Source organism: Streptomyces sp. NPDC059740 (genome assembly GCF_042733155.1).
In the GTDB taxonomy this organism is placed as follows: domain Bacteria; phylum Actinomycetota; class Actinomycetes; order Streptomycetales; family Streptomycetaceae; genus Streptomyces.
In genome coordinates, this window is record NZ_JBHWGP010000003.1 from 209,956 (window position 1) to 256,302 (window position 46,347).

Annotated in this window: 40 protein-coding genes and 1 pseudogene; 11 read left to right on the plus strand and 30 right to left on the minus strand. The window is 72.9% G+C overall.

The annotated features are described in order from the left end of the window. Window positions 1-122: 122 nt before the first annotated feature. From ilvC to ACFV3R_RS05650, 5 genes are all read right to left on the minus strand, one after another. Window positions 123-1,121 carry a ketol-acid reductoisomerase gene (gene ilvC / locus ACFV3R_RS05630; RefSeq protein ID WP_385575989.1) on the minus strand — a complete coding sequence of 333 codons (999 nt, stop codon included), beginning with the start codon at window positions 1,119-1,121 and terminating at the stop codon, window positions 123-125. Window positions 1,122-1,314: 193 nt separating this feature from the next. Further along, window positions 1,315-1,839 (minus strand): acetolactate synthase small subunit, encoded by a 525-nt coding sequence (ilvN, locus tag ACFV3R_RS05635; protein ID WP_385575992.1) that lies wholly within the window; start codon window positions 1,837-1,839, stop codon window positions 1,315-1,317. Window positions 1,840-1,920: 81 nt separating this feature from the next. Continuing rightward, entirely contained in the window at window positions 1,921-3,801 is a 1,881-nt protein-coding gene (locus ACFV3R_RS05640) for an acetolactate synthase large subunit (RefSeq protein ID WP_385575995.1), read from the minus strand. A 554-nt stretch (window positions 3,802-4,355) separates the two neighbouring features. Then, complete coding sequence (locus ACFV3R_RS05645; RefSeq protein WP_385575998.1) at window positions 4,356-7,580, minus strand: putative bifunctional diguanylate cyclase/phosphodiesterase; 3,225 nt, start codon at window positions 7,578-7,580, stop codon at window positions 4,356-4,358. 383 nt (window positions 7,581-7,963) lie between these two features. Beyond that, complete coding sequence (locus ACFV3R_RS05650; protein WP_385576001.1) at window positions 7,964-8,956, minus strand: 2-hydroxyacid dehydrogenase; 993 nt, start codon at window positions 8,954-8,956, stop codon at window positions 7,964-7,966. Window positions 8,957-9,171: 215 nt separating this feature from the next. On the opposite strand from ACFV3R_RS05650, the gene ACFV3R_RS05655 reads away from it, so the two are divergent. From ACFV3R_RS05655 to ACFV3R_RS05670, 4 genes are all read left to right on the plus strand, one after another. Continuing rightward, on the plus strand, window positions 9,172-10,164 hold the full coding sequence (locus tag ACFV3R_RS05655) for an aldo/keto reductase (RefSeq protein ID WP_385576004.1): 993 nt from the start codon (window positions 9,172-9,174) through the stop codon (window positions 10,162-10,164). A 172-nt stretch (window positions 10,165-10,336) separates the two neighbouring features. Further along, window positions 10,337-11,497: a PQQ-dependent sugar dehydrogenase gene (locus ACFV3R_RS05660; RefSeq protein ID WP_385576442.1), complete on the plus strand. Its 1,161-nt coding sequence runs from the start codon at window positions 10,337-10,339 to the stop codon at window positions 11,495-11,497. Window positions 11,498-11,585: 88 nt separating this feature from the next. Beyond that, the gene (locus tag ACFV3R_RS05665) at window positions 11,586-12,626 is read left to right on the plus strand and encodes a PHP domain-containing protein (RefSeq protein ID WP_385576445.1); all 1,041 of its coding nucleotides are present in this window, start codon (window positions 11,586-11,588) and stop codon (window positions 12,624-12,626) included. A 149-nt stretch (window positions 12,627-12,775) separates the two neighbouring features. Continuing rightward, the gene (locus ACFV3R_RS05670) at window positions 12,776-12,943 is read left to right on the plus strand and encodes a DUF6191 domain-containing protein (RefSeq protein WP_385576007.1); all 168 of its coding nucleotides are present in this window, start codon (window positions 12,776-12,778) and stop codon (window positions 12,941-12,943) included. Between the two features lie 251 nt (window positions 12,944-13,194). On the opposite strand, the gene ACFV3R_RS05675 is transcribed toward ACFV3R_RS05670, so the two are convergent. Next, entirely contained in the window at window positions 13,195-13,986 is a 792-nt protein-coding gene (locus ACFV3R_RS05675) for a maleylpyruvate isomerase family mycothiol-dependent enzyme (RefSeq protein WP_385576010.1), read from the minus strand. 177 nt (window positions 13,987-14,163) lie between these two features. Here ACFV3R_RS05675 and ACFV3R_RS05680 point away from each other — a divergent pair, with 177 nt between their 5' ends. Next, entirely contained in the window at window positions 14,164-14,565 is a 402-nt protein-coding gene (locus tag ACFV3R_RS05680) for an OsmC family protein (RefSeq protein WP_385576013.1), read from the plus strand. 27 nt (window positions 14,566-14,592) lie between these two features. Here ACFV3R_RS05680 and ACFV3R_RS05685 read toward each other — a convergent pair whose 3' ends face one another. From ACFV3R_RS05685 to ACFV3R_RS05720, 8 genes and pseudogenes are all read right to left on the minus strand, one after another. Continuing rightward, window positions 14,593-17,715, minus strand: coding sequence for an AAA family ATPase (locus ACFV3R_RS05685; protein WP_385576448.1), 3,123 nt, complete (start codon window positions 17,713-17,715; stop codon window positions 14,593-14,595). Between the two features lie 146 nt (window positions 17,716-17,861). Beyond that, window positions 17,862-18,053, minus strand: coding sequence for a hypothetical protein (locus ACFV3R_RS05690; protein ID WP_385576016.1), 192 nt, complete (start codon window positions 18,051-18,053; stop codon window positions 17,862-17,864). A gap of 482 nt (window positions 18,054-18,535) precedes the next feature. Next, the gene (locus ACFV3R_RS05695) at window positions 18,536-18,697 is read right to left on the minus strand and encodes a hypothetical protein (RefSeq protein WP_385576019.1); all 162 of its coding nucleotides are present in this window, start codon (window positions 18,695-18,697) and stop codon (window positions 18,536-18,538) included. After that, window positions 18,666-20,066, minus strand: a complete 1,401-nt coding sequence (locus ACFV3R_RS05700) for an OFA family MFS transporter (RefSeq protein ID WP_385576022.1) — start codon at window positions 20,064-20,066, stop codon at window positions 18,666-18,668. The genes ACFV3R_RS05695 and ACFV3R_RS05700 overlap by 32 nt, the downstream gene beginning before the upstream one ends. Window positions 20,067-20,282: 216 nt before the next feature. Next, window positions 20,283-21,755, minus strand: coding sequence for a branched-chain amino acid ABC transporter substrate-binding protein (locus ACFV3R_RS05705; protein ID WP_385576025.1), 1,473 nt, complete (start codon window positions 21,753-21,755; stop codon window positions 20,283-20,285). A gap of 5 nt (window positions 21,756-21,760) precedes the next feature. Continuing rightward, window positions 21,761-23,785, minus strand: coding sequence for a hypothetical protein (locus tag ACFV3R_RS05710; protein ID WP_385576028.1), 2,025 nt, complete (start codon window positions 23,783-23,785; stop codon window positions 21,761-21,763). A gap of 345 nt (window positions 23,786-24,130) precedes the next feature. After that, window positions 24,131-24,907 (minus strand): hypothetical protein, encoded by a 777-nt coding sequence (locus ACFV3R_RS05715; RefSeq protein ID WP_385576031.1) that lies wholly within the window; start codon window positions 24,905-24,907, stop codon window positions 24,131-24,133. A gap of 199 nt (window positions 24,908-25,106) precedes the next feature. Then, window positions 25,107-25,475, minus strand: a pseudogene (locus tag ACFV3R_RS05720) (MarR family transcriptional regulator); the annotation flags it as partial. 12 nt (window positions 25,476-25,487) lie between these two features. On the opposite strand from ACFV3R_RS05720, the gene ACFV3R_RS05725 reads away from it, so the two are divergent. Beyond that, window positions 25,488-25,685: a hypothetical protein gene (locus ACFV3R_RS05725; RefSeq protein ID WP_385576033.1), complete on the plus strand. Its 198-nt coding sequence runs from the start codon at window positions 25,488-25,490 to the stop codon at window positions 25,683-25,685. A 173-nt stretch (window positions 25,686-25,858) separates the two neighbouring features. Next, window positions 25,859-26,116 (plus strand): hypothetical protein, encoded by a 258-nt coding sequence (locus ACFV3R_RS05730; RefSeq protein WP_385576036.1) that lies wholly within the window; start codon window positions 25,859-25,861, stop codon window positions 26,114-26,116. 7 nt (window positions 26,117-26,123) lie between these two features. Here ACFV3R_RS05730 and ACFV3R_RS05735 read toward each other — a convergent pair whose 3' ends face one another. Genes ACFV3R_RS05735 through ACFV3R_RS05745 form a run of 3 tightly spaced genes read right to left on the minus strand, consistent with a single transcriptional unit; the run spans window position 26,124 to window position 28,198 of the window. Beyond that, on the minus strand, window positions 26,124-27,032 hold the full coding sequence (locus ACFV3R_RS05735; RefSeq protein ID WP_385576039.1) for an alpha/beta hydrolase family protein: 909 nt from the start codon (window positions 27,030-27,032) through the stop codon (window positions 26,124-26,126). A 1-nt stretch (window position 27,033) separates the two neighbouring features. Continuing rightward, window positions 27,034-27,792 (minus strand): SDR family NAD(P)-dependent oxidoreductase, encoded by a 759-nt coding sequence (locus ACFV3R_RS05740; RefSeq protein ID WP_385576042.1) that lies wholly within the window; start codon window positions 27,790-27,792, stop codon window positions 27,034-27,036. Further along, entirely contained in the window at window positions 27,782-28,198 is a 417-nt protein-coding gene (locus ACFV3R_RS05745) for an ester cyclase (protein ID WP_385576045.1), read from the minus strand. The genes ACFV3R_RS05740 and ACFV3R_RS05745 overlap by 11 nt, the downstream gene beginning before the upstream one ends. 71 nt (window positions 28,199-28,269) lie before the next feature. On the opposite strand from ACFV3R_RS05745, the gene ACFV3R_RS05750 reads away from it, so the two are divergent. Together ACFV3R_RS05750 and ACFV3R_RS05755 are read left to right on the plus strand one after the other, a co-directional pair. Beyond that, entirely contained in the window at window positions 28,270-29,148 is an 879-nt protein-coding gene (locus ACFV3R_RS05750; protein ID WP_385576048.1) for a LysR family transcriptional regulator, read from the plus strand. 374 nt (window positions 29,149-29,522) lie between these two features. Then, window positions 29,523-30,038: a DUF4232 domain-containing protein gene (locus ACFV3R_RS05755; protein WP_385576051.1), complete on the plus strand. Its 516-nt coding sequence runs from the start codon at window positions 29,523-29,525 to the stop codon at window positions 30,036-30,038. A 106-nt stretch (window positions 30,039-30,144) separates the two neighbouring features. On the opposite strand, the gene ACFV3R_RS05760 is transcribed toward ACFV3R_RS05755, so the two are convergent. The 3 genes from ACFV3R_RS05760 to ACFV3R_RS05770 all read right to left on the minus strand — a co-directional run bounded on the left by ACFV3R_RS05760 (window position 30,145) and on the right by ACFV3R_RS05770 (window position 32,512). Continuing rightward, window positions 30,145-31,608 (minus strand): MFS transporter, encoded by a 1,464-nt coding sequence (locus ACFV3R_RS05760; RefSeq protein WP_385576054.1) that lies wholly within the window; start codon window positions 31,606-31,608, stop codon window positions 30,145-30,147. Between the two features lie 95 nt (window positions 31,609-31,703). Next, complete coding sequence (locus ACFV3R_RS05765; protein ID WP_385576057.1) at window positions 31,704-32,105, minus strand: hypothetical protein; 402 nt, start codon at window positions 32,103-32,105, stop codon at window positions 31,704-31,706. Continuing rightward, entirely contained in the window at window positions 32,102-32,512 is a 411-nt protein-coding gene (locus ACFV3R_RS05770; protein WP_385576060.1) for an ATP-binding protein, read from the minus strand. Before ACFV3R_RS05770 ends, ACFV3R_RS05765 begins: the two co-directional genes overlap by 4 nt. 267 nt (window positions 32,513-32,779) lie before the next feature. Between ACFV3R_RS05770 and ACFV3R_RS05775 the strand changes: the two genes are divergently transcribed. Both ACFV3R_RS05775 and ACFV3R_RS05780 read left to right on the plus strand, forming a co-directional pair. After that, a complete protein-coding gene (locus ACFV3R_RS05775; protein WP_385576063.1) occupies window positions 32,780-33,640 on the plus strand; it encodes a helix-turn-helix domain-containing protein in 861 nt (286 codons plus the stop codon). Next, the gene (locus ACFV3R_RS05780) at window positions 33,637-33,840 is read left to right on the plus strand and encodes a DUF397 domain-containing protein (protein ID WP_385576066.1); all 204 of its coding nucleotides are present in this window, start codon (window positions 33,637-33,639) and stop codon (window positions 33,838-33,840) included. The genes ACFV3R_RS05775 and ACFV3R_RS05780 overlap by 4 nt, the downstream gene beginning before the upstream one ends. A gap of 102 nt (window positions 33,841-33,942) precedes the next feature. Here the strand turns inward: ACFV3R_RS05780 and ACFV3R_RS05785 are convergent, their stop codons facing one another. The 10 genes from ACFV3R_RS05785 to ACFV3R_RS05830 all read right to left on the minus strand — a co-directional run bounded on the left by ACFV3R_RS05785 (window position 33,943) and on the right by ACFV3R_RS05830 (window position 46,170). Beyond that, window positions 33,943-34,440 (minus strand): hypothetical protein, encoded by a 498-nt coding sequence (locus tag ACFV3R_RS05785; protein ID WP_385576069.1) that lies wholly within the window; start codon window positions 34,438-34,440, stop codon window positions 33,943-33,945. 308 nt (window positions 34,441-34,748) lie between these two features. After that, window positions 34,749-36,257 (minus strand): Asp-tRNA(Asn)/Glu-tRNA(Gln) amidotransferase subunit GatB, encoded by a 1,509-nt coding sequence (gene gatB, locus ACFV3R_RS05790; RefSeq protein WP_385576072.1) that lies wholly within the window; start codon window positions 36,255-36,257, stop codon window positions 34,749-34,751. Between the two features lie 28 nt (window positions 36,258-36,285). Further along, on the minus strand, window positions 36,286-36,528 hold the full coding sequence (locus ACFV3R_RS05795) for a hypothetical protein (RefSeq protein ID WP_385576074.1): 243 nt from the start codon (window positions 36,526-36,528) through the stop codon (window positions 36,286-36,288). Then, window positions 36,525-38,027 (minus strand): Asp-tRNA(Asn)/Glu-tRNA(Gln) amidotransferase subunit GatA, encoded by a 1,503-nt coding sequence (gatA, locus tag ACFV3R_RS05800; RefSeq protein WP_385576451.1) that lies wholly within the window; start codon window positions 38,025-38,027, stop codon window positions 36,525-36,527. Before gatA ends, ACFV3R_RS05795 begins: the two co-directional genes overlap by 4 nt. A gap of 5 nt (window positions 38,028-38,032) precedes the next feature. Next, window positions 38,033-38,332, minus strand: coding sequence for an Asp-tRNA(Asn)/Glu-tRNA(Gln) amidotransferase subunit GatC (gatC, locus tag ACFV3R_RS05805; protein WP_385576077.1), 300 nt, complete (start codon window positions 38,330-38,332; stop codon window positions 38,033-38,035). A 449-nt stretch (window positions 38,333-38,781) separates the two neighbouring features. After that, window positions 38,782-41,052, minus strand: coding sequence for a putative bifunctional diguanylate cyclase/phosphodiesterase (locus ACFV3R_RS05810; RefSeq protein WP_385576080.1), 2,271 nt, complete (start codon window positions 41,050-41,052; stop codon window positions 38,782-38,784). 325 nt (window positions 41,053-41,377) lie between these two features. Then, a complete protein-coding gene (gene ligA, locus ACFV3R_RS05815; protein WP_385576454.1) occupies window positions 41,378-43,603 on the minus strand; it encodes an NAD-dependent DNA ligase LigA in 2,226 nt (741 codons plus the stop codon). A 29-nt stretch (window positions 43,604-43,632) separates the two neighbouring features. Then, the gene (locus tag ACFV3R_RS05820) at window positions 43,633-44,646 is read right to left on the minus strand and encodes a methionine synthase (RefSeq protein ID WP_385576083.1); all 1,014 of its coding nucleotides are present in this window, start codon (window positions 44,644-44,646) and stop codon (window positions 43,633-43,635) included. A 112-nt stretch (window positions 44,647-44,758) separates the two neighbouring features. Next, window positions 44,759-45,448 (minus strand): SDR family oxidoreductase, encoded by a 690-nt coding sequence (locus ACFV3R_RS05825; protein WP_385576085.1) that lies wholly within the window; start codon window positions 45,446-45,448, stop codon window positions 44,759-44,761. Window positions 45,449-45,627: 179 nt separating this feature from the next. After that, window positions 45,628-46,170 (minus strand): TIGR00730 family Rossman fold protein, encoded by a 543-nt coding sequence (locus ACFV3R_RS05830; RefSeq protein WP_385576088.1) that lies wholly within the window; start codon window positions 46,168-46,170, stop codon window positions 45,628-45,630. Between the last annotated feature and the right edge of the window lie 177 nt (window positions 46,171-46,347).

Consider the following 46,347-nt stretch of genomic DNA (forward strand, 5'->3'; position numbering starts at 1 on the left):
GGGGCGGGTCAGCGCGCCCGGCCCCGGCCCGCGGCGCGGCGCCCCCCCCCCCGCCCCCGGGGGCGGTGGGGCGGGGGGGGGGGCGGGCGCCGCCCGCCCCCCCCGGCCGGTGGGAGAAGGGCTCAGGCCTCCTCGTCCACCCAGCTCATCAGCTTGCGCAGCTTGGCGCCGGTGGTCTCCAGCAGGTGCTCGGAGTCGGCCTTCTTGTACTCGTTGTACTTGGGCAGGCCGGCGTTGTACTCGGCCATCCAGTTGTTGGCGAAGGTGCCGTCCTGGATCTCGCCGAGGATCTTCTTCATCTCGGCCTTGGTGCCCTCGTTGACGACGCGCGGGCCGGAGACGTAGTCGCCCCACTCGGCGGTCTCCGAGACGGACCAGCGCATCTTCTCCAGGCCGCCCTCGTACATGAGGTCGACGATGAGCTTCAGCTCGTGCAGGCACTCGAAGTAGGCGATCTCGGGCTGGTAGCCCGCCTCGACCAGCGTCTCGAAGCCGGCCTTCACCAGCGCGGCGGTACCGCCGCACAGCACGGCCTGCTCGCCGAAGAGGTCGGTCTCGGTCTCCTCGGTGAAGGTGGTCTTGATGACGCCGGCGCGGGTGCCGCCGATGCCCTTGGCGTAGGAGAGCGCCAGCTCCAGGGCCTTGCCCGAGGGGTCCTGCTCGACGGCCACGATGCACGGCACGCCGCGGCCCTCCTCGTACTGGCGGCGGACCAGGTGGCCCGGGCCCTTCGGGGCGACCATGCAGACGTCCACGTTGGCGGACGGCTTGATGAAGCCGTACCGGATGTTCAGGCCGTGGCCGAAGAACAGCGCGTCGCCGTCCTTCAGGTGCGGGGCGATGGACTCCTCGTAGACCTTGGCCTGGATGGGGTCCGGCACCAGGATCATGATGACGTCGGCCTCGGCGGCGGCCTCGGCGGGCGTCACCACGCGCAGGCCCTGCTCCTCGGCCTTCGCCTTGGACTTGGAGCCCTCGTGCAGACCGACGCGCACGTCGACGCCGGAGTCACGCAGGGACAGCGCGTGCGCGTGACCCTGGCTCCCGTATCCGATGACCGCGACCTTGCGGTTCTGGATGATGGACAGGTCGGCGTCGTCGTCGTAGAACAGCTCGGCCACTTGGGGTCTCTCCTTGGTTCTCACGGGGTGCCCCTCACAGTACGTGGGACCTGCGGGGACGGGTTCGGGGGTCTCGCGATGCGGTCGCGGACCTGTGGTGACGGGTGGGCGGGGGCGCCGCCCGGCACCTTCCGGGTCAGGCGGAAGGTGCCGCGCCGGCCGGGGTCCCGGCCGGCGCGCGGAAGGGCCTTGCTCAGGCCGAGCGCTCCAGCGCCCGCAGCGAGCGGTCGGTGATGGAGCGGGCACCGCGCCCTATGGCGATCGTGCCGGACTGGACCAGTTCCTTGATGCCGAACGGCTCCAGCATCTTGAGCATGGCCTCCAGCTTGTCGCTGCCGCCGGTCGCCTCGATGGTCACCGCCTCCGGGGAGACGTCGACGGTCTTGGCGCGGAAGAGCTGGACGATCTCCACGACCTGGGAGCGGGTCTCGTTGTCGGCCTTGACCTTCACCAGGACCAGTTCGCGCTGGATGGCGGAGCCGGGTTCCAGCTCCACGATCTTCAGGACGTTGACGAGCTTGTTGAGCTGCTTGGTGACCTGTTCCAGCGGGAGCGTGTCGACGTTGACCACGATGGTGACGCGGCTGATGTCGGGGTGCTCGGTGACACCGACGGCGAGGGAGTCGATGTTGAAGCCCCGGCGGAAGAACAGTGCGGCGATCCGGGCGAGGATGCCGGGGGTGTTCTCCACCAGGACGGAGAGCGTGTGCTTGGTCATGAGCTGGTCGTCCTTCTTCCGTTCCCGTGCCCGGTGTCGGTGTGGTCGCGTCGGGGCGTCGCGGGCGCGCCCGGGGCCTGCTCAGTCATCGCCGTCGCCGAAGTCGGGGCGCACCCCGCGGGCGGCCATGACCTCGTCGTTGGAGGTGCCGGCGGCGACCATCGGCCACACCATGGCGTCCTCGTGGACGATGAAGTCCACCACCACCGGCCGGTCGTTGATCGCGTTGGCCTTGGCGATGACGGCGTCCAGCTCGGCGGGGTTCTCGCAGCGCATCGCCACGCAGCCCATGGCCTCGGCCAGCTTCACGAAGTCCGGGCAGCGGGTGCCGGCGCTGGGGCCGGGCACGCCTTCGCCCGCGGTCACGGGCGGGCCCGCCTCGTCCGGGCCGGAGTGCAGCACGGTGTTGGAGTAGCGCTGGTTGTAGAAGAGCGTCTGCCACTGCCGGACCATGCCCAGGGCGCCGTTGTTGATGATGGCGACCTTGATCGGGATGTGGTTCAGGGCGCAGGTGACCAGTTCCTGGTTGGTCATCTGGAAGCAGCCGTCACCGTCGATGGCCCACACCGTCCGGTCCGGCACGCCCGCCTTGGCGCCCATCGCGGCCGGCACGGCGTAGCCCATGGTGCCCGCGCCGCCGGAGTTGAGCCAGGTCGCCGGCTTCTCGTACTGGATGAAGTGCGCGGCCCACATCTGGTGCTGGCCGACACCCGCGGCGTAGACGGTGCCCTCGGGCGCCAGTTGGCCGATGCGCTGGATGACCTGCTGCGGCGAGAGGCTGCCGTCCTGGGGCATCTCGTAGCCCAGGGGGTAGGTGTCCCGCCAGCGGTTGAGGTCCTTCCACCAGGCGGTGTAGTCGCCGGGGTTGCCCGCCTCGTGCTCGGCCTGGACGGCGACGACCAGGTCGGCCAGCACCTCCCGCGCGTCGCCGACGATCGGCACGTCCGCCAGCCGGTTCTTGCCGATCTCGGCCGGGTCGATGTCGGCGTGGACGATCTTGGCGTGCGGGGCGAAGGAGTCGAGCCTGCCGGTGACGCGGTCGTCGAAGCGGGCGCCGAGCGCGACGATGAGGTCGGCCTTCTGGAGCGCGGTGACGGCGGCGACGCTGCCGTGCATGCCCGGCATGCCCAGGTGCTGCGGGTGGCTGTCGGGGAACGCGCCCAGCGCCATCAGCGTCGTGGTGACGGGCGCGCCGGTCAGCTCGGCGAGGACCTTGAGCTCCGCGGTGGCGTGCGCCTTGAGGACACCGCCGCCGACGTAGAGGACGGGGCGCTTGGCCTCGGCCACCAGGCGGGCGGCCTCGCGGATCTGCTTGGCGTGCGGCTTGGTCACCGGGCGGTAGCCGGGCAGGTCCTCCTGCGGCGGCCAGCTGAAGGTGGTCCGCGCCTGGAGGGCGTCCTTGGCGATGTCGACGAGGACGGGGCCGGGGCGGCCGGTGGAGGCGATGTGGAAGGCCTCGGCGATGGTCCGCGGGATGTCGGCCGGGTCGGTGATGAGGAAGTTGTGCTTGGTGATCGGCATCGTGATGCCGCAGATGTCCGCCTCCTGGAAGGCGTCCGTGCCGATGGTGTGGGAGGCGACCTGGCCCGTGATGGCGACCATCGGCACCGAGTCCATGTGCGCGTCGGCGATCGGCGTCACCAGGTTGGTGGCACCCGGCCCCGAGGTGGCCATGCACACCCCCACCCGGCCGGTGGCCTGCGCGTACCCGGTCGCCGCGTGCCCCGCGCCCTGCTCGTGGCGGACGAGCACGTGGCGCACCTTCGAGGAGTCCATCATCGGGTCGTACGCCGGGAGGATCGCGCCGCCGGGGATGCCGAAGACGGTGTCGACCCCGACCTCCTCCAGCGAGCGGATGAGGGACTGCGCTCCCGTGACGTTCTCGACGACGGACTGCTGGGACCCGCCGGAGTGGCGGTTCCGTGACTGCGGATGGTGGGCCGCGGAGGCCTGCTCGGTCATCTGCGTCTCTTCTCGAAGCTGAGGGTGGTGGCGGAGGGTGCCGGTCCGTCGTACCGGTGTCGTCGGCGGGGGCCGGAGGCGGTGGTTCGACGGGTGCTTTCGTTGGGTTTGTACGTGCCTGTGCAACAAAAAACCCCTCGTGCCGTGAGGCAAGCGAGGGGAGCGCGCCGGGTGTGGTCGCTGGGTTTCCGTGTGGCCCAGCTCAGCCGACGCGCTGTCCAAGTACGAGAATTCGGGTGCGCATGGCTCTGACCCTCTCCCGACCCGTCACGGGTGTCAAGTGTGTGGGACGCAGGTCTCACCATGTGAGCGTAGAGGCGTACGCGTGAACGGACCGGCGCCCCGGCCGCTCCCCCGCCTCCCGCGCGCCCGGCCGGGGCGGGCCTCACCGACCGCCGCGGGCCGGACGCCCGGAGCCGGGCGCCCGGAACCCGGCGACCGCGGAAAGTGCTGCCGGAGAGTCCGCCGCAGCGGGGCCCGCTCCGGCGGGGACTGCGCTGGCGGGGACTGCGCCGGCGACCGGGCCGCCCCCGGTGTTCCCCCGCGGGTCGCCGTCACTCGGTGCCCTGCCCCTGACGGCGCGGGGACCGGGCGAGGTCGCGGGGCGTGGGCACCTCGGCGAGGTGGCGCAGCGAGGGTTCGTCCCGCTCGTCCGGCCAGGCGGTGCGGCGGCCCAGGGTGCTCAGGACGCTCTCGCGGGCCCCGGGACCGCTCTTCCGGGGGAGGGAGTAGCCCCCTGCGGTGAGGGCCCGCCGCAGCCTGTGCTCGTCCAGCGGGCCGGCGAACGCCCGGCCCTGGCCGTGGGTGCACCCCATGGCCCGGAGCGCTCTGATCTGCTCCGGCAGGTCCACCCCCTCGGCGATCGAGCGCATACCGAGGTCGGCGGCGATGCCCAGCAGCCCGGCTGTGATCTTGTGCAGGCGGGCGGAGTCCACCACTCCGTCCACGAGGCCCCTCTCCAGGCGGACGATGTCGACGGGCAGCCGCCGCAGCGGCCCGACCGCGACCTGTCCGCGGCTGAAGGCGTCCAGCGCGACCCTGACCCCGAGCCGGCGCAGGGAGACCAGGGGGCGTTCCCAGCGTTCCCAGTCCTCGGGGTCGTCGGGGGGTGTGACGTCGGTGAGTTCCATGACGAGGGCCGCCGGCGGAAGCCCACCCCGGGCGAGGAGTTCGCACACCACGTCCGGCGGCAGCCCGCGTTCGTCGACCAGGTGGCGTGCGGCCACCCGCACCACGACCGGGACCCGGTAGCCGGCCCGGTGGCGTGCGGCGGCCTGGTCTATGGCGGCCTCCAGCTGACGCCGTTCGATCGCGGCGTGCCACTCGCGTTCCGCCGGCCCGGTCCCCTCCTGGGCGGAGGTGCCCGGCAGGTCCGCGGCGGCGAAGAGGATGCCGTGGGCCGAGCGCCAGCGGGGTTGCGCGGTGACGGCGGTGATGCGGCCGGTCGCCAGCTCCACCACGGGCTGGTGGACGAGCGTGAACTCCCCGTCGTCCAGGCCGGGGCGGCGCGGCGCGGCGGTTGCCGCCCGCACCACCGGCGTGACCGGGGCCGCCGTGCGGGCGGTTGCACCGCCGTTCTCGCGCCCGGGTCCGCGCTTGGCGCCGGCCCGCGCCCCGGAGGCCTCGCGGGGGGAGGGCTCCGTCTGCGGGGTGTACAGCTCGACGCGCCCCTTGCCCGCCTGCTTGGCGCAGTACATGGCCGCGTCGGCGTGACGGATCAACACCGCCGGAGTGATGCCCGGTTCGGCGAAGGCGATGCCGATGCTGGCGGCCACCCTCGCCTCCCGTCCGTCGACGCGGTAGGGCTCGGAGAGGCGGATGCGGAGCCGGTCGGCGATCTCCCGGATGCGGTACTCGCGGGCGCCGCGGTCGCGGGTGCCGTCGCCCATGATGAGTGCTGCGAACTCGTCACCGCCGAGCCGGGCGGCGGTGTCGCCCGCCCGTACCGACTCCGCCAGCCGCCGGGCCGCCTGCACCAGCAGCTCGTCACCTGCCTGGTGGCCGATGGTGTCGTTGACCTGCTTGAAGCCGTCGAGGTCGATGTAGAGCACCGCGGTGTCGTGGTCGCAGGACCGTCGTCCGCCGAGCGCCTTGCCGACGCGTTCGGTGAACAGCGCCCGGTTCGGCAGGTCGGTGAGGGTGTCGTGGGAGGCGTTGTGCTGGAGCTGCGCCTGGAGCCGGACCCGTTCGGTGACGTCCCGGGAGTTGAGGATCAGCCCGCCCTCGTGGCGGCTGACGGTGGACTCGACGTTGAGCCACACCGGGCCGCCGCTGTGGTCGTGGCCGGACCGGAAGCGGCACTCGATGCGGGTGGTGGGCTCCGCGTGGGGGTCGGCGGCGAGGAAGCGGCGGATCTCGTGGGTGACGGCGCCGAGGTCGTCCGGGTGGATGAGGGCGGCCAGCGGCGAGCCCACCATGGCCTGCGGCTCACGACCGTAGACGCCGGCCGCGGCCGGGCTCACGTACCGCAGCTCGCCCTCCGCGTCGGCGATCATGATGACGTCGCTCGACCCCTGCACCAGGGACCTGAAGTGGTTCTCCTTGTGCGCGAGTTCCTGGGCCAGGGCGATGTTGTCCATCAGCATGATGCCCTGGCGCACGACGAGTGCGAGGACCACCGTGCAGCCGGTGAAGAGCACCATGCGGTCGATGCGCCGCCCGTCGAGGACGTTGTAGAGGATGCCCAGGGTGCAGACCGCGGCGGCCAGGTAGGGGGTGAGGGCGGCGAGGGAGCCGGCGATGGGTCTGCCGGAGACCTCGCCGCGCCCGGCCGACCGGGGCCGGGGCGGCACCCCGTCCAGGGCCGGTACGGCTGAGCCGACCTCGGCGCGGGAGGCGGTGCGCGGCCGGGACGCGGCGGGGGCGACGGGCCGGGCCGGCCGCCGCGGGGCGCCCGCGCCACCGCTCCCCCGCCGCTCCGCCGTGCCGGCCGCCCCGTGGCCCGCCCCGGCCGGCGACCGGCCGGCGGGCGGGGTGGCGCCCATGCGCCGGGCGACCCAGGGTGCGTAGGCCAGGAGCAGCGAGCCGGCGAACCAGCCGGCGTCCAGGAGTTGGCCGGAGCGGTAGTGCTCGCGCAGCAGCGGCGAGCTGAAGAGGGCGTCGCACAGGACGGTCAGGGCCAGCGCGCCGATGGCGGTGTTGACCGCGGAGCGGTTGGCGGCGGAGCGCTTGAAGTGCAGCGCCAGCACCATGCTGACCAGGACGATGTCCAGCAGCGGGTAGGCCAGCGTGAGGGCGCCGCGGGCCACGCTCACGCCCTGGAGGTGGGCGGTGTGGGCGAGCGCCAGGCTCCAGGAGAGGGTGAGCAGTGAACCGCCGATGAGCCAGGCGTCGAGCCCGAGGCAGACCCAACCGGCCCGGTTGACGGGGCGTTTGGCCAGGACGAGCAGGCCGATGATGGCCGGCGGCGCGAAGAGCAGGAAGCAGAAGTCGGCGGCGGACGGGCTGGGCACCGGCTCCCGCAGCACCACCTCGTACCAGCCCCAGACGCCGTTGCCGAGCGAGGCCATCAGGGAGGAGACGGCGAACAGGAGCCAGGCGGGGCGGGTGCGGCCACCGTGCGCGCGGGCGTAGCGGAAGCAGGAGACGGCCGCCACGAGCGCGGCGCTGCTCAGCCCGAAGTCCCCCATCACCAGGGAGACCTCGTGGGAGCCCCAGCCCAGTCCGGCACCCAGTGCGTAGGCGGCGCACAGCACGGCGAGCGCGGCCTGCGCGACGCTTCCCTGGGCGCCGGAACGCTCGCGGCCGGGGCGGTCCAGAACGACTCCGGTGGTGCTCATCGCGCCACCTCGCAAGCTGCCCGGGACGGGCGGCGGCACCCGGTGCCCCCGGCCTGCTGCGGCCCGGGGCGGTTCGTGGTCGGCGTGGTCGGCGCTGCGGCGCGCAGCCGCCCGGTGTGCGGCCGGGTCCGGCCCGGCGTTCGACGGAGGACCGGACGCCCCCCGGGAGTTCGCGGAACGTGCGTGTCGTGGTGTGTCCATTGGCCGTACATCGCCCGTCGCCCCCCTGCAGTTTCCGGAATGTCAACGGCCGCCGTGCGACGCCGGCGCCGACCCCGACGGGGACGATACACCAGCTCCGTCACACTGCGACATAGCTGATCTACGGAGGGTAACGGACACCGGCGTCCGAGTACAGAGCGCGTTCATACCGTCTCGTAGCGCTACCCGTCCGCGCCCTCGCCCGCCGTCGTGATCACGTTGCGCAGCGGCTCCCCGGCCGCGAAGCGGGTGAGCTGGTCCCGCAGCAGGGCCCGGGCGCGCGGGGTGAACGCCGAACTCGGGCCACCGACGTGCGGGGTGACCAGGGCGCCGGGGGCCTTCCAGAGCGGGTGGCCGGCGGGCAGCGGCTCGGGGTCGGTGACGTCCAGGGCCGCACGCAACCGGCCCGACTCCAGCTCGGTCAGGAGGGCCGCGGTGTCCACCACCGCGCCGCGCGCGACGTTCACCAGCAGGGCGCCGTCCTTCATCCGGGCCAGGAAGCCGGCGTCCACCAGCCCCCTGGTCTGCTCGGTGAGCGGGGTCACCAGGATCACCACGTCGGCCTGCGGGAGCAGTTCGGGGAGAGCGGCGAGCGTCTGCACGGGCCCGCGTGCGGTGTCCCGCGCACTGCGCGCGATGCGCGCCACCCGCGCGCACTCGAAGGGTTCGAGCCGGTCCTCGATGGCACTGCCGATCGACCCGTAGCCCACGATGAGGACGGTCCGGTCGGCGAGCGCGGGGCGGAACTGCGGGCTCCACTCCCCCGCGTCCTGCGCCCGGACGAACTCCGGGACGCCGCGCAGCGAGGCGAGCACCAGGGTGAGGGCGAGTTCGGCGGTGCTCGTGTCGTGCAGCCCGCGGGCGTTGCACAGGCGGGCCCCGGCGGGCATGTCGGGGACGCCGGGGAGCATGTGCTCGATGCCCGCGGTGAGCGTCTGCACCACCGCCACGCGCTGCATCGCGGCGAGCGGGCGCCGGCAGAGCGCCGGCTCCTTCATGTAGGGCACCCCGTAGAACACGCAACGGGCCGGGTCGGCGGGGTAGTCCCCGTCACCGTCCCAGTAGTGGTACTCCAGATCCGCGGGAAGGCCGTCGATCTCGCCGGGCGGCAGCGGCAGCCAGACGTCGACGGGGGCGTTGCCGGTGCCGGTGGTGCGGGCCGTGGTGAATGTCATGCTTCGAGGCTAGACAGTGGCCGCCGAGCGCTTCGGAGCAGGCCGCGGGCTCCGGGCCGGGGGTGTCCGGGGGCGGGAGGACGCCTGCGACGGCCGTGCGGGGCTGCCCGGGACGGCGGGTGCCCCCGGGCACCGCCTGCGGGAACACCTCTTCGGTTCAGACGTTAGTTTGGTGCGGACCCCTTGATCGGGGCGAGGGGACGAAAGGCACGAGGTTGGAGCGTAGGACACTCGGCGCGGCCGCCCTCGACGTGGGCGCCGTCGGGCTGGGCTGCATGCCGATGCACTGGGGGTACACGGCCAGCGAGCGCAGCGGGGAGGGCGCGCTGCGCACGGTGCACGCGGCGCTGGACCACGGGTGCTCCCTGCTCGACACCGCGGACATGTACGGGCCCTTCACCAACGAGTTGCTGGTGGGGCGGGCGTTGCGGGAGCGGCGCGGGGACGCCTTCGTGTCGACCAAGTGCGGTCTGCTGGTCGGCGAGCAGCACATCGTCGCCAACGGCCGTCCCTCGTACGTGCGCAGGGCCTGCGACGCCTCGCTGCGGCGGTTGCAGACCGACCGCATCGACCTCTACCAGTTGCACCGCCCCGACCCCGAGGTGCCGGTCGAGGAGACCTGGGGGGCGATGGCCGAGCTGGTGGCGGCGGGCAAGGTGCGGTCCCTGGGGTGGTGCGCGATCGACGCCCGGGCCCGGCGGCGGCGCGGTGAGGCGCTGTACGGGGAGACGCTGCGCCAGTTGGAGCGCGTCCAGCAGGTGTTCCCGGTCAGCAGTGTGCAGGCCGAGCTCTCGGTGTGGGCCCCGGAGGCGCTGGCCGCGCTGCTGCCGTGGTGCGAGACGCGCGGGGTCGGGTTCCTGGCGGCGATGCCGCTCGGCAACGGCTACCTGACGGGGACGCTGACCACCGGCGGCGGTTTCGAGCCGGACGACATACGGGCCCGCCATCCGCGCTTCACGGCCGAGATGATGGCCGCGAACCAGCCGATCGTGGTGGGGCTGCGCCGGGTGGCCGCCCGGTACGGGGCGAGCACCGCGCAGGTGGCGCTGGCCTGGGTGCTGGCGCAGGGGCGGCATGTGGTGCCGGTGCCGGGGACGAAGAAGCCGGCGTGGGCGGTGGAGAACGCGGGCGCCGCCGGGTTGCGGCTCAGCGCGCGCGACCTCGCCGACATCGCCTCGCTGCCCCGGGCCCAGGGGTCGTGGGAGTGAGCGGCTGCGGCCGGCGGGAAGCGGCCGCCGGCTGCGCGGTGGGCGGCCCGGCCGGTCGCTGACCGGCGGTTCAGCTCTCCGACGCGCACTGCGCGACGGCGGCGCGCGGGTGTGGTGTGCTGGAAGTCGCCTGGTTCCGCCTCGCCACGAGAGGACCGCTCCCGTGCACCACGTGTCGCGCCGTCGCGTCAGTGCCGTCTGTGCCCTCGCCCTCGCCCTGCTGGTCGGCGGGTGTTCCCAGGGCGGGTCCCGGGACCCGGCCGCGCGCCCACCCGCCGGCACCGGCGCCCCCTCCGCCTCGCGCTCCTCCTCCGCAGCGCCCGCCACACCGCCGGCCCGCGGGTCGGTGAAGGTCCTCGGGACGCTCACCAGCGGCCTGGACTCGCCGTGGGGGCTGGCGGCGCTGCCCGGCGGTGACCTGCTGGTCTCCTCCCGCGACACCGGCGTGGTCGAGCGGGTCTCGGTCCGCGACGGCCGGCGGACGCGGCTGGGCCGAGTCCCCGGGGTCGACCCGGGCGGTGAGGGCGGGCTGCTGGGGCTCGCGGTGCCGCCCACCTACGGCAGCGACCACCAGGTGTACGCCTACTTCACCACCGCCTCCGACAACCGCATCGCCCGCATGGGCTACGACCCCGGGAAGCCGGCCGGGCACCAGCTCGGCGCGGTCCACGTGGTGCTGCGCGGCATTCCGAAGGGGCAGATCCACAACGGCGGCCGGATCGCTTTCGGCCCGGACCGGATGCTGTACGCGGGCACCGGTGAGTCCGGGCAGGGCGGCCGGGCGCAGGACGAGAAGTCGCCGGCCGGCAAGATCCTGCGGATGACCCCGGACGGGAGGCCCGCGCCCGGCAACCCGGACCCCTCCTCCGTCGTGTACTCCTCGGGCCACCGCAACGTGCAGGGCCTGGCCTGGGACCGGGACGGGCGGCTGTGGGCCTCGGAGTTCGGGCAGGACACCTGGGACGAGCTCAACCTGATCCGACGGGGCGGCAACTACGGCTGGCCCGAGGTGGAGGGACGCCGCAAGGACGCCGGGAAGTTCGTCAACCCGGTGGCGCAGTGGCACACCGACCAGGCGTCGCCGAGCGGCGTGGCCTACGTGGCCGGCAGCGTGTGGCTGGCGGGGCTGCGCGGGGAGCGGCTGTGGCGGGTGCCGCTGACGGGTCCGCGGGCGGCTGCCCGGCCGCAGGCGTTCCTGACCGGGAGGTACGGCCGGCTGCGGACGGTGCTGCCGGCCGGCGACTCGCAGCTGTGGCTGGTCACCAGCAACACCGACGGCCGGGGCAAGCCGCGCCGCGGTGACGACCGCATCCTGCGGCTCCGGGTGAGCTGACCTGCGCCGCTTCGGCACGGACAGGTCGCCGCCCGCCTGTGCCGGGGCGCCGGGGGCAGGACGGGCAGGCGAGGAGGAGGTGATCGCGGTGGACCCGGTGGCGGCGCTGGAACGCATCGCGTTCCTGCTGGAGAGGGCGCAGGCCCCGACCTACCGTGTGCGGGCCTTCCGCACGGCGGCGGAGGCGGTGGCCCGGCTGGAACCCGCGGAGGTCGGCCGCCGGGTCGCGGAGGGCAGTCTGCAGTCGCTGCGGGGCGTGGGGCCGAGGACCGCCGAGGTGGTGCGGGAGGCGGTGGCCGGCGGGACACCGTCCTACCTGGCGCGACTGGAGGCGGAGGAGCGGCCCGCGGCCCGTCTGGCGGGGCCGGCTCGGGCACTGTGGGAGTCGCTCCGCGGCGACTGCCACGTCCACTCGGACTGGTCCGACGGCGGCAGCCCGATCGAGGCCATGGCGCGGGCGGCGGCGGAGCTGGGCCACGAGTGGATGGTCCTCACCGACCACTCCCCCCGGCTGACCGTGGCCCGCGGCCTGAGCGCCGACCGGCTGCGTGAGCAGCTCGACGTGGTGGCCGGCCTCAACGAGCAGGTGGCGCCGTTCCGCATCCTGACGGGGATCGAGTGCGACATCCTGGCCGACGGCAGCCTGGACCAGACGCCGGAGCTGCTGGCGGAACTGGACCTGGTGGTGGCCTCGGTCCACTCGGGGCTCCGCACCGGCCGGGCGGAGATGACCCGCCGGATGGTGGCGGCCGTCAGCGATCCCCGGGTGAACGTCCTCGGGCACTGCACCGGGCGGCTGCGTGCGGGCCGGACCCGGCCGGAGTCGGAGTTCGACGCGGCCGAGGTGTTCGCGGCCTGCGCCCGGCACTCCACGGCGGTGGAGATCAACTGCCGGCCGGAACGGCTGGACCCGCCGCGGCGGTTGCTGGCCGAGGCGGTGGCGGCCGGGGTGCTCTTCGCGGTCGACACCGACGCCCATGCCCCCGGCCAGCTCGACTGGCAGCCGGCGGGGTGCGAGCGGGCGGTGGAGTGCGGCGTCCCGCCGGAGCGGGTGGTCACCACGTGGTCGGCTCGGGAGGTGGTGCGCTGGACCGGGACCGGCGTGCTCCCCGACCGCGCCGGCGGCTGACGGCGCGGCGCCGGTTCGCCCGACCCGTCCCCGGGTGCTCCGGGCTGTCGTTCCTGGCCCGATCCGGTCCCTTCCGACCCGGGACGCCCCCGGGCCGCAGCCCTACACTGAAGGACGGCGGGGGTGGAGCCGCACCGTGAGGGGGCGTCGTGTTCAACGTTGTCGAGGAGCTCTTCGCACCAGGCCGTAAGCACACCGAGGACGAGCGCCAACGCACGACGCTGGTCGTGGACGACGTCGGCGACGGAGATCCCGGCCGCGGCCCGATAGACCTCTCCTCCGGCCACGTCGTCATGCGCCGGGCACCACGGCCGTAGGCAGTGTCTTCACAGTGGCGTCGTTCGTCCGAAGGGCGGGTCCGGTGGCGTCTGGTGCGTGCGACCGCAAGGCGGAGGGAGGAGAGCGCAGCGGGCTGCGCCGGCGACCGACAACGCGGCGAGCGTGCGTGCCGGACACCACCGGACAGGCGGGACTTTGACGACACTGCCCAGCGGCGGGGCGCCTCGTCCCGCGCCTGCCGGGGGGGGTGCCGCCGGCAGGCCGGTCCGGTGCCCGGGGCCCGCCCGGATCAGCCGAACGCGACGCGTTCCAGCCAGAAGTCCAGGAGTGCGGTGTCGCCGCTGACCGTGACGCCCCCGTCTGCGAGGGACCGCCGGCGGTAGAGGACGAGCAGCAGCTCGGTCAGGGGGCCGCGGACCGCGACGGCGCACTTCTCGTGGGCGCGGCGCCAGTCGAGCGCCTCACCCGTCAGGTCGACCACCCACTCCGCGGAGAGCTCCGGCGGCGTGTCGGTGGCGTGGAAGTGGAGGGTGCGGCCGGGCCCGAGGAGTTCCCGCGTCCACGGGTGGACCTCGAAGTGCATGGGCAGCGAGCCCAGTTCCATCCACTCGTCGACGGCGTCCACGGCCACCGGCGGCGCCACGGGGACGTCGCCGCCGAGGGCCAGCATCGCGTCGGCGCCGTGCACCAGCGTCTCGTGGGCGAAGCGGCGGGCGTAGAAGGCGGTGGTGCCGCCGGGCACCGGGGTCCACAGCCGCTGGTCGGGGCCGGCCTCGCGGAGCGTGCCGGCCAGTCGCTCGGCGCCCTCGGTGAGCCAGGGCCCGAGTGCGGCGAGGTCCTCCTCGGCGTACGGCGCGAGGTCGCGGAAGTGCTCTTCGGGCAGGGGGCCGTCGGCCCGCACCCGCACCGTCTCCTCGGCCCAGCGCTGGGCCCCGCCGAGGTGGCGCAGCAGTTGGCCGAGGTTCCAGCCCGGGCAGGTCGGCACGGGGGTGGTGGGGTCGGCGTCGGTGAGACGGGAGCGGAGCAGAGCCGTGCGCTCCACGATGCCGTCGCAGTGGTCTTCGAAGGTGATCGCCGTCATGCCGCTCACAGTAGGGTGCCGCGCTGACAACGGGCGCCTGCCTGCGTGGTCGGCTCCGGCCCGGTCGCCCGGCGCGGCCCCGGGGCGGGCGGCAGTTGCGGCGCGCCCGGCGAGGCGCCCGGTTGTCGCCCGGTTGGTGGGCAGCCGCCGGACCGGCCCGCGGGTAGGTCTTCGGCCATGGCACCTTCGGACGAGACCATGTACAGCGCCCACGCGCACCACCGGCACGGCGAGGCGCACCTCGACGTCGAAGGGCGCGACCCGCTGCCCTACGCCTCCCCGTCCCAGCTGGGTGGCGACGGGCGGGGCTACGACCCGGAGCAGCTCTACGCCGCCGCCCTGACGGGCTGTCTGCACCAGGCACTGCTGATCGCCGCGACGGAGTCCGGCACCGACCCCGCCGGCAGCGCCGTCACCACCGAGGTGCGCCTGCACACCGACGGGACCCAGCGCTACACCTTCGAGGCCACGGCGACGGTGGAGCTGCCGGGCGCCGCGGAGGACCGGCGCGGGCAGGTGCTCGACCTGGCGCTCCGCATGTGCCCGGTCGGTGACCAGGTGACCGTCCGGCTGGGCTGACCCGCGGCAGTGCCGGCCCGGTCCGGGTCAGGCCGGACCGCCGGCCACGGTGGCGACGACCATCCCGGGGGCCGGGGCCGCCTCGGCCTCGTCCTGGGCGAAGAGCCGGAGCCGGTGGGCCAGCGCCGCCGCCTCGACCCGGCCGGAGACGCCGAGCTTGGCCAGGATGTGGGAGACATGGACGCTCGCCGTCTTCGGGGAGATGAAGAGCGTCTGCGCTATCTCGCGGTTGCTCCGTCCCGCGGCGACCAGCCGCAGCACCTCGCTCTCGCGGGCCGTCAGCCCCAGCGCCACCGCCGGCTCCACAGGCGGCTGGTCCGCGGCGGTCGGTGTGCCGGCACCCGCGCCCGCGGTGGGGGTCAGCGGGAGGCGGGCCCGGCGGGCGAGCGCCACCACTTCGCCGGTCAGCGGCTCGGCTCCCAGGTGCCGGGCGGCGCGGTGGGCCTTGCGCAGCAGTCGCGCGGCGCTCTCCCTGGCGGACGGGCCGCTCGTGGGGGCACCGGCGCCCAGCAGGGCCTCGGCCTCCCGGTAGCGGGCCCAGGCCAGTTCGTGGGGGCGTTCCAGCGGTGCGAGGGCGGCTGCCGCCGCGGCCCACCGCGCGGGCTCGTCCCCGCCCTCGGCCCGGCGCAGTTCCGCCGCCACCAGCAGGGCGTGGGCGTCCCACACCGGTACCCCGGTGGCGAGCCGACGAGCGGCCTGGCGCAGCAGTTCCAGCGAGCGGGCCCGCTCCTCGTCGTCGCCCGGCAGGCCGCGGCCGTCCGCCTCGGCGCTCGCCGCGGCCCACAGCAGGGGCCAGCCGTAGCGCTGGGTGCCGGGCGGGAAGCCGCGCGCGAGCGCGGGACGGAGGAGGGCGCGCACCTCACCGAGGTCACCGCGGCGGGCCGCCGCTTGGAGGGCGAAGCTCACCTGCGGCAGCAGGTTCTGGGGCTGGTGGTCGTGGCCGCCGTAGTGCCGGGCCGCCTCCCCGAGCTGCTCGACCGCGCGGGCGAGGTCGCCGCGGGCCAGGTCGAGCTGGGCGCTGCGCACCGCCACCAGGGCGAAGCTGTCGTGGCCCTGCGCCAGGCCGGCGCCGGTGCGGACCCACTCGGCCGCCTCGTCCCAGCGGCCCAGGGAGAACAGGCTCTCGGCGCCGTTGAGGTACACCCAGCTCGCGGAGTCGCTCCGCCCGCAGCGTTCGACGTGGGCCACGCCCGCGCGGGCCAGTTCGACGGCCTCCGCCGAGCGCCCCACGCCCTCCAGTGCCGAGACGAGGTCGATGTAGGCCCTGGACAGGGGCCAGGAGTGGCTGGTTCCGGTGGCGTCCGCCACCGCCGCGCGCATCTCGTGGAGGCCGGCCTCGACGTCCCCGAGGGCGACCCGGAGGCTGCCGAGCGTCACCCGGCCGTTGAGTTCGACCTCGCGGCTGCCCACCAGCCGGGCCAGCTCCACGGCCCGCTCGGCGGTGGCCGCGCTGTCGGCGTCGGGGGCGTGGACCAGGGCCCAGGCGGCGGACCGCTCCAGCACCTCGGCGTGGACGGCGGAGGGCGGCAGGTCGCGTACGAGTTCCCGCGCCTCGGCCAGTTGGTCCCAGCCGTCACCGCGCCCGGTGCGGATCATCAGCAGGGAGCGCTGGGAGAGGAACCAGGCGCGGCGCAGTGGCTCGCTGTCCTCGGGCGCCAACCGCAGGCCCCGTTTGACGAGGGTGAACGCCCGCTCCCGCTCGCCGGACAGGCGGGCTGCGACGGCGGCCTCGGCCAGCAGGTCCATGAACCGCAGCGCTGCGTCCTGGCAGCCGCAGGCGGGGTAGGCCCCGGTGTCGTCGGCTGGGCGCACGGCGGCCCGTACGGTGTCGGGGACGTCGTCCCACAGCTCCATGGCCCGTTCCAGGAGCCGCAGTTGTTCGGCGTAGGCGTGGCGGCGGCGGGCGGTGACCGAGGCGGCGAGGACGGCGGGCAGTGCCTTGGCGGCGTCGTGGGCGTGGTACCAGTAGCTGGCCAGCCTGGTGGCGCGGCTCTCGGCCGGCACCAGTGACGGGTCGGCCTCCAGGGCCTGCGCGTAGCGGCGGCTGAGCCGGGTGCGTTCGCCGGGCAGCAGGTCGTCGACGACCGCCTCCCGGACGAGGGCGTGGCGGAAGCGGTAGCCGCCGAAGGTGCCGTCGTCGGTGGGCAGCAGGATGTTGGCGCCCACGGCGAGGCGCAGCGCCTCGATGAGTTCGTCCTCGCCCAGGGGGCAGACGGCGGCGAGGAGGTCGTGTTCGACGGTGGAGCCGCCCTCGGCCGCGATGCGCACCACCCGCTGGGTGGTCTCCGGCAGTGCTTCCACGCGCACCAGCAGCAGGTCGCGCAGGGAGTCGCTGAGGCCGTAGGAGCAGCCCTCGCCGACACAGCGGGCGAGTTCCTCGACGAAGAAGGCGTTGCCCTCGGAGCGCGCGAACACCCGGTCCACCAGGTCGTGTTCGGGTTCGCCGCCGGTGATGCCGGCGAGCTGGGAGCGGACCTCGTCGTGGGTGAACCGCTGGAGGTCCAGCCACTGGACGGTGCGCATGCGGTCGACCTCGGCGAGGAAGGGGCGCAGCGGGTGCCGGCGGTGCAGGTCGTCGGAGCGGTAGGTGGCGACGAGCAGGACGCGGGCGGCGTGCAGGGCCCGCAGCAGGTAGGCGAAGAGTTCGCGGGTGGAGCGGTCCGCCCAGTGGAGGTCCTCCACGACGATCACCAGGGTGCGGCTGGCCGCGAGGCGTTCCAGCAGGCGGGCGGTGAGCTCGAAGAGGCGGGCCCGGCCGTGCTCGTCGTCCCTGCTGTCGCCGGTGACCTCGCCGAGTTCGGGGAGGATGCGGGCCAGTTCCCCCTCCTGGCCGGCGACGGCGGTGGCGAGTTCGTCCCCGAGGTGGGAGTTGAGGGCGTGCAGCAGGGCGGAGAAGGGGGCGAAGGGGAGGCCCTCGGCGCCGATCTCCAGGCAGTTGCCGACGGCGACGACCGCCCCGTCGGTCCGGGCGGCACCGGTGAACTCCTCCGTCAGGCGTGTCTTGCCGACCCCGGCCTCGCCGCCGACCAGGACGGCCCTGGGTGTTCCGGTGGTCGTGACCTCACGCTGGGCCGCACGCAGGCGGTCGAGTTCCTGCGTGCGGCCGACGAAGACGGGGCTGACGGATCTGGTCTCCACGTGACCGAGCATCGCACAGACCTCCGACAGCGGGGTGCGGATTTCCACCTGTTCCGGTCTCTGGAGGGGCGGCGTCCGTGCAGGTCATGGCTCTTCTGACGGAACGTGGACGGCGGCCGGCCCCGGGCTCGGGTGCCGCTCGGGGCCGGCCGCGCCGGTCAACCGACGGGCCGGCGGGACCGCCGCAGCAGGCCCCGCCGGGGCCTCACCCGCCCTTTCTCCTCCTGGCCCCCGGACTTCCGGGCGGTCTCAACGGCCTGGTGGCGGGCGGCCTCACCGGTCTGGTGGCGGTCGGCCTCGCGACGCAGTTCCTCGGCACGGACCCGGTGCTGCACCTCGTGGTAGTACACGGCGTTCCCTCCTGAGCTGCCGTCCGGGGCTCTCCCGGTCGGCGTGGCTCAAGACTCCGCCCGCAGGTGGGTCCGGCACATCGGGCGGATGCCTTAAGGCGGGGACTGCCGGGCACCTCATATCCGCCGGCAAGGGGGGCGGGGTGGCGGGGGCGGGGGCCTTAAGGGGTCCTTGCAAGATGAGCGTCCGATGAGGTCGCGTGGTCTGGTGCCGTGCAACGCAAGGCGCCGGAGAGCCCTCGTAGCGGAGCTACCAGGGCTTTTCGGCAACGCCGCGAGGTGCGGTGCCAGACCACGCGGCCCGGGCGGGCATATGGCAAGGACCCATAAGGCCCCTTACCCCTCGCCCTCGGCGTCTGCGCCGCCGACGTGCACGACGGTCGGGCCCTCCCGCCGCTCGTGCCGCCTTCGCCGCCGTCCGGTCCCGCCGTGGCCCGCGCCGGCCGGCCCTCTGGACACGAGGCGGCGCGGGCTTCGGCAGCTCAGCCGGTGAAGAGCTTCGTCGCCTTGCTGACCAGTTCGTACAGCCCGTAGGCGAGCGGCAAGCCCACCCAGAGCCAGACCACTACGGTGAGGGCGCGGCCAGGTTGGGCACCGGAGGCGTTCTCGGGGTCAGGCAGTGCGCTGGGGGTCGGGTTGACCATCGACCGTCTCCTCCGGTGTGTGGGGTTGTTCGATCCGAGGCTCGGGCTCGTGGTGGCGCGGGTGGACGGGGCGGACCAGTTCGTTCGCCACGAAGCCCACCACAAGCAGGCCGATCATGATGCCGAACGAGAGGCCGTAGAGGCCGGCCCCCGACTGGCCCGCGTCCTTCTGGGAGTCAGCCACCCAGTTGACGATCAGCGGGCCGAGGACGCCGGCGGTGGACCAGGCCGTCAGCAGCCTTCCGTGGATGGCGCCGACCTGGTACGTGCCGAACAGGTCCTTCAGGTATGCGGGGGCCGTCGCGAAGCCGCCCCCGTAGAAGGAGAGGACCACCAGCGCGCAGCAGACGAACAGCGGCTTCGACGCGTCCCCGGCCTGCCGGATCACCAGGTACATCAGCGCGCCGACGCCCAGGTAGATGCGGTAGACGTTCTTGCGGCCGATCACGTCCGAGATGGACGACCACAGCAACCGGCCCACCATGTTCGCGAGTGACAGCAGGGCGACGAAGCCCGCGGCGGCGGCGGCGCCGACCGAGGCCGAGGTGCCCGCGAAGAAGTCCGTGATCATGGGGGCGGCCTTCTCCAGGATGCCGATCCCTGCTGTCACGTTCATGCACAGCACCACCCACAGACACCAGAACTGCGGCGTCCGTACGGCGCTGCGGGCCGACACCTGTGCCGTGGTGACCAGTGGCGCCCGCTCCTCCCGCGACGGCTTCCACCCGGCGGGCCGCCAGCCCTCCGGCGGGATCCGGATGAGCAACACGCCGAGGGCCATGAACACGGCGTACGTCACCCCGTGCACGAGGAAGGCCGCCGCGATACCCCGGCTGCCGTCCCCGAAGGACTCCAGCATCTGTGCCGACCAGGGCGAGGCGATCAGCGCGCCGCCTCCGAAACCCATGATGGCGATGCCGGTGGCCATTCCTGGGCGGTCGGGGAACCACTTGATCAGTGTGGAGACGGGGGAGATGTAGCCGATGCCCAGCCCGATGCCTCCGACGAAGCCGTAGCCGAACACCACCAGCCAGAACTGTTCGGTGTACGCGCCCAGCGCGGCGAGCAGGAACCCCGAGGAGAAGCAGATCAGCGAAACGGCCATCGCCCAGCGCGGCCCCCGCCGTTCGACGAGCGTCCCGCCGAACGCCGCCGACAGCCCGAGCATGACGATCCCGAGCTGGAACGGCAGCGCGCTCTCCGTCCCCGACAGCCCGAGTGAGGATTCGAGCGGCGGCTTGAAGACGCTCCATGCGTATGCCTGCCCGATCGACAGGTGGACTGAGAGCGCGGCGGGCGGCACAAGCCACCGGCTCCAGCCTGGGGGAGCGAGGGTGCGTGAACGTGCGAAGAATCCGGGCGGAGTCATGCCCGGCACCCTACGGAAGGTCAGACTCCGTTGAACAGATCCCTGATGATCTCAATGGCCCGGCGTCCGGGGCCGCGCGCCGGTCGGCGCGTGTCTCGTGAAAGATCCGGAGCCGTCTGAACCGGTGGAGCCAGGCCAGGCGGACAGCCCCGGTACCTGGTGCCTCAGGCCGCCCCCACCCCGAGTCTCGCCCACCGGTATGCCCTCTCCTGCTCCTCAACGCCGTTCGGCCGGACTTCCGTCGGCGTTCGGCTTGCCGTCCGGGGCGGTGACCGTGACGAGCTGGGAGTGCCCGTTGTCCTTGACCCGCAGGAGGGGGATGGACTTGTTGTAAGGGTTGCCGTTCTCCATGAAGGAGAGGAAGCCGCTGCCGCCCGGCACCTGTCCGGAGCCGCGCATCTGCTGGAACATGCGCCCGACCGAGGGGCCGTCGATGTCCTTGGCGCCGGAGCCGACCGCCAGCGTGATGCCCTGGGCCACGGTGAGGACGGCGTCGTGGCCCATGATGGCCTGGCCGTCGTCCAGCGGGTCGCTGGGGAACCACTTGCTCAGGTAGCCGCCGGGGAGGAAGTTCCTGGCCGAGGGGGCGGCCACCGCGTGGGGGTTCTTGTGGTACATGTCCGGGTGGGCGAGGCCGGTGTAGAGCACCGTGAGGCCCTCGTGCGGGGTTCGGCTAAGTTCGGCGGGGGTGATGTTGGTGATGTCGTCCCCGGTCATCACGGTGAACGAGCGGTCCTGGCAGGAGCGGTTGCCGAGCGCGTCCAGGAAGGACGTCAGGTGCCTGCCGCGGCCGGCGAAGTACACGACGTCGAGGTCGGCGTAGCCGCAGAGCTGCCCGGCCATGATGTTCAGTTCGTTCTGCCAGATGTTCTCGACGGACGAGTCGTAGGTGAGCCGCGGGGCCGCCATGTGGTCCCGGTAGTCCTTCTCGAAGGCGTCACCGAGCGTCCTGGCGTAGTGGTCGCCCTTGGCCGCGTCCTGGATCAGGAGCGCCGAGGGGGTCTTGGCCTCGCCCCGCAGGTAGGCGGCGCCCGCCCTGGCCTCGTCGGCGTTGGTGGGGGCGACCCGGGCGAAGCGTTCACCGCCTATGTCGGTGGCCGTCATGATGCTGGCGACGGTGGCCAGGCCGCCGCGGGCCAGTGCCTTCTGGGCGGCCTTGTTCTCGTCGTTGCTGGGGCCGAGGCCGGCGACGGCCACGATCTTCTCGGCGTTCTTGCGGGCGAGCAGCTGGTCGACGGTGTGGCGCCAGAACAGCGACAGGCTGCCGGTGTTGGCGAGCAGCAGGCGGATCTTCGGGGAGCCCTTGCGGTCCCCTTCGTTGTAGCGGTACTGCGCGAGGTAGGCGCCCTCGAGTTCGTGGCGCAGGGAGTCGGCGGAGTTGCTGTCCTTCTCGGTGGCGGTGAAGGAGGCCAGGTAGGCGACGCTGACGTGCGGTACGTCGGCGATCTTCGCGTTCTCCTTGGCGATCCTCTCCTCGACGGCCTCGAACCCGGCGAAGTGGTAGGCCCCGTCGGTCACGCCCACGCACTCGCCGGTGGGCTGGAGCTTGACGACGCCCTCCCCGCACCGGTCCTGGCTCTCCCGCCACCAGCTGTAGCCCCAGGTGCCCAGGGCGACCAGGACGGCGAGGGCGACGACGGCCCCGGCGACGCGGAGCACGACGTGCAGCGGCCACTCGATCCTCACCATCGCGATCAGCCCTCGTTGCCCAGTTCGGGCCGCCAGTGGTGGTAGCGCTCAGACTCGTTGAGCAGGGCCACGGTGTCGGACCTCCACATCCGGGACAGTTGTATGTAGCCGTCGGCGATGACGTGGCTGAGCCGCAGCACCGGGTCGGTGAGGGGGTCGCTCCACAGCCACCGGGCGACGACGAGCCCGCGCACCACCTTCGGCAGGTCCATCGCCTCGCCGGGTGCGGAGGGGGTGAGGGAGGCCAGCAGCTCCAGCGGTGACCCCGGCTCGCGCAGGGCGTTGGGGGCTGCGGTGATCCGGTCGAACTCGCTGATCCACTCCTCGGCGCCGGCCTGCTCGGCCCGCCGGACCAGGTACGCGGTGGCCTCGCCGATCCGGTTGCCGGCGAGCCGGTGGTAGCTCTCGCGGACCCGGTCGCCGCCCTGGGCGTAGTGCTCGGCGAGCAGTTCGTGGGTGGCGCCCCAGTCGCCCGGGTTCTGGGCCAGCCGCCACAGCAGCATGCGGCGCAGCCAGGGGTGGAGGGAGGGACGCAGGCCGCCCGGGGCCTGGAGCAGCCAGCGGGCCCGCAGTTCGGTGAAGAGCCCTTCCCCGTGGGAGAGCACCTGGGTGCCGACGTAGAGGTCCTCCGCCGCCGCGCACTCGGTGAGACGGTCGCGGTCGCGGGCGTCGAAGCCGTCCAGCAGTTCGCCGAGTGCGGCGTCCACGAGCCGGGTGTTGCCCTCGCCGGACCGCAGGGTGCGTTCCGGCAGGGTGCGCAGCCACCGCTCCTGGTCGGGGCCCGGTTCCGGCGGGGCCCCGGAGTGCTGGAGGGCGCCGAGCACCTGGTGGACGGCGCGGGGCAGGCCGCGGGTGAGGCGGTGCACGAAGGGGCTGAGCCGCACGAAGGGGGCGAGGGCCTGCGGGGCCGCCTGCACCGGGTCCGCCTCACCGCGGGCCCTGCGCTCGCTGAGGAGGCGCACCTGCTGCTCGATGTGGATGCGCACCTCGCCGAGGCCCAGGTCGCGCAGCCGCAGCGGGTACCACCAGGTGTCGTCGCTGTCGCGGCTGGGGCGGTTCTCCCGCCAGTCCGCCAGGGAGGCGCGGTCGGGCAGGCGCAGCCGCCACGGCCACTGCTCGCCGGTCGCCGGTCCCCACCGGGGCAGCCACCGGTGGGAGCTGGCGACGATGGTCAGCGGGTCGGCGGTCCGCCCCGCCACCACGGTGTCGTCGTGGCGGGCCTGCAGCAGCAGGTCCAGGAAGCGCCTGCCGTACTCGGTGTGGACGTCGTGGAGCAGCAGCAGGTAGGAGCGGGGGCTGAAGGAGACGGCCACGTTGCGGCGGAGGTCCTCCATGAAGGCGGAGAACAGGACCCGGTCCAGCCGGTCCTTGTCGTCCTCGCCCCCCTGGTGGCGCCACCGGTTCAGCTCCGCCAGGGCCTCCCAGCGGTCCTGGTGCGGGATGAGGGGGTGGCGGCCGTACCAGTCGGCGACGGTGGTCAGCCGGGCGCCGGGCCCGCGCCGGCGGCTGCGGCGCTGGACCTCGCCCAGGAGCGTGCTCACCACACTGGACGCGCCGTCGGGGACGCCGATCGCGCCGCCGGCGACGTCGAGGAAGGCGGCGAGGTAGTCGCCGTACCGGTTCTCGGTGCGTTCCTGGAAGGACTCCAGGTGGCGTCGGATGCTGCGCCGGTCGTCCTCCAGGCGTGCCATCGGCAGGTCCTGGTCGGAGGCGAGGAGTCCGAGGGTGAGCAGGGGGAAGTGGGAGCGGCGGTAGCGGGGGAGCTTGCGCTCCAGCTGGCGGGCGAGGAGGCCGAGGCCGTAGCGGGGCAGCAGGGCCTGGCCCGGCGCGAAGCGGACGTAGGCGAAGGGGTGGGTGGGACCGAAGCGCTCCATGAGCACGCCGTACGTCTCGCTGGCGCCGCTGCCGCGCGGCCCGAGCAGCAGGGCGAAGGGGCGTTCCGCCGCCGGTGGCGCGGTCAGACAGCTCTCCACCAGGGAGACGATCCCCTCGCGCCCCCGGAAACCCGTGGCGCCCCCCGTTTCCGTCACGTACGCGGTTCCCCCGTTCCGTACCCCGCAGCCCTGGTGTGGGCTTCACCAGGCGTCACTCCTGGTGGGGCTGTCCATGCTCCCCGTGTCCAGGGGTGAAGTCCAGCCGGAATCAGAGGAGTTGCACTGTTGCAACCCGGGGCCTGCGGGCAGGGTGCGCACGCCGCGGAGAGTCGGCCCACCCGTACAACCTCCGCCGGGGGCGCGGCGACCGCAGACGGACGGCCGCCGCAACAGAGGTGTCCCGGCCGGGCCCCGCTGCCGTCGGGGTCCGACCGGGACACGATCGGGGCGCCGGGTGCCTGTGCGCCCGGCGGGCCGGCGCTGCGGCCGGTGCGCCGGGGGTCAGCCGGTGGCGCCTCCACCGGCTCCGGCGCCGGCTCCGGCGGGGAGCTGGGGCACGCCGGCGAGGACGCCGAAGTAGGTCAGCGCCGCGATCACGAGGCCGATGAGGCCGAGCACCACGCCGCCCCATGCCACGGAACGCACCCAGGCCGGGCCGCGACCGCTCACGCCGAGGAGGCCGACGAGCAGTGCCAGCACCGCGAAGACCGCGTTGACGAGGGCGGTGGTGTGCCACGGCTGGCCGTAGACGGCGGCGAGCTGGTCGGTGGCCTTGCCGGACTGGACCTTGATCTGGCCGACGAGGGTCTGCCGCTCGGACATGACGGTGCCCAGCCAGGTGCCGGTGACGGAGGCGAGGCCCAGGCCGGCGCTGACGACGGCGGCGACGCCTGCGCCGACCGGACTGCGACGCTGCGCCGGCTCCTCCTCCACCAGGAGGACGTCGTCGGCTGCGGCGGCTTCCCCGTCCGTCCCCGCGACGGGCTCGCCGCCGCCGGTGGCCGGCTTCTCCCCCGACATGAGCGCGCCTTCCCCGGCGCCCTTGCCGGCCTTCTCGGCGGTGCCCCCGTCGGCGGGGCTCTTGTCGGTGGTGGTCGTCCCGGCGGCGCCGGCCGGCTTCGCCGTGGCCGCTTCCTTCGGGTCGGTCGCGGCGGCCTTGCTCTCGGCCGATGCGTTCTTCGCGGACGCGGACGTCCCCGTCACGGTGTCGTCCGTGCCCGCCTCGGCACGCGCCTCGTCCTCGCGCGTGCCGGTCTTGGTCGTATCGGTCGTGTCCATGGGGCGCGACCGTAGGTGCCGCGGATGAGAGGCGTCTGAGAGCGGACAGTCCGGCGGCGGTCCCCCGGGACTCCCGGGGCCCCATGGCGGGCCCGGCCCCTGCGGAAGGGTGGCGAAGCTCACGTACGGAGCCCTTCCGCAGCCGGTGCCCCTCCCCCCGCCGGTGCCGGCCGCCGCCCCCTGCGTGGCCAGGACGCGGCTACGGGACCGTGCCGTCCCTGTGCGCGGGTCCGCCCGGTTCCGCCCCGGGTTTGGTGTGGAGGACTTCGCGGGCCTGTTCGGCGGCGTGCGCGATGCTCTCGCTGACGAAGTCGAGGAAGCGCGCGATGTTCTCGAAGCGGGCGCCGGCCGGGGGCTGCGGGCCGAGGACGCCGACGCCCTGCCGGGCGGTCTCCACGAGGTGGGCGGTGGCGTGGGCGCTGGCCATCATGGAGCGGTACCAGACGTCGTCGTCGACGACGTAGCGCTCGCGGCGCCCCGCTTCGCGTTGCCTGCGGATCAGCCCCTGGCTGTCGAGGTACGCGACGGCCTGGGAGACGGACGCGGGACTGACCTGGAGGATCTGCACGTCACCGAGGCCGTGCACGGCAGGGTCACGCTGTCCACCGAGTCCGGCGACATCTCGGTCGGCGCCGCCCGCGGCGTCTCCGCCTCCCTGGACGCCGGTACCGCCCACGGCCGCATCGACAACGCGCTCGCCAACACCGACGGACCCGCAGCCGGCCTCACCATCCACGCGACCACCGCACACGGCGACATCAGCGCCCGCAGCCTCTAGCGGCCCGTCTCGCATCGTTGACCGGGTGATCGAGGTGTGTCCGTCGGTCAGCAGTCTGCGTCGATGAGTGAGGCCCGCTGAACCTGATGCCGCGCAAGGGCAAAGCCTGACGCCCGGTCGCCGGACCACGTCGGCTGCGGGCGACCTGCAACCGCTCCGACGGGGCGATGCACATGCCCGCCGCCCTCGACCTGGCCACCGGAAAGATCTACTACCCAGTCCGCCGGCGCAAGCGGTGGCGCGAATTCCTCGGCCTGCTCAAGGCACTGCGCAAGCGCTGGGCCGGGGAGAAGCTGTACATCGTGCCGGACAGCTTCTCCCCGCACCGGCACGCCGAGGTCCGCACTTGGGCGGCTGTTGACGACAAGGTCCGCTTCACGCCCGAGTCGCCGATCCGGCAGTGGACCGCATACCGGGCCGGTTCCGCATGACAAACCACTAGCCTGTGTGGCCGGCAAGCCACTCCAGAACACGGTCCGGGTCTTTCTGGAAGTGCAGGTACCCGTCCCAGCGGCGCGTGGTGCCGTGGATCCAGAACAGCTCCTTCGGCACGTCCGAGGGGATGCCGTCGAACATGGACTGGACATCGGCCGGCCGCGTCATGAGGTCGTCGTGGACCTGGTAGACGAGCGTCGGCACCCGGACACTGCCGGCCGCACCGGTCTCGACCGGGGACATCTCGTCGAGCCCGAAGCCGGTGCGGAGTCTGATCAGCCGGTCCAGCTCCTCCATCCGCTCGGCCGGGATGCGGCGCCGCTCGAGCGTTCGCTCCAGAACCGCGCGCGGCGACAGCGGCTGGCACGCGACCAGGCAGCAGACGTCCATGAACTCCTGCGGGGCCCGCTGCATCGCGAACAGCGTGGCGTTGGCGCCCAGGCAGCGGCTGAACAGCGCGATGCGCGCCCCGCGCAGGTCAGGACGCGACCGCGCATACCGCAGGGACCCGACGACGTCGCGCGACTCGAATCTGCCGCTGGTGGTCACGCCACCGTTGGCGCCGCCACTGAGGCCGAAGTTCCGCAGGTCATAGGCGAGGACGTGGTAGCCGGCGGCGTGCAGGAGCGCGATGTCCGGCACCAAGTCGACCTCGACGTCATTGCCGGTCTCGCCGTTGACCGACCGCCAGGGCTCCAGATGGGACGGCAGCCCCGAACGGCTGAAGAACCGTGGATGGTTGACGATCACGACCCGGTCGGAGCCGGGGGCCGGCACGAACCAGCCTTCGAGTGGAATGCCGTCCTCGGAGGGGAACGTGACCTCCTCGAAGTCCAGCCCGTGCTCGGCGGGGGAGTGCAGCACGGGCGAGCGTGGCGAGGTGCTGAAACGGTCGGCGATGGCTTCGAGCATCTCAGGCTCCCGTACGTGTCATGCCACCGTCGACGTGCAGGATCTGACCGGTGATGAAGTCGGCGTCGTCGGAGACCAGGAAGCCCAGGGCGTTACCGAGGTCCGCCGCGACCGACTGACGCTTGATGGTCTGCAGCGCCGTCACACGGGCGAAGACCTCATCGGCTGTCGGGCCGTTCGGCCGGGCCCGGCCCAGGAAGCCCTGGGTCGCCACCAGGCCGGGTGCTATCGCGTTGACGGTGATGCCGCTGTCGCCGAGTTCGTTGGCGAGCGCCCGAGTCAGCGCGTGCACGGTGCCCTTGCTGGTCATGTACGCGAGGTCGCGGTTCTGGGTCAGGGTGATGCCCGAGCCGGTATTGACGATGCGCCCCCACCCTGCGGCCCGCATCCCCGGCGCGAACGCCCGGGCGAAGAGCAGGATCGACTCGACGTTGACCGCCTGCACCTTGCGCCACAGCTCCATCGACATGTGCTCAAGGTCGGTGAAGGGGAAGATGCCGGCATTGTTGACGAGAATGTCGCAGCGCCCGTACCGGTCGAGGACCGTGGCGGTCACGGCGTCGACCTGCGACGGCTCACTGATGTCACACACCAGTCCCAGCTTGTCCCCGCCGCCCGTCAGCTCGCTCACGGCGTCCACCGGGTCGTCGATGTCGACGGCGAACACGTGCGCGCCGTCCGCGGCGAGCCGCTGGCAGTACGCGTATCCGATGCCCCGGGCCGCCCCAGTCACCACCGCCGTCTTTCCGTCAAGCGCCACGGGTGAACTCCAGCCCGATCTGGGTGGCGATCGAGAAGTAGTCCTCCAAGTGCCAGGTCCGCACGATGCGGCCGTCGACCACCTGGTGGAAGTCGGCCGCCCGGAACTCGACCTCGCGGCCCGTGCCCTCGACGCCGAGCAGCTCGCCGGTGTGCTTCCCGCGGCTGACCGCCCGCACCGCCACCATGTCCCCGTTCACGACGACGTGCTCGATCTCGACGGCCAGGTCAGCGAACACACCACGAAGGTGAGCAATGCCCGCCTTCCATCCCTCCGGTCCGCCCCCGGCGCGCAGGGCCGGGACGGCCTCCCAGTCGGCCGCGAGGGCCTCGTCGACCAGCGCACTGTCACCGGTGGAGAGTGCCTCGTAGAAACGCCGGACCGCGATTTCATTGTCGTTTGCCATGGTTCTCACGGTAGGGACGCAGACTCCCGGTCATCAAAGACCTGTTCCGGAACACGTCATACCATTCAGGCATGACAGATCTCGACATTCGGCTGGTGCGCTACTTCACCACCGTCGCGTCACATCTGCACTACGGCCGAGCCGCGGCCGAGCTGCACATCGCGCAGCCGTCGCTGAGCCGTCAGATCAGCCAGCTCGAGGTCCAGGTGGGTGCGCGGCTTTTGGACCGGACGCGACAAGGCACGCGGCTCACCGAAGCGGGAGAGGCATTCCTCCCCCACGCACGCGCCCTGGTGCGCTCGGCCCAGCAGGCCACGGCCGCCGCCCGGGCCGCCGCGCGGCCTACCCGGATCACCGTTGGCTACACCGCGGGCCTGATCGTCACCCCGGTGGTGCGGGACCTGCGGCACAAACACCCCGACGCCGATGTACGCACACTGCACCTGAAGTGGAACGAGCCGCGCCAGGCACTGCTCGACCGGCGGGTCGACGCGGCGATCACCCGGCTACCGCTGCAGACCGACGGCCTGGACGTGACGCTCCTCTACGACGAGCCGAAGATGCTGCTCGTACCGGTCGGGCACCGGCTGGCGGGCAAGGAGTCGGTCACGCTCGACGACATCGAGGGCGAGCCGATCCCCCGCTTCCCGGATCCGGAATGGGACGCGTACTGGCGCATCGACCCGCGGCCGGGAGGCCGCCCCGCGCCCGACGGCCCCTCGGTCGAGACCATCGAGGACAAGCTCGAATACATAGCCGCCGGGCAGGCCGTGGCCATCATCCCAGCCGCCCTGCACACCGGCGGCACCCGGCCCGACCTCACCACCATCCCGCTGCACGGCGTCGGACCGAGCCACGTCGTCGTGGCAACCCGGGCCGCGGACAGCAGCCGACTGGTGGCCGCGTTCCGCAGGTCGGCCGTGACCGCCTTAGGGGTCCTTGCAAGATGAGCGTCCGATGAGGTCGCGTGGTCTGGTGCCGTGCATCGCAAGGCGCCGGAGAGTCCTCGTAGCGGAGCTACCAGGGCTTTTCGGCAACGCCGCGAGGTGCGGTGCCAGACCACGCGACCCGGGCGGGCATATGGCAAGGACCCCCTAGGCAGTTGATCACCTCAGAGGCTTGTTGATCCGCTGCAGCTTGCGGCCTTCCTTCATCTCGTCGGCCGGACGGACGTGCTCGTTCGACGTCCCACGGCCGCCTCATCCCCTGTGGCGAAGGCGTTACTTCGCCGTGACGCCCATAACGAAGGGGACAGACAGGCTTTGTGGTGTCAGGCAGTCGGGGCACGGCCCCACGTACCACAGCTAGACACGGAGAGCCGACCATGGGTAAGTCCACCAAGTTCGTGATGACAGTTGCCGGCGTGGCACTGGCGGGGGTCGCCGGTGTGGGTGTCGCACAGGCAGCCACACCTGTGCAGTCGGCGGACTCCGGCGCACCTTCCTCCTGCCGCCCGGCCAACCTCACGACGAAGATCACGCCGGACGCCGCCAGCGCCGGGCACCGCCACTACCGCGTCACACTGACCGCGGCGCCCGGCACCAGCGCCTGCACGCTGGCCGGCTCCCCGGACGACGTGAAGTTCTACAACAACAGCTCCCTGAAGGGCGTCACCACGAAGCCCTACGGTTCGCAGGGCACCGCGGTCACCTTCGGCCCCGGCCACCCCGTCCACTTCGACATCCAGGTGCCCAGCGCTTCCAAGGGCGCGTCGGCCAACCGGGTCGTCTTCACCCTCAAGACCCCGGGCGGCGGGGTCATCCCGGGTGACCAGGAGGCCGACGGCAGCCTGTCCGTCGACGCCGGCACCCAGATCGGCCCCGTGCAGGCCGGCGCCTGACCGACGGCCCTCAGCGAGGACTGACCGCGTGCGGCCCGCCACCGATGGTGGCGGGCCGCACGCTGCTGTGTGCCGGCGGAAGGGGGCCGGCGCACCGGCAACGCAGTCACCGGCGGACCTCACCCCGCTCCCCGAACCGGGCGAAGAGCGGCGGCGAGTACCACCCCGGCCGCCGGCCGCCCAGCCACGCCTCCACCGAGGGTGACGGTGGGCGGACCCGGCCGAGCGCGTACAGGGCGATGCCGACCAGCGCGCCCACGAGGGAGAGCCCGAAGCAGATCCACAGGGCGGTCCTGGTGCCCACGTCGTCGTCCGGCTCGATGTTGGAAGCGAGGTAGAGCAGCACCGGGGCGATCATGAACGCCGCCACCGCCCGGATCAGCTCGATGATCGCGAACACCCGCTGCACCTCGGTGGAGCGCAGGGAGAAGCCGGCGATGAACAGCGCCGGGACGACGGAGGCGCCGACGCCGATGCCGACCAGTCCCGAACCCACTGCGGTGAGCGCGGGCGTGGGCGGGGCGGCGCCGTTCATCACCGCGACGCCGGCGCTCAGGAGGACCAGGCCGACGAGGACGTAGTAGTGCAGCAGGCGAGTGCGGAAGACGACGCTGAAGACCACCGCGGTGACCACCGCGCCGCCGAACTCGGGGAGGCAGAGCAGCCCGAGGCGCAGGGAGGTGACGCGGTGCGTGAGCGTGGTCAGGGTCAGCGTGATCGCCGACACGGACGCCGCCGCCGCGCAGATGGCGGCGGCGATACCGGCGACCGGGAGGGTGCTGATCAGGCTCCGCACACACAGCAGCGGACGCCGGGTCCGGTACTCGTGGACGAAGAGGAGGACGATGAGCAGGAGGCCGCCGAAGAGCGGCGCGCAGGTGGTGGGGTCGACGAAGGGATGGGTGAGCAGTTCCGAGGCGCCGAGGAACGCGGCCACGCACCCGACGGTGGCCAGGGTGAGCGCGGGGTAGTCGACGCGGGCGTCCGGATCGGCCGGCGGGGTGTCCTGGAAGGTCAGGACGGACAGCACGAGCGCCACCACGGCGATCCCCGCGATGATCCAGAACAGCGGTCGCCAGCCGTTGCCGGAGGCCTGGCCGCCACCGACCACCGGGCCGAGCGCGACCGCGCCGAAGATGCAGATGTTCATGATCACAGCGGTGGTGCGCAGCCTGGCTGCCGGGTAACCGATGATCAGCGGCGGTACGGCGGCGATCAGCAACAGGCTGGTGCACAGGCCCTGCAGGACGTGTCCGACGATGAACATGGCGGGGACGGTCGCCGCGGCGGTGAGCACCGAGCCGATCACCAGCAGGGTCCCGTAGACGAGCAGCATCCGCCGTTGCGGCAGCCGTTGGGCGAACTGAACCGCCAGGACCGTTCCCACCGCGTAGCCGGCGTTGGCCATGCCCGAGGTCACGTTCATGGCCTGCGGGCTCATGTCCAGGTCCCTGGCGATGAGCGGGGTGACGGCTCCCAGGGCTGCCGAAAGGGCGAGGTACGGCACGAGGGCGGAGACGACCATCAGAGCCACCGCGGGGTAGCGGCCGGCCAGTGGACCCTGTCGCATCGGTCGTTCTCTCCTCGGTCGGCGGGAAGCGGCGGGCGTGCTGTGATCATGCTGGCCCGCCACCGCCGCACTCCCGCCAAGCGCAGCCGCGGGAGTCACCCGATCGACGCTCGGGCGGGTGAACCACCGGCGTCCGTCCCGCACCCCACGGCAGTCCCGGCCCCGGCGACCGTCGGCAGCACGGAGACGGGTCTGGTCAGCAGCGTCCACCGGCACCGCTCCCCGCCGAACCGGAAGACGTAGGGCCTGCCGCGACGCAGCGCGACCACGGCCTCCTCCATACCGCGGTGGTCGCCGAGCCAGGCCCAGACCGTGGCGAACACCTCGCGGTCGAGGGTGAAGGCGATGTCGCGGGCCGTCTCCCGCATCCAGGTCACCGCCTGGCCCGGGTAAGGCGTCGTCACACCCTGCGGTGCACAACACTGACCCCCGAACACCTCGGCGAGGCCGGAGCCGGTCCGGTCCAGGTGGCACCAGTAGGTGCGAGGCAGCGTCACACCGCCTCCCGGCGAGGAGGCGTGGCCCGCAACTCGCACCAGACGTCCTTGCCGCCCGCGGTCCGTACCGCTCCCCAGGCGTCGGCCAGCTCCGCCACCAGCCACAGGCCCCGCCCGCTCTCGGCGCCCCAGTCCGGCTCCCGCAGCGTCGGCAGCTCACCGCTGGCGTCGCTGACCGTCAACCGGACGCGGTCAGGGCGGCGTTCGAGCGTGAGTGCGCACTCGGAGGAGTCGGTGTGCCGGACCACGTTGGCCAGCAGCTCCTGGACGCACAACACCGCGTCGTCCACGAGCCTTTCGAAGCCCCAGAGTCGGAGGTGAGCCCGCACTATGCGCCGCACCCCACCCGACGCCGGCCGCTGCACGGCCAACTCCTGGCGGAACTGCTCGCTTCGCGCTTCTGCCATGAGGGCCATGGCTCCTCCAGAGATCAACTGCGGGGCATCACGCAGGGGATGCGCTCTGTGACGAGTTGAGCGCTCACCGCTACGAGCAACAGAGTGGACCTACCTGAGCCGTATCCGCAACTTGGTCAAGCTACAAAGTTGTAGATCTGCAAAACCGGCTTAATCCGGAGTCATATGCGCTGGGTTGGAGATTCCTCGGTCGCCTACGGGACACTGTCGCGACCACCACCGGGAGAGGTAGTCATGCCAGGTCATCCACGGCCCACTGTGCGACGACGTCGCCTGGGCAGCGAGTTGCGGAGGCTCCGCGAGGCCGCCGGCGTCACGTCCGAGCAGGCGGCCGAACGCATCGGCGGTGACAAGTCGAAGATCTCGCGCCAGGAGAACGGCCGCCAGGGCGTCACGAAGCTGGAGATCGAGGCGTTGCTCGATCTCTACGAGGTGAGCGATGCCAAACTCAGGACCGCTCTGGCCACCCTGGCCCGCGAGGGCCGCCGCAAGAGCTGGTGGGCTCCGTACAGCGACATACTGGACGAACGGTTCCAGGAACACTTGAGCATCGAGTCGGACGCCGTCCGCATGCTCCTCTTCCAGCCTCTCCTCATCCCCGGACTCCTGCAGACCCGGGAGTACGCCGAGGTCTCCATCCGCGGGGAGACCGATTCGACCTCGGACGGACAGGTCGACTCCCACGTGTCGGTACGGCTCGGTCGGCAGCGGGTCCTGCAACGCGAGAACCCGCCCCAACTGGTCTGCATCCTCGACGAGGCCGCGATCCGGCGCTGTATCGGAGGGCCGAAGGTCATGGCCGGGCAGCTCCACAAGCTCATCGAGGTGAACAACCCGCCACGCCTGTCCATCCAGGTCGTCCCGTTCAGCCAGGGAAGTCACGCCGGTCTCGACGGCGCCTTCAGCATCTACTCGTATCCCGATCCGATGGACCTGGACGTGGTCAGCCTCGGGTATCTCGACGGCCTGCTCTATCTGGAGGAAGATGGCCCTGTCGAGCGGTACAAGCTGGCCTTTGACCAACTCCGCTCCAGCGCCCTACCGTCACGCCAGTCAATGGACCTGATCACGCAGGTGGCCAGGGACCTGGAAAAGCCAGAGGACGGGTACACCGGATGATGCGGCACGACCTCCCCGAGGACCAGTGGCGGAAGTCCTCCTACAGCCCTGACAACGGGCCGAACTGCGTCGAGGTGCAGACGACAGCAGGCGGACGCATCGCCGTCGGCGACAGCAAGATGCGTGCTCTGGGTGCTCACACCTTCCCGGCCGGTCAGTGGCAGAAGTTCATCGACGCGCTGCTGACCGGGGCGCTCTGACGACGCTCCGGTTTCACGAGGAGCCCACCGGTTGCCCGTGTCGCTTGCGTGATGAGCCCCGGCCCCCACCCGGAGGCCGGGGCTCACCTCACGCCCCGCCCCTCACTCCTCGGACTTCTCGGCCCGGCTGACCTGGCAGGTGTACCAGAGTTCCTTCGTGCTGGTGTTGGTGAAGTGGTACGAGGCGGTGTAGTCCTTCGTGTCGCCGGGCCCGACCACGACGGTGGACTGGTGCAGTCCGTACGCCTTGCCGTCGGCGGGCTTGGCGTGCATCCAGTTGATGGCGATCCGGTAGGAGTAGGTGCTCTCGGAGGCGGTGTTGGTGACGGAGACGTCCGCCTTCAGCTCCTTGGTCCCGTTGTCGTAGCGGCAGTCGTTGACGGTGACGTCGTCGCGGCCGTCGGGGTCGAAGGGCTCCTCGGTCGGCTCCTCGGTGTAGTCCGAGCCGCCATCCTCGTCGCCGTAGTCGTCACCGCTCAGCGAGGTGTCTTCGTCGGTGGGTGAGGCGCTGGGCGCGGGCAGGCGCGGGGTGGGGTGGAGCTTGGCCTCGACGGACGACACGGCACCGCAGCCCGTCATGGTCAGCAGTGCGGTCGACACGGCCGCGACCGTGCCCGCGGCTCGCAGCCGTCGCCTACGTACGTCACTGTGGCAGGTCATTGGCCCGCTCCCCCGTGTTCAGACGCCCGCCAGGGCGCTGTGTGATGTGTGATGCGCGCCGCGGCGGTTCGTCCCACGCCCGGCACCTGGAATGCTCATGCCACGCTAACAGTGGACGCGATCACCGTGGGCCGGAGGGTGGCGCCTGATCTGCAACCGGGGAGCGCACGCGCGGACCCGCCCTCATGCACGAGGGCCGGCACCCGCCGTGTGACGGGTACCGGCCCTCGTGCCGGACGGGTGCGGGCTCAGCCCTCGACGCCCAGCTTCTCCAGGATCAGCTCGCGGACGCGGGCGGCGTCGGCCTGGCCGCGCGTCGCCTTCATCACCGCGCCCACCAGGGCACCGGCCGCAGCGACCTTGCCGCCGCGGATCTTGTCGGCGATGGCGGAGTTGGCGGCGATGGCCTCGTCCACGGCGGTCCCCAGCGCACCCTCGTCGGAGACGACCTTCAGGCCGCGCTTGTCCACGACGGTGTCCGGGTCGCCCTCGCCGGCCAGCACACCCTCGATGGTCTGGCGGGCCAGCTTGTCGTTGAGCGAGCCCTCCTTGACCAGGGCGCACACCCGCGCGACCTGCTCGGGGGTGATGGGCAGCGCCGTGAGGTCGACGCCGTCCTCGTTGGCACGGCGGGCCAGCTCACCCATCCACCACTTGCGGGCGGCGGCGGAGTCGGCCCCGGCCTCGACGGTGGCGACGATCGGGTCGACGGCACCGGCGTTGAGGATGGACTGCATGTCGTGCTCGGAGACACCCCACTCCTCCCGGAGCCGGTTGCGGCGCACGCGGGGAAGCTCGGGCAGTTCCTTGCCCAGCTCCTCGACCCACTCGCGGGCCGGGGCGACCGGGACCAGGTCGGGCTCGGGGAAGTAGCGGTAGTCCTCCGCCTCCTCCTTGATCCGGCCCGAGGTGGTGGAGCCGTCCTCCTCGTGGAAGTGACGGGTCTCCTGCACGATCGTGCCGCCGGAGCTCAGAACGGCCGCGTGGCGCTGGATCTCGAACCGGGCGGCGCGCTCCACGGACCGCAGCGAGTTGACGTTCTTCGTCTCGCTGCGGGTGCCGAACTTCTCCCGGCCGTGGGGGCGCAGCGACAGGTTGACGTCGCAGCGCATCTGGCCCATCTCCATGCGCGCCTCGGAGACGCCCAGGGAGCGGATGACCTCACGGAGCTCGGCCACGTAGGCGCGGGCGACCTCGGGGGCGCGCTCACCGGCGCCCACGATGGGCTTGGTGACGATCTCGATGAGGGGGATGCCGGCCCGGTTGTAGTCCAGCAGCGAGTGCGAGGCGCCGTGGATGCGGCCGGTCGCGCCACCGATGTGGGTGGACTTGCCGGTGTCCTCCTCCATGTGGGCGCGCTCGATCTCCACGCGGAAGACCTCGCCGTCCTCCAGCTGCACGTCGAGGTAGCCGTCGAAGGCGATCGGCTCGTCGTACTGGGAGGTCTGGAAGTTCTTCGGCATGTCCGGATAGAAGTAGTTCTTCCGGGCGAAGCGGCACCACTGCGCGATGGAGCAGTTCAGCGCCAGGCCGATCCTGATCGCCGACTCGACGCCGGTCGCGTTGACGACCGGGAGCGCGCCGGGCAGGCCCAGGCAGGTGGGGCAGGTCTGCGAGTTCGGTTCGGCGCCGAGCGCCGTCGAACAGCCGCAGAACATCTTGGTGGCGGTGCCGAGCTCGACGTGGACCTCAAGCCCCATGACGGGCTCGTAGGTCTCCAACGCCTCCTCGTACGGCACCAGTTCAGTGACGGTCACGGAAAACTCAACCTCTCAACTTCCGCCGTCAGCCGGCGAGGACGTCGTCGTCGCCCAGGCGGCCGAGCTCGCGGACGAGGATGGCGACGCCGGTGACGATGGCGATGCCGGAGACCGCCGCGTCCAGCAGCCGCAGCGTGTCCTGCTCGGTGCGGGCCTGACGGGCCTGCTTGAGCACGCCGAGGGCGCCGAACAGGGTGGTGCCGATGGACAGGTACGTGCCGGCCTTGGACTTCTTGAAGTTCTTGGCCTGCGAGAGCTTTCCGCTCATAGGGAAGGTGCCTCCTCCAGCAGCGAGTGACCCAGGCGGGTCTGGAAGGCGGCCTCGACCGCCGCGCCCACGCGGTACAGCCGGTCGTCCGCCATGGCCGGTGCGATGATCTGCAGGCCCACCGGGAGCCCGTCCTCGGGGGCCAGGCCGCAGGGCAGCGACATGGCGGCGTTGCCGGCGAGGTTGGTGGGGATGGTGCACAGGTCCGCGAGGTACATCGCCATCGGGTCGTCGGTGCGCTCACCGATCGGGAAGGCGGTGGTCGGCGTCGTCGGCGAGACGATCACGTCGACCTGCTCGAAGGCCTTCTCGAAGTCCCGGGTGATGAGGGTGCGGACCTTCTGCGCGGAGCCGTAGTACGCGTCGTAGTAGCCGGAGCTGAGCGCGTAGGTGCCGAGCATGATGCGCCGCTTGACCTCGGGGCCGAAGCCGGCCTCACGGGTGAGGGCGGTGACCTCCTCGGCCGAGCGCGTGCCGTCGTCACCGACCCGCAGGCCGTAGCGCATGGCGTCGAAGCGGGCCAGGTTGGAGGAGCACTCGCTGGGCGCGATCAGGTAGTACGCGGCGAGCGCCGCCTCGAAGCTGGGGCAGGACAGCTCGACGATCTCGGCGCCCAGCTCGCGCAGCAGCTCCACGGACTCGTTGAACCGCTGCACCACGCCGGCCTGGAAGCCCTCGCCGGCGAACTCCTTGACCACGCCGACGCGCATGCCCTTGACGTCACCGTTGCGGGCGGCCTCGACGACCGGCGGCACGGGGGCGTCGACGGACGTGGAGTCCATCGGGTCGTGACCGGCGATGGCCTCGTGGAGCAGCGCGGCGTCCAGCACGGTACGGGCGCAGGGGCCGCCCTGGTCCAGCGAGGAGGAGAAGGCCACCATGCCGTAGCGGGAGACCGCGCCGTAGGTGGGCTTGACGCCGACGCTGCCGGTGAGCGCGGCGGGCTGCCGGATCGAGCCGCCGGTGTCGGTGCCGATGGCCAGCGGGGCCTGGAAGGAGGCCAGCGCCGCGGCGGAGCCGCCGCCCGAGCCACCGGGGACGCGGGTGAGGTCCCAGGGGTTGCCGGTCGGGCCGTAGGCGCTGTTCTCGGTGGAGGACCCCATGGCGAACTCGTCCATGTTCGTCTTGCCGAGGATGACGACGTCGGCGGCGCGGAGCCGCTTGGTGAGCGTCGCGTCGTACGGCGGGATCCAGCCCTCGAGGATCTTGGAGCCGACGGTGGTCGGCACGCCCTCGGTGGTGAAGATGTCCTTCAGGGCCAGCGGCACGCCGGCCAGCGGGCCGAGCTTCTCACCCCGCGCCCGCTTCTCGTCCACGGCGCGGGCCTGGGCGAGAGCGCCCTCCCGGTCGACGTAGAGGTAGGCGTGCACCTTCTCGTCCACGGCCTCGATGCGGGCCAGGTGCGCCTCGGTGACCTCCACCGCGGTGACCTCGCCGGCGGCGATGCGGGCCGCGGTCTCGGCGGCGGTGAGCCGCGTCAGGTCCTTGACGTCCTTCATCTCGCTCACGCCTCCTCCCCCAGGATCTGCGGCACCTTGAATCGCTGCTGCTCCTGGGCGGGGGCGCCGGAGAGCGCCTGCTCGGGGGTGAGCGACGGACGGACCTCGTCCGCGCGCATGACGTTGGTCAGCGGCAGCGGGTGGGAGGTCGGCGGTACGTCTTGGTCGGCGACCTCGGAGACGCGGGCTACCGCGCCGATGATGTCGTCGAGCTGTCCGGCGAAGTGATCAAGCTCTTCGTCCCGCAGCTCCAGACGCGCCAGCCGGGCGAGGTGGGCGACCTCCTCGCGCGTGATGCCAGGCATGCAGCGTTCCTCGGGGTGAGTTCTTCGTGGCCGGGGCCGTCGTCAGCGGTGTGCGGTGGGCGGCGGCGACCCGGCGTTCTGGTGTGGTGCCGTCCAATCCTATGGGTGCGGGGTCCCCGGGGGCGAAACCGAATCCCGCGGGGAGCGGCGACGGCGGGTGCGCGGGAGCGCGTCCGCCGGGATCACCCCGCGGGCGGCGGCCGGCGACCCGGCGGGCGGAGCTCCGGGAGGGTGGGGCGGGGGACGTCGTGGGGCCGCGTGGACGAGCCCCGGCGAGGCCCGTCGCCGAGCGCCTCCGCGCCGGCCCGCGGCCGGGCACCGCGGCGCACCTGCGGCCCGGGGCCCTGGGGTCGCAGCGCCGTGGGGTCCGGCGCCTGGGGTCGCAGCGCCGTGGCGGGCCGCTGGCCGTGACGGGGACTCCGGCAGCCGCGGGCCCGGTCAGCGAAACGTCACTGCACGGGGCGGTCCGCGCCCTGCGCCATGACGGTCGAGACGCTCTGGCTGATCGTCGTGGCGGCCGTGGGGGGTGCCCCCGCGGAGCCGCCCGCCCGGTGGCTGCCGCAGCGCAGGGGGCTCGTCGAGCGGCCGGGCGCCGGACCCGTGGCGCCGGGGACGACGGACGGTTGCGCCTGCGCGCCGGCGGCCGGCGGTGCGCCCGGGACCGCGCGGGGGGAATGAGGCCGGCGCCCCTCGCCGCGGGCGCGCAGCCAGGCGGTGGTCTCCTCGGGCGGCATCGCCGCCGCGACCAGCCAGCCCTGCACCGCGTCCGCGCCCAGGTCGCGCAACCGCCCCCAGGTCTCGTCGTCCTCGACGCCCTCGGCGACGACCAGCAGGCCCAGCGAGTGCGCGAGGTCGAGGGTGCAGCGGACGATCTCGGCGTCCTCCGGGTCGACGGCGAGCCGGGCCACGAAGGAGCGGTCGATCTTCAGCTCGCTGACCGGGAGCCGCCGCAGGTGGACCAGGGAGGAGTAGCCGGTGCCGAAGTCGTCCAGGGACATCTTGACGCCGTGCGCGGTGAGGCCGTTGAGGGTGTCGGCGGCACGCTGCGGGTCCTCCAGGAGGACGTGTTCGGTGATCTCCAATTGCAGGGCGGAGGGCGGGACGCCGTGCCGGGCCAGACGGGCCGCGACGGCGCCGGCGAAACCGGGGCTGTGGACGTCGCGCGGCGAGACGTTGACGGCGACCGGGACCTCCAGGCCGTCTGCCCGCCACCGGGCGACCTGGCCCAGCGCGGTCTCCAGGACGTACTCGGTGAGGCGGGGCATCAGTCCGGAGGACTCGGCGATCGCGATGAACTCGTCCGGGGGGACCTTGCCGCGCACCGGGTGCACCCACCGCACCAGCGCCTCCAGCCCGCTGACCCGGCCGTCGAAGCCGACCTTGGGCTGGTAGTGGAGGGCGATGTCGCCGGCGTCCAGGGCGCGGCGCAGGTCCCCCAGCAGGCCGAGACGGTCGGGGGTGTTGCGGTCGCGCTTGGCCTCGTAGAGCTCCACCCCGCTGCGGTCGCGCTTGGCCTGGTACATGGCCACGTCCGCGCGGCGCAGCAGGCCCTCCGCGTCGAGAGCGTGCTCGGGGAAGACGGCGACGCCGGCGCTGGCCTCCAGGACGAGGATGAGGCCGTCCAGGTCGAGCGGGGAGCCGAGCGCCGCCACCAGGTGGCGGGCGGCCCGCTGTGCACTGGTGAGGGAGTCGACGACGGGGAGGAGGACCGCGAACTCGTCGCCGCCGAGGCGGGCGGCCTCGGCTCCGCGCGGCAGCGCGCGGCGCAGGCGGTCGGCGATCTGGAGCAGGAGGCGGTCCCCGGCGAGGTGGCCGAGGGTGTCGTTGACCGAGCGGAAGCGGTCGAGGTCGATCAGGACGAGGGCGGCGCGCTGGGACTGGCGTTCCGCCGCGTCCAGCGCGGTCCACGTCCGTTCCAGCAGCCACTGGCGGTTGGGGAGTCCGGTGAGCGGGTCGCGCAACTGCTCCTCGGCCCTGGCCCCGGCTATCCACAGGGTCGAGTCGAGGGCTATGAGGGGGACCGCGAAGAGCGGGAGGAAGCCCGGGGCGTGGGAGGCGACCACGACGACGAGGGGGGCGCTGCCGAGCAGGGCGATGCCGATGAGCGCCTGCCGCCCCAGGGCCGTCCTGGCGATGGTGGGGACCCCGGAGTCGTGCGGCGCCACGGTCAGCCACAGCAGCACCCGGCTGACCAGGAGGTAGACCAGGGCACAGGTGAGGATGCGGGGCAGGGCGGCCAGGCTCCAGGCGACGGGGTGCCAGGGCAGGTCGCCGGTGGGCAGGGCGCCGAAGCCGGCCTGGCAGAGTGCGGCGGCGCCGATGCCCACGACGTCCGTCGCGCCGTGCAGCACCGCCTCGCGCTGGTGCCGGCGCCGCACCAGGCCCGCCGGCAGGATCAGCGCGAGGGTGACCAGGACCGAGGTGACCCAGCCGTAGAGCAGGAGCGCCGCGACGCTGAGGGCGGCGCCGGAGCCCGAGCCGACCCACTCGTCGTTCCGGCCCAGGACCACGAGGTGGACGGCGAGGAGGCCGGTCAGGACCACCACGCCCCAGCCGGCGGCGGCGCTCGGGTACAGCGCCGCGCCGCTGCCGGCGGCCCGTACCGCTGCCGCCGCGAGCACGGTCACGGCGACGACCAGGACGGCGGTGGGGAGCGCCGGCAGGAGGGAGCGGCCCAGGTCCTTCTTCACTGCGCCCGTCCGGTCAGTGGGGCCTGCCACGGCACCGTCCGGCGTCGGTGGGCGGCGCAGCCCACCGGGGCGCCGGCCCCGCCGCAGTACCGTTCCGGCGCCCGGCGGTGCGCGACGGCGCGGGCCGCGACCGGGGGGACGCTCACAGTGAAAGGACGCTCCAGCAGCGACGCCCGTGCGGCGCTCTCGGTCGGTTTCATTCCGATCCCTCTCACAGCCGGCTGAGCCCGCGTCAGGGCAGGCGCATGCCCCCACAGTAAGCCGCCGGGGGCCGTGTGGGGCGACGGTCGTCCGCCGTTACGCGAATGCGACACAGGGGCCGGTAAGCGTCTGGTATGCGCCGTGGCAGCGATGCTCATTCCTCCTCTTCGGGGGCGACGGCCACGGCCCGGGCGGCGTCCGGCCCCTGTTCCAGCAGGACCGCGAAGCCGTCGTCGTCCAGGACGGGGACCTTCAACTGCATGGCCTTGTCGTACTTCGACCCAGGGTTCTCGCCCACCACGACGAAGCCGGTCTTCTTGGACACGGAACCGGTCACCTTCGCCCCGAGGCGCTGGAGCGCCTCCTTGGCGCCGTCCCTGGTGTGTGACTGCAGTGTTCCCGTCACTACGACGGTGACCCCTTCAAGCGGACGCGGACCGTCATCTTCCGGCCGTTCTTCCGCCATGCGGACCCCCGCGTTCCGCCACTTCTCGACGATCTCGCGGTGCCAGTCCTCGGCGAACCACTGCTTCACGGAGGCGGCGATGGTGGGGCCGACGCCCTCCGTCGCCGCCAACTCCGCCTCGTCGGCCTCCCGGATGCGGTCGAGGGAGCCGAACTCGCGGGCCAGGGCCTCGGCGGCGACCGGGCCGACGTGCCGGATGGAGAGACCGACGATCACCCGGGCCAGCGGACGCTCCTTCGCCGCCTGGATGTTCTCCAGCATGGCGAGGGTGTTCTTCTTCGGTTCGCCCTTCTGATTGGCGAAAAAGGTGACCACCTTCTCCTCGCCCGTCTTAGGGTCGCGCTTGGGCAGACCTGTGTCCGGATCCAGGACGTAGGAGCGGATGGGCAGCAGCTGCTCCACGGAGAGGTCGAAGAGGTCGCCCTCGTCGCGCAGCGCCGGCTCCTTCGGTTCGAGGGGCTGGGTGAGCGCGGTGGCCGCCACGTAGCCGAAGTTCTCGATGTCCAGGCTCTTGCGGCCGGCGAGGTAGAACAGCCGCTCGCGGATCTGGGCGGGGCAGGCGCGGGCGTTGGGGCACCGCAGGTCGACGTCGCCCTCCTTGGCCGGTTGCAGCGGGGTGCCGCACTCGGGGCAGTCGGCGGGCATCACGAACTCGCGCTCGGTGCCGTCCCGGAGGTCGACGACCGGACCGAGGATCTCGGGGATGACGTCGCCGGCCTTGCGCAGCACCACGGTGTCGCCGATGAGGACGCCCTTGGCCTTGACGACGTCCTGGTTGTGGAGGGTGGCGAACTCGACCTCGGAGCCCGCGACGGTGACCGGCTCCACCACGGCGTAGGGCGTCACCCGGCCGGTGCGGCCCACGCCGACGCGGACGTCCACCAGCTTGGTGTTGACCTCCTCGGGCGGGTACTTCCAGGCGATGGCCCAGCGCGGCGCCCGGGAGGTCGAGCCGAGCCGGCCCTGCAGGCGGATCTCGTCGAGCTTGACGACGGCACCGTCGATCTCGTGCTCCACGGCGGTGCGGCGCGTCTCCTGGTCGCCGTAGCGGCGGATGAAGTCCCGCACCTCGGCGACCGTCTGCACGACCTCGTAGCTCCTGGCGGTGGGCAGCCCCCACTCCCGCAGCAGCTCGTAGGCCTCGGACTGGCGCTGGATGTCGAAGCCCTCGCGGGCGCCGGTGCCGTGCACGACCATGTGCAGCGGGCGGCTCGCGGTGACCCGCGGGTCCTTCTGGCGCAGCGAACCCGCGGCGGCGTTGCGGGGGTTGGCGAACGGGGGCTTGCCCTCGGCGACCAGGCGTTCGTTGAGCTGGAGGAACTTCTCCATGGGGAAGTAGACCTCGCCGCGCACCTCCACCAGGCGCGGCACCCGCTCCCCCGACAGGCGCTGCGGCACCTCCGCGATGGTGCGGATGTTGGGGGTGATGTCCTCACCCGTGCGGCCGTCGCCGCGGGTGGCGGCCCGGGTCAGCCGGCCGTCCTCGTAGGTGAGGTTGACGGCGAGGCCGTCGACCTTCAGCTCGCACAGGTAGTGGTAGCCGGCCTGCTTCGCCTCGCCGCCGAGTTCCGCGGCGACGCGGTCGGCCCAGGCGCCCAGTTCCTCGTCGTCGAAGGCGTTGTCCAGCGAGAGCATCCGCTCCCGGTGCGCGACTTCGGTGAACTCCGTCTCGTACGCACCGGCGACCTTCTGCGTCGGGGAGTCGGGGGTGCGCAGCTCCGGGTGGCGCTCCTCCAGCTCCCCAAGGGCCCGCAGCAGGCGGTCGAACTCGGCGTCACTGACGACCGGGGCGTCCTTGACGTAGTAGCGGAAGCGGTGCTCCTCGATCTGCTCGGCGAGCCGGGAGTGCTCCTCCCGAGCCGCCGCGGGCACCGCGGTTCCCGTCGTCTCCTGGGCGTGCTGTTCGCCGGCCACCTTCGTCCTCCCGTTGTCCTTGAGTGCGGTCACTCAGGGTTGTCGGCGAGGGATCTCGCCGCCCGGACGCAGTGCTCCAGGGCCGCGCGGGCGTACGCCGGCGATGCCCCGGCCAGCCCGCACGACGGGGTGACCGTCACCGACTCCGCGAGGAGCCCGGGTGACAGCCCCAGCCTGCGCCACAGCGTCCTTACCCCCATGACGCTACCGGCAGGGTCTGACAACGGGGTGCTCACGCCCGGCACCACGCCCGCGAACAGCGCGGTGCCCGCCTCCACCGCCTCACCGATCACTTCCTCGTCACGCTCGGTGAGGAGGGAGAAGTCGAAGGAGACACCCGTGGCACCGGCCCGCCGCAGCAGCGCGAAGGGCACCGAGGGGGCGCAGGAGTGCACCACGACGGGTCCGCCGTCGGCGACCGCGACCAGGTCGCGCAGCGCCGACTCCACCACCGCGCGGTCCACGGCGCGGTGGGTCCGGTAGCCGCTGGCGGTGCGGACGCTGCCGGTGAGCACCGCCGTCAGCGAGGGTTCGTCGAGCTGGAGGACGGGGGTCGCGCCGGGGACGCGGCGGCGCAGTTCGGCGAGGTGGCCGCGGAGTCCCTCGGCGAGTGAGGCGGTCAGGTCGCGGCAGGCCCCGGGGTCGGCGAGCATCGCCTCGCCGCCGCGCAGTTCCAGGGCGGAGGCCAGCGTCCAGGGGCCGACCGCCGACACCTTCAGGGCGCCCTGGTAGCCCTGGGTGAACTCCTCCAGCGCGTCGAGGTCCTCGCCCAGCCACGAGTGGGCGCGCCGGGTGTCGCGTCCGGGGCGGTCGCTGATGCGCCAGCCGCTCGGTTCGACGTGGGCGTAAAGCTCCACCAGCATGCCGAGGGTGCGGCCGATCATGTCGGCCCCGGGGCCGCGGGCGGGGAGTTCGGGCAGGTACGGCAGCGTCTCCAGCGACCCGACCACGGTCTTGGCCGCCTCCCGGGCGTCCTCGCCGGGCATCGAGCCGATGCCGGTGGCGGTGCCTGCGGGCCAGGGGTGCTTGCTGTTCTCGGTCACCCGGAAAGCGTATGCGGTGGGCGGGCCGGGGAGGGCGCGTGGTGTCCCGCACCCGCCGGCGGTCGGGCGCCGGCGGGTGCGGGGGACGTCAGGCGGCCGGGGAGGGCACCGGTCAGCGGCCCGGGCGTACCGAGAGGTCGTTGATCTCCGCGTCGCGGGGCAGGTCCAGCGCGGTGAGGATGGTCGTGGCGACCGACTCGGGGTCGATCCAGCGGGAGGCGTCGTACTCCTTGCCCTCCTGCTGGTGGGTGCTGGCCTGCATGGGCGTGGCGGTGCGGCCGGGGTAGACGGAGGTGACGCGGACGCCGTTGCCGTGCTCCTCCTCGCGCAGGGCGTCCGCGAGCGCCTTGAGGCCGTGCTTGCTCGCCGCGTAACCGGCCCACTGGGCGTGGGCGTGCAGGCCGGCGCCGGAGTTGACGAAGACCAGGTGGCCCTTGGCGAGGCGGAGCTGCGGCAGCAGGAGGCGGGTGAGTTCCGCGGGGGCCACGAGGTTGGCGGCGAGTTGGCGCTGCCAGCTCTTCACGTCGAGTTCGCCGACGAGGCCGAGTTCGATGACGCCGGCGATGTGGAGCACGCTGTCCAGCCGGTCGGGCGGGCTCTGGTGGCCGAAGGCCCAGGAGAGCTTCTCGGGGGTCGCGAGGTCGCCCACCAGCGTGTGGGCGCCGGGGAACTGTGCGGCCAGCTCCTTGGCGCGGCCGGCGTCGCGGGCGAGCAGCCACAGTTCCTCGTCGCGGGCGTGGAGGCGCCTGGCGACGGCCGCGCCGATGCCCGAGCCGGCGCCGGTGATCAGATGCGTACCCATGGGGCGATCCTAAGCGCTCCCCCTGACAGCCGGCGGGCCCGGGGCCGCGGGCGGGAGGGAGGCGGGAGCGGGCCGCGTCACCGGTGGGCTGACGGCTCCCGCCCGCAGGGCCGGCCGCCGGGCGGGACGGGCGCCCTCCGGCGGGACGGCGACGGCCGCCGGTGGGCTCGGGAGGCCGGTCAGCTCTGGAAGCCGGCCTGCTCCTCCAGGTAGGCGAGGGCACCGACGGGCTCCTCGGCGAAGAAGACCAGTTCGGCCAGCGGCACGGGGAGGAAGCCCTCCTCTTCCATGCGCTGGAACTGCTGCTTGAGGCCGTCGTAGAAACCGGCGGCGTTCAGGAGCACCACGGGCTTGCCGTGCAGGCCGTGCTTCTTGAGCTCCAGGATCTCGGTGGCCTCGTCGAGCGTGCCGGTGCCGCCCACCATGATGACGACGGCGTCGGCGCGGGAGAGGAGAAGTGCCTTGCGTTCGGCCAGGTCGCGGGTGACGACCATCTCGTCGGCGCCCGGACGCGTCTTGTGGGCGAGGAACTCCACCGAGATGCCGACGAGACGGCCGCCCGCCTCCTCCACACCGTCCGCCATGACCTTCATCAGACCCGAGTCGGAACCGCCCCAGACGAGCGTGTGGCCGCCCTTGCCGATGAGCTCGGCGAACTGCCGGGCGGGGACGGTGTAGCGGTCGTCGAGGTCGGCGGCGGAGCAGAAGACGCAGATGTTCATGGGCGCAACTGTACGGCGGCGTCCACGGTCGCCGCCGCGTGGCGGGCCTCGGGCGGAGGGGGGAGGCACAGCGGCCGGGGGGGGGGGGGGGGGCCCCCCCCCCCCCGGCCCGGGAGCGGTGGGGCGGGGGGGGGACGGCCCCCGGCCCCCCCCGTGGCGGGGCGCCCCCGGGGGCAC

Coding starts and splice junctions, on each gene's coding strand:
- ACFV3R_RS05695 (WP_385576019.1), bottom strand. CDS start 18,697: ATGGTCAACCCGACCCCCAGCGCACTGCCTGACCCCGAGAACGCCTCC.
- ACFV3R_RS05730 (WP_385576036.1), top strand. CDS start 25,859: ATGCCCGCCGCCCTCGACCTGGCCACCGGAAAGATCTACTACCCAGTC.
- ACFV3R_RS05705 (WP_385576025.1), bottom strand. CDS start 21,755: ATGGTGAGGATCGAGTGGCCGCTGCACGTCGTGCTCCGCGTCGCCGGG.
- ACFV3R_RS05715 (WP_385576031.1), bottom strand. CDS start 24,907: ATGGACACGACCGATACGACCAAGACCGGCACGCGCGAGGACGAGGCG.
- ACFV3R_RS05745 (WP_385576045.1), bottom strand. CDS start 28,198: ATGGCAAACGACAATGAAATCGCGGTCCGGCGTTTCTACGAGGCACTC.
- ACFV3R_RS05750 (WP_385576048.1), top strand. CDS start 28,270: ATGACAGATCTCGACATTCGGCTGGTGCGCTACTTCACCACCGTCGCG.
- ACFV3R_RS05650 (WP_385576001.1), bottom strand. CDS start 8,956: ATGACATTCACCACGGCCCGCACCACCGGCACCGGCAACGCCCCCGTC.
- ACFV3R_RS05830 (WP_385576088.1), bottom strand. CDS start 46,170: ATGAACATCTGCGTCTTCTGCTCCGCCGCCGACCTCGACGACCGCTAC.
- ACFV3R_RS05680 (WP_385576013.1), top strand. CDS start 14,164: ATGGCACCTTCGGACGAGACCATGTACAGCGCCCACGCGCACCACCGG.
- ACFV3R_RS05645 (WP_385575998.1), bottom strand. CDS start 7,580: ATGAGCACCACCGGAGTCGTTCTGGACCGCCCCGGCCGCGAGCGTTCC.
- gatC (WP_385576077.1), bottom strand. CDS start 38,332: ATGCCTGGCATCACGCGCGAGGAGGTCGCCCACCTCGCCCGGCTGGCG.
- ACFV3R_RS05825 (WP_385576085.1), bottom strand. CDS start 45,448: ATGGGTACGCATCTGATCACCGGCGCCGGCTCGGGCATCGGCGCGGCC.
- ACFV3R_RS05675 (WP_385576010.1), bottom strand. CDS start 13,986: ATGACGGCGATCACCTTCGAAGACCACTGCGACGGCATCGTGGAGCGC.
- ACFV3R_RS05760 (WP_385576054.1), bottom strand. CDS start 31,608: ATGCGACAGGGTCCACTGGCCGGCCGCTACCCCGCGGTGGCTCTGATG.
- ACFV3R_RS05770 (WP_385576060.1), bottom strand. CDS start 32,512: ATGGCAGAAGCGCGAAGCGAGCAGTTCCGCCAGGAGTTGGCCGTGCAG.
- ACFV3R_RS05685 (WP_385576448.1), bottom strand. CDS start 17,715: ATGCTCGGTCACGTGGAGACCAGATCCGTCAGCCCCGTCTTCGTCGGC.
- ACFV3R_RS05780 (WP_385576066.1), top strand. CDS start 33,637: ATGATGCGGCACGACCTCCCCGAGGACCAGTGGCGGAAGTCCTCCTAC.
- ACFV3R_RS05700 (WP_385576022.1), bottom strand. CDS start 20,066: ATGACTCCGCCCGGATTCTTCGCACGTTCACGCACCCTCGCTCCCCCA.
- gatA (WP_385576451.1), bottom strand. CDS start 38,027: ATGAAGGACGTCAAGGACCTGACGCGGCTCACCGCCGCCGAGACCGCG.
- ACFV3R_RS05640 (WP_385575995.1), bottom strand. CDS start 3,801: ATGACCGAGCAGGCCTCCGCGGCCCACCATCCGCAGTCACGGAACCGC.
- ACFV3R_RS05755 (WP_385576051.1), top strand. CDS start 29,523: ATGGGTAAGTCCACCAAGTTCGTGATGACAGTTGCCGGCGTGGCACTG.
- ilvN (WP_385575992.1), bottom strand. CDS start 1,839: ATGACCAAGCACACGCTCTCCGTCCTGGTGGAGAACACCCCCGGCATC.
- ACFV3R_RS05795 (WP_385576074.1), bottom strand. CDS start 36,528: ATGAGCGGAAAGCTCTCGCAGGCCAAGAACTTCAAGAAGTCCAAGGCC.
- ACFV3R_RS05735 (WP_385576039.1), bottom strand. CDS start 27,032: ATGCTCGAAGCCATCGCCGACCGTTTCAGCACCTCGCCACGCTCGCCC.